The organism is Pseudoflavonifractor sp. HNCC25GI2 (assembly GCF_058136395.1).
Window position 1 is genome coordinate 1 of the sequence record NZ_JBYUOW010000005.1, and the last position, 56,079, is coordinate 56,079.

A 56,079-nucleotide genomic window follows, 5' to 3' on the forward strand; every position below is an offset into this window, starting at 1 on the left:
CGGAGGAGAGCCGGTGCAAGGTGATCCCGTTCGAAAAAGTAGGATAGATAAGGAAAGGGATTCCCTGGCTTACTTGTGTTATCCAGGGAATCCCTTTAAGATGTGGTAAAGGATGTGATATCTGGTGTGGAATATCATTTATCACTTCGACTATTTTGAAATTCCTGCAATGCAACCCAGAACGGCGAAGGCTCTTTACTGAACCATCGGCCATACTTACCTTGCAAGTTCTTTGAACGGATGAGAATGCACGCTTTCCTTGCACGACTAACTGATACAAAACAAAGCCTTCTGGCTTCTTCAAGTTTTCTTGGAGTATTATCATAGTAACTTGGAAAGCTGTCCTTTTCCATGCCCGTCAAAATTACAACATCAAATTCGAGTCCTTTGGAACTATGCCTGGTCGTTAAGATAACTTGATTTTCTGGAATACCAAGCCGTGTTAGAAACATTGTTGTTAGCTGTTCATCGTGGCTTCGTGCTGTTTCAAGTAACTTATTGAAATTATCAATCTCATCAGGATATCGCTCTGAAGCAGCAAAAGTAGTAGTAATGCCCACTGCTTTGTCAAGATAGAGTAACCATTCCAATAGATTGTCCGTATACACCTTACTCGCAGTTAAAGTCTGATAAATGGTCTTTTTAAGCAAGAGGTATTCATCTTCACTAATAATCCGCTTTTCAGGAATGAACGATTTCCAAGTTGAGCAGATCTCATCAAATGAAACGGAAGCCTTGTCCGAGATCCACTTTGCACAGTTTTGAATCCAGACAATAAGTTCTGTTAATCTAAAAGTCTGGCGGGCAATATATGCAGGGATATTTTGCCTGGAGCATTCCTGCGCTAATTCTGCTATTTGTTTGTTATTAGCGACTAAAACTGCTATTTCATGGTATGGCGTACCTTCCGCATGAAATTTACATATCTGCTCAATTACTTTATTATATTGTTCATCCATCCCAGCGGAACATTCGATAAATTCCAATTTGGCATGGTAGTCTCGAAACTTTCCAGAAGCAATATATCCCCGGCTGCTGTTCAGAATGTATTCCGAGGCATCCACTATTGCCTGTGAGCTTCGATAATTGTTTTTCAGATGAATGCAGGAAACATCTTGGCGTTGGCTTAATTCTATAAGGTAATCAGGAGCTGCACCTTGGAAATCATAAATTGATTGATCTGCGTCCCCAACAGCAAAGACCTTGATTTTTGTAAGATTTAACAGTGTTAAAATAAGTTCATGAAGCGGTTTTCCTAAATCCTGATATTCATCGACAATAATCCAAGGATACTTAGCCTCAAGTGCTTTGCGTACATAGGATTCATTGCTAATGAGTTCTACAGATTTTTTCACCATACTGATAAAATCAAGATAGCCGTTTTCTATCAAGAGTTCTTCAAAAGAGATGGCAGCCTTTAGTGCAATATCGTAGCTTTCTATCGCAACGCGGCTAATTCCTTTGATATTTCTTGTGCGCTCTTTATCTACATCATTGAGTTTGGGATTTCCCTCATAATTCTGAGCATAAAAAAGATGATTCTTTTCAGCTTCAGAAATGATTCGGATTGGCAGGGGTATTTTATATTGAGGATATAAAGCTGCGAAAGGAGTAATAATCTCTGCAAGACAAAAGCTATGAACCGTACCAAGGAAAACATTCTTGCGCTTTTCCAGCCCTAACTTCACCAACCGGCTTTTGAATTCGCGGACAGCCTCTGTACTATATGTTAAACATGCAAGTCCCCGTGGAGAATGGATTTTCTCAGATAATAGCTGCATAACTTTTAGAGTTAACACAGTCGTTTTTCCACTTCCGGGCCCGGCAATTACAACTGTGCTTTTTTCAGTTGTATATGCTGCAAATTGCATTCTATCTTTGCTTATTTCCTGCAGCTTTGTCTCAAAATAAGCATTCACTATATTCACCTGACTTTTGTAACAATTGCATCAATCGCATCTGACACATAATCTGGAACCATTGATGCAGATACTTGATTGGCTAACCGCTGAGAAAAACGACCTTTACCAATCCCGCTATAAGTTGACTCTATTTTGGAGAGACATTTGTGATACATACCAGCGGAAAGTTCAGCAGAGAAATTATTCTTCTGAGTATGGCCACCCTTTGTTAATTGATTAAAAACAGAACATAAAATATTTCGATCTTGTTCAGTAGACTTTTTGAAAAGATCCACCTCAAGTGTGTGTTCACCAACAAAGGCGCCAAGCGTTGCAAAGTATTTGCGTTTTTGATTGTAATCCCAACGAGTGTACTCAGGGTCAACAGTGCCTTGATACATTTGATAAATACGGTCGAGCCCATCAAATCCTTTGTCTACATGGCTTGCATCTTCAAGATCTCCAAAATGTTTCTTTTCATCAACTATATGATAGTAATCACCATCTGTAATAATCACATATGGGATGCCAAGTGCATTGGCAAAGCGACAATATGGCTCGAAATTTGTTGAATTTATGTTGCAAATCGCTACACCCAGACGATCAAGCTCGATTCCTTTGGCTTTTGAAAAACTGGGCACTAAATATTCTTCGGAAATTCCCTCTACAAAAATGATGCCTTTAGCGGTATAGAGTTCTCCTCGTTTGACATCAATATATCGCGTTAAATCTGAATAATCGTCTGCAGACAAATCAATGTCCGCTGTTGTTTTTACTGTGGTTCCATCTTTTGTAGTGATTAGATGAACAAGAGATGTAATGGGTGCAACTGAAGATATATGCGTTGAGTGAGTTGTAATCATCACAGATGTATTAGTTTTATTCATAATATGGCGATAGAGGAGCCGTTGATAAATAGGATGGAGATGCGATTCAGGCTCCTCGACAGCAAGAATGGTGACGCCATTTGCTGTTGGAACACAATCTGAAAAGAACGCATACAGATTGTCATATAATGTAGTATCCTGCAGAGCCGCAAGGTTTAAGACGTAGTCATCAGAGCTGGTGGATTTTTTATAACTTTTTTCAAGCAACCGCTCATGATCCTGCGCTAACAATTCACGATATAAATCACCAGATAGAAATGTTTTAATCGTATCATCTTCTATGAGCAGTAAAATCAAAGCTACATAAAGGATATTGTTGATTCCCAAGCTTGTGTTACCTGTTTCACGACTGTTAATAAGAGGTCGTAGGGCATAAAGAAGTTTAGTTGCATCAATATTCATTGTTTTTAGTGAAACATTGAACTCATTCGCACTAAAGGACACCATGTCATTCAATAACCGCTGCAATCTACTCTCCAAATCATTTACTTGACCAATCTGTAAAGTATCTGCGCCTTTTTCATCAAGAGCTTTCGATATCTCTGAAAGTACATCCTTGCTAACGGTATATTTTTGTTTAATAATTTGAGTTAGAGGAGAAGTTCTGGAACTTTTCATCTCTGCCTCAACATCACGGATGGCTTTTATCACACGAATGTTAAGTATTTTTCGATCTTCATATGTAAAAGCTCGACTTTCATCATTTCCCTTATAGATGATGTAACTATAGTCTGGTTTCGCAGCATCTTTTTTGAAAAATTTGTAGCTGATTTTTAGTGTTTCTTTTCCTTCTACCATCACTGACGCATCAGCCAGCTGAGCAAGTAAATTCTTGTTGTCCTCAAAATTTGCGAGATAAATCTCGATTAATATATGTTGACCATTATCCATAGGGGTTTCTATACCATCCCAAAAATCGGATTCTTCAAGCATTCGGTCTTTTTCGGAAAGCGTTGGATCAAGAATCAGTTGAAGTGCGTAAAGAAGATTGCTTTTGCCAACTGCGTTTTCGCCAATTAATACCTGCTTTTCACCAAGAGAAAAATCTACTGAATGGAAGTTTCTGAAGTTTTCGATATGAACTCGACAAATATACGGTTGTGTTTTCATCCTGTTCACCCTCTTTTGAACGATTCTCCAATTTCTTATTCCAGCAGAAGTATCGATAAAGTACTTCCCACTGCATAAGTCACAGTGAAGATATACACTATGATTTCTAAATCCTGGAATATTGTCATGTTCCTCAATAATGGTTCCTTTTCCACAAGGACATTCGTATTCATAATATTCTGTGTCGCCTACACCTGCACTGTATTCTAAATGCTGTTCACATTTAATTCTCTTAGCCCACATATACATTTGCCCCTTTTACAAAAAAGCCGCATGGGAACACACCCACACGGCTGCTTTGGTGGCACAAAGACGCACCGTAGAACTATTATAAAGGATAACTCTGGAAAACTCAAGAAATCCTCGTATCCACAACGGAAGAATACAGTGGTCGTGTCGGTTAGGGATGGGTTAGGGATTTGGCGGTTTCGGCGGCTATCCTCGTTCGCGTGTCCACCGCATCTCCGCCCCTGGAACCACCACAAAACAGCAATCTTCAAAACCGCAAAAACCAAACTCAAAATGCAGAAAAACCGCCTGAACAGGCGGTTTTTCTGCAAAATTGGTCGGAGTGCGGGGACTCGAACCCCGGGCCTCCTGCTCCCAAAGCAGGCGCGCTACCAACTGCGCAACACCCCGATATGAAATTGTAGGACTGCCCGGGCGTATCCTCCCAAAGCAAGCGCGCTACCAACTGCGCTACACCCGGATATGAAATTTTCCAATTGTGGTCAAACATGTGGTCAACGCCGATTTTTGACCAGTTACCGGCGAGGGGGAAAGTGCCGTCAGCCCTGTTGTCCCAAGGCTTTCCGGGTTTTCCGAGAACTGCGGCCCGAACCTGGGCCTCACGCTCCCAAGCAGGCGCGCTACCAACTGCGCAACACCCCGATATGAAATTGTGGGACTGCCCGGGCGGTTTCTCCCAAAGCAAGCGCGCTACCAACTGCGCTACATCCACTTGTAGTGTGCGGTTTTTAAACTAACGGGTAGCTGTAACAGTATAGTATATTTTCCAAAGGATTGCAAGTATTCCTTTGGTGTGGTAGGATAAAAAACAATCCAACATTTAAAACCAACATATCAACGAGGTGATCCCCGTGAGAATGAGAAAAAAACCGAATCTGGACCTGCGTATGGAGCAGTGTGCCAAGCTGTTGATTCAGAATCCGAAGGAATATCGTGGACGCTGGCGGGAATTGAAGCCGGAAGCACATGAGGTGCGTCTGGAGCTTGGCTGCGGCAAGGGGCGATTTACGGCTGAAACCGCCCGGCAGAATCCGCAGGCGCTGTATATTGCGGTAGAACGGGTGCCGGATGCCATGATTGTCGCTATGGAGCGGGTCCGGGATCTCGGATTGGATAACGTCTATTTTATTGACGGCGACGCCGCTCAGCTTCGGGACTGTTTTGCGCCGGACGAGGTTGATTTGCTCTACATCAATTTCTGTGACCCGTGGCCCTCCAGTCACCATGCCCGCCGTCGTCTGACGCACGAGAATTTCCTGATTCTGTATCGTGGAATTTTGAAGGAGGGGGGAGAGATACACTTCAAGACGGACAACAAGCCGCTGTTTGAATATTCCCTGTTCCAGTTCCCCAAGGCAGGTTATCAGCTCTCCCAGGTGACACGGAATTTACATGAGCACGGAGTACAGGGCGTGATGACGGACTATGAGGAGAAGTTCCATAGCCTCGGAACGCCCATTAACCGCTGTGTTGCCACCAAACTGGCCATGGATCCGGAGCCCGAGTTCAAACCGATTCCTGGTCCGGACAGCTCCAGACGGGCGCCCCGGGCGGAGGAGAACCAGCAGTCCGGCGCTGAAGAGCGTTAACCACATAACTGAATTGAGCAGCAGATAGGGTGAACAAACGCCATTCTGCCCAAAGTCGCCGCCTATCGGGCGGCGGCTTTTTTAAAACAGGTAAATGGATTTTATCTGCCGGGCTATTCTATTCCGGCGGGAAATTTGCTATAATAACGTCGACTGAATCCATCCTACTTGCGGTTTTGACATGATATGAGAACCGTACTGCAGATTGCGGGAGGTCTATATATGGATCAATTTGTTCACCTGCGGGAGAAGCTTTCCCGTTGCTGCCCGTCGCTGGAGCTTCGTATTCAGGAGCCCATGTCCCGGCATACATCCTTTCATATTGGCGGTCCGACGGCTCTGATGGCACTTCCCCACACCGTGGAGGAGGCTGCTGCCGCAGTAAAAACGGCGGCGGAGCTGGAGATCGAACCCTTTTTTATGGGAAACGGCTCTAATTTGTTGGTGGCTGACGAAGGAATTGAGCGGTTTATTGTGAAAACCGTCCCGGGGCTGGAAGAGTGCCGGCTGCAGGGACAGGATATTTTGGCAGGCAGCGGCGTCCCGCTGGCCCGCCTTGCCGTGTTTGCCCGGGATCGGAGCTTGACAGGGTTGGAATTTGCCCATGGGATTCCCGGCTCTCTGGGCGGTGCGGTGACCATGAACGCCGGCGCTTATGAGGGCGAAATGTCTCAGGTGGTGCAGAGCGTTACCTGCCTGACCGCTCAGGGCACCGTGGAGACGGTGACGGAGTGCGGCTTTGGCTATCGGCACAGCTGTTTTTCGGACGGAACCCGTCTGATTTTGGGGGCCAGACTGGCGCTGAAGCCGGGGGATACGGAGACAATCCGCAGCAAGATGGAGGAGCTGTCTGCCCGCCGCCATGACAAGCAGCCCTTGGAATATCCCAGTGCCGGTTCCATGTTCAAGCGCCCGGAGGGGTACTACGCCGCCGCCCTTATTGATCAGTGCGGCCTGAAGGGGCTGACGGTGGGCGGAGCTCAGGTATCGGAAAAGCATGCAGGCTTTGTGGTCAACCGGGGCGGGGCAACCTGCAAAGACGTGCTGGAGCTGGTGGAGCAGGTGCGGACCCGAGTGCTGGACCAGACCGGCGTGGAGCTGGAGATGGAGGTACGGGTCCTGAAGTGATGCCCCCAGCGGCGGTGCGTGCCCGAGAGAGGAAGAGAGAGAATGGAATTTGTGATTATTTCCGGACTGTCCGGGGCTGGAAAAAGTAAGGCGGCCTCCATCATGGAGGACTTGGATTTTTTCTGTGTGGATAATTTGCCCGCGCCCCTGATTCCCAAGTTTGCTGAGCTAGGCATGGCGGGTTCGGGGGAATATGACCGGGTGGTTCTGGTCACCGATATTCGGGGCGGAACCAATTTTGAAAGCCTGTTTCAGGCCCTGCGCGACCTGAAAAATATGAAATGCTCCTACCGCATCCTGTTTATGGAGGCCTCGGACGAGACCATCATCAAGCGCTACAAGGAGACCCGCCGCAGCCACCCGCTTGCGGAGTCCTGCGACAGCCTGGAGCAGGCCATCGCCTTGGAGCGCCGGATGCTGGCTCCTTTGCGGGAGAGGGCGGAGTACATCATTGACACCTCCAACCTGTCCACCGCCAAGCTCAAGGGGGAGCTTCGCCGCCTGTTTGCCAAGGGGGGCACCCTGGAGGGACGGATGGATGTGCGGGTAACCTCCTTCGGCTTTAAGCACGGGGTGCCCATGGAGGCGGACCTGGTTTTTGACGTGCGGTTCCTGCCCAACCCCTACTATGTGGCGGAGCTGCGGCCGCTGACCGGCCTGGACCAGGGGGTGCGGGACTATGTGTTTTCCGGCGGACAGACCCAGGAGTTTTTAAACCGGCTGGGAGACTTTGTCACCTGGCTGTTGCCCCGGTATGAGGAGGAGGGAAAGACCGCCCTGGTCATAGCTGTTGGTTGTACCGGTGGGCATCACCGTTCGGTGGCCATTGCCCATGCGCTGGCCGGCCTCATTGGGGAGAAGGGCTACCCGGTCTCTGAGAGCCACCGGGATTTAGGACGTAATTAAGCTGCGGAATTCTCTGCGGGAAAGGAGCAGACCATGCCAAATACCCTGCCCAGTTTGCAGCAGTGGGAGCGGGGCCCGAAGATTGTCGCCGTGGGCGGCGGAACCGGGCTGTCCACCATGCTGCGGGGCCTGAAAAAGTACACCAAAAATCTGACCGCCATCGTTACTGTGGCTGATGACGGCGGTGGGTCGGGAATGCTGCGCCGGGATATCGGCATGCCCCCGCCGGGCGACATCCGCCACTGCATGGAGGCTCTGGCCAATACCGAGCCTATCATGGAGCGCCTTCTGACCTACCGCTTCACCGAGGGAACGCTGGCGGGACAGTCTTTTGGAAACCTCATCCTGGCTGCCCTCAACGGGGTGACTGGCTCCTTTGAGGAGGCCGTGAGCCAGATGAGCCAGGTTTTGGCCATCACCGGACGGGTTATCCCCGTCACCAGCGCCGATGTGCAGCTGGAGGCGGTGTTTGAAAACGGGGCCCGGGTAGTGGGGGAGTCCAAGATCTACAACTGCAAGAAGGAGCAGGACTGCCGCATTGACCACGTCAACCTGATCCCGGAGAATCCTGAACCGCTGCCCGCCGCCCTGGAGGCCATCGGGGAGGCGGATTTGATTTTGCTGGGTCCCGGCAGCCTCTATACCAGCGTGATTCCCAATCTGCTGGTGGCTGGGGTGGCCCAGGCCATTGCCGACTCCACGGCACCTAAGATTTATGTCTGCAACATCATGACCCAGGAGGGGGAGACCGAGGGCTATACCGCCGCCGACCATGTGGAGGCGCTGCTTACCCACGGGGTGCCGGACATGGTGGATCTGTGTCTGGCCAACTCTGCTCCGGTGCACCCCGGCCTGGTGGAGCGGTACCGAAAAGAGGACGCGGCACCCCTGGTAATGGACCGGGAGCGTATTGCCGCCATGGGGCTGGAGCTGGTGGAGCGTCCGCTGGCCTCGGAGGGAGGCAACTACGCCCGCCACGACCCGGATAAGCTGGCCGCAGCCATCCTGGACGTCTACCGCCAGCGGGCGATGCGGATCTTCCGGGGCGAGCGGCGGTACATACTGGAGGAGTAAGCATGTCCTTTGCCGGAGAGGTAAAAAACGAGCTGTGCCGCACCGCACTGAGCCGCAAATGCTGTGCTCAGGCGGAGTGTTATGGGATATTACTTTACAGCAATACCTACACCGCGGAGGAGATCCGTATCATCACGGAGAGCGACGCCTTTGCTCAGCGTCTGCCCGCCCTGTTCAAGAAGGCCTTCAAGCTGACCTTTGACCGGCTGCCGGAGGGGGAGGGGAAGCACATCTTCTCCATCACCCAGCCCCGGAAGCTGGAAACCATCCAGCAGGTCTTCGGGGGTGACCCGAGTGCGCTGGCGCTGCACATCAATTTTGCGGTCCTGGAGGAGAGCTGCTGCCGGCTCTCCTTTCTCCGGGGCGCCTTTCTGGCGGGGGGGTCAGTGACCGACCCCAGAAAGGGGTATCACCTGGAACTGGCCACCTCCCACCTCAGCGTCAGCCGGGAGATGCTGGCCTTGATGCGGGAGATGGAGCTGGAGCCTAAGGCGGCCCAGCGCAAGGGCAACGCAGTGATCTACTTCAAGCAGAGCGACCGTATTGAGGATTTTCTCACCTCCATCGGGGCGCCATTGTCTGCCATGGAGATTATGAACGCCAAGCTGGAGAAGGACCTGCGGGGGAGCGTGAACCGCCGGGTCAACTGTGATGCCGCCAACCTGGACAAGGCGGTGGAGGCGGCCATGGCCCAGATGGAGGCCATCCGCCGTCTGGAGGAGAGCGGAAAGCTGGCTCTGCTGCCGGACAAGCTGCGGGAGGCGGCGGCTCTTCGCCTGGCCCACCCGGAGGATACTCTGTCCCAGCTGGCGGAGCAGTGCGATCCACCTATCACAAAATCCGCCCTGAACCATCGGCTGCGGAAGCTGGTGGAACTGGGAAAGGAAGAGACACAAGCCTGAGAAAGGAGCCGGGATGTCCAGCTGTGACCGCACGCCCATTGTGCTGAAGGTCCCGCCGGAGCGGATTGCGGCGGGGCTGCTGTTTTTCTGCTTTTTTGGCCTTGTGATCCTGCTATTGGGGATGGCCGGGGCCGAAGGCATCCTGTGTGCCGTGGGCGGCGGGCTGATTTTGGCCGGGATTTTGTGGAGCCTGTACCGCCGGGGCGAGGAAATCGTCTTTGAGGCGGACCAAGTGGTGGTCAAAACCCGCTTTTCCCGGGAAATGTATCCCTACGAGGGAATGAATTTCCTGCTGCGCCGATCATGGACGGTGACCTTCCACCGGGGACTGACGGCGGGCGGAGGCCTGGCCGGGGTAGCGATTCAGCTGCGCCGGGGAAAGCGGGCGGAGGTGACGGTGCCTGCCGCCCGGTTTGACGGCAGAGCACAGCGGGAAGCCATTGACTTTCTGTCACAGCTCCCCAACCCAAAACGCTATTTATAAAAATTCAAATAGAAAGAGTGAAAACAATGGAAGCAGTTTCTTTTCGTCCGGCCCAGCCGGGAGACGAGGCGTTGATTTTATCCTTTATTCGCGCCCTGGCGGAGTACGAACACATGGCTGACCAGGTGGTGGCCACGCCTGAACTTCTGCGGGAGTGGATTTTTGAGAAGCAGAAGGCGGAGGTCATCTTCGCCCAGGCAGGGGAGAAGACGGTGGGCTTTGCTCTGTTCTTCCACAATTTCTCCACCTTCCTGGGCCGTGCCGGCATCTACCTGGAGGACCTGTTCGTCCTGCCCGAGGAGCGGGGCCACGGCTACGGCAAAGCCCTGCTGAAGCACCTGGCCCACCTGGCGGTGGAGCGTGGCTGTGGACGGCTGGAGTGGTCCTGCCTGGACTGGAACACCCCCTCCATTGAGTTCTACACCAAGGGGATGGAGGCCGTTCCCATGGACGAGTGGACGGTGTACCGCCTGACAGGGGAGACGCTGAAACAGGCGGCGGAGGAGTAAGCGGAGCCTGATGGAGGTGCAGCTATGAGGCGATATGTCTTTCACAGTCAGCTGACAGCGGAAGAATTTCGACATCTGCTGCGCCATCGGGCAGAGCAGCACACCGGAGGAAGGCTCAGGGCGGAAGTCTCTGGAGACGAGATACGTCTGATGGACTGCGGCTCTCTGCAAATTTACGGACAGATCCCCTTTGTGGGGCGGGTGTCAGGGGAAGAAAAGGGCTGTGTGGTAACAGGCGGTTTTTCGGTATCCGCTGTGTTGTCCGGAAAATGGCTGCTGGTGCTGTGGCTGCTTGCCGTGCTGGTGGGCGTCCTGTTTGGCGTGCCCCTGGTGCTGATGGCCCTCTTTGCAGCGGCGTGGCTGGCCCTTCCCATTGGGGTGATTCTTCTGGTCAATGGATGTATGGCAGGGCGTCGGCGGCGGGTGCTGCAATTTTTGGAACAGGAAATGAAGGAGTGATGGGGCCGAAACGCCCCGGAGAGGAGAGTACCCCATGTCCTTTGTCCACTTACATCTGCATACGGAATTCTCCCTGCTGGACGGAGCCTGCCGCATCAAGAAGCTGGTGGAGCGGGTAAAGGACCTGGGTCAGGAGGCGGTGGCCATCACCGACCACGGGGTCATGTACGGGGTCATTGACTTCTACCGGGCCTGCAAGGCGGCGGGCATCAAACCCATCATCGGCTGCGAGGTGTATGTGGCCCCCCGGGGCCGCACCCGGTTCCAGAAGGTCCATGAGTTTGACGCCGAGTCCCGCCACCTGGTGCTGCTGTGCCGGAATGAGGAGGGCTACCGCAACCTGTCCTATATGGTGTCCCAGGCCTTCCTGGAGGGCTTTTACATCAAGCCACGCATCGACATGGACCTGCTGCGGGAGCACTGCGGCGGCCTCATCGCCTGCTCGGCCTGTCTGGGCGGCGAGCTGCCCAAGCTGCTGCTGGCGGGGGAGTACGACCAGGCCAAGGCGGTGGCCCTGGAGATGCGGGAGCTATTCGGTGAGGACGGCTACTACCTGGAGCTGCAGGACCACGGCATCGCCGCCCAGCAGCAGGTAAACGCCGGGCTCATGCGCCTTCACGAGGAGACGGGGATCCCCCTTATCGCCACCAATGATGCCCATTACCTGCGCCGGGAGGACGCAGAGACCCAGGACATCCTCATGTGCATTCAGATGGGCAAGACACTGGACGACCCGGGGCGGATGAAGTTTGAGACCCAGGAGTTCTATGTGAAGAGCGAGGAGGAGATGGCCGCTCTCTTCCCCAACTGCCCCGAGGCCCTGGAGAATACCGCCAAGATTGCGGAGCTTTGCAATGTGGAGTTTGAATTCGGCAAGTATCACCTGCCCCACTTTCAGCTCCCCGAGGGCTACACCGACGGAGACGCCTACTTCGAGAAGCTGTGTATGGACGGCTTTGCCCGGCGCTATCCCGATGGGCCCGAGGAGTATTTGAAGCAGCTGCGCTATGAGATGGCCATGATTCGGAAAATGGGTTTTGTGGACTACTTCCTCATTGTCTCCGATTTCATTGCCTTCGCCAAGGGGAACGGCATCCCTGTGGGCCCTGGCCGTGGATCCGCCGCCGGCTCCATGGTGTCCTACTGCCTGAACATCACCGACGTGGAGCCCATGAAGTACAGCCTGTACTTCGAGCGATTCCTCAACCCGGAACGGGTGTCCATGCCGGATATTGACATTGACTTCTGCATCCGCAGGCGGCAGGAGGTCATTGATTATGTAAATCGGAAGTACGGGAACGACCACGTGGCCCAGATTGTTACCTTCGGTACCATGGCCGCCCGGGGGGCGGTACGGGACGTTGGCCGTGTGCTGAACTTTCCTTACGCCGAGGTGGACGCCCTGGCCAAACAGATCCCCAGCGGGCCTGGGGCCCTGCACATCACCCTGGAGGAGTCCCTGAAGCTGTCCAAGCAGCTGCGGGAGTCCTACGAGGGAGATGAGCGGATCAAGAAGCTCATTGACACCGCCATGGCCATCGAGGGCATGCCACGGAACACCTCCACCCATGCCGCTGGCGTAGTCATCACCAGTCGACCGGTGTGTGACTATGTGCCCCTGGCCACCAACGACGGCCTGCCCGTCACCCAGTATATCATGACTACGCTGGAGGAACTGGGCCTGCTAAAAATGGATTTTTTGGGCCTGCGCAACCTGACCATTCTGGATGACGCAACAAAAATGGTCCGGAGCAAGGAACCTGACTTTACAGTAAAAAACATCCCGGAGAACGACCCGGAGACCATGGCCATGCTGTCTGAGGGCCGCACAGCGGGCGTGTTCCAGATGGAGTCGGCGGGCATGACCGGCGTGTGCCTCAGCCTGAAGCCCCAGAACATCGAGGATATCACCGCTATCATCGCCCTTTACCGTCCGGGCCCCATGGAATCCATTCCCAGGTTTATCGCCTGCAAGCAGAATCCGGACAAGATTACCTACAAGCACCCGGCCCTGGAGCCCATCCTGTCCAACACCTACGGCTGTATCGTCTATCAAGAGCAGGTGATCCAGATCTTCCAGCAGCTGGGCGGCTATTCCCTGGGCCAGGCCGACATGGTGCGCCGGGCCATCTCCAAGAAGAAAGCCAAAGAGATTGAGAAGGAGAAAAACACCTTCATCCATGGCGATCCGGAGCGGAACATTGCCGGATGTGTGGCCAACGGCATCCCTCAGGTTACGGCCGAGGCCATCTACCAGGAGATCTACGACTTCGCTAACTACGCCTTTAATAAGGCCCACGCCGTGTGCTACGCTGTGGTGGCCTACCAGACCGCCTGGTTCAAGTGCCACCATCCCAAGGAGTACATGGCAGCCTTGCTCACCTCCGTGCTGGACTCCACCGAGAAGGTGGCCGAGTACATCGCAGAGTGCCGCTCCATGGGCATCCAGCTATTACCTCCTGACGTCAACGAGTCTCAGGCTGACTTCACCGTGGTAGGGGAGGGCATCCGCTTTGGCCTGGTGGCCCTGAAGGGAGTGGGCCGCTCCTTCATCAACGGCCTGCTCACAGAGCGTGAAAAGGGAGGGCCCTTTACAGATTTTATGGACTTCTGCGACCGGATGTTCGACCAGGATCTGAACCGCCGGGTGGTGGAAAGTCTCATCAAGTCCGGCGCGTTCGACCGCATGGGCTGCCGTCGGTCCCAGCTGATGCAGGTCTACGGGCAGGTGCTGGACGGCATTGCCGCCAGCCGTAAGCGCAATGTGGAGGGCCAGCTGGACCTCTTCGGCTTCGGCGGGGGAGAACAGGAGACGGTGGCCGCACTGCCTGCCCTGAATCTGCCCGATCTGCCGGAGTACACCCCGCAGGAGCTCATGAGCATGGAGAAGGAGACCACCGGCCTCTATCTCTCCGGCCATCCCATGGATCAGTACCGGGAGATGGCCCGGCAGAAAGGGGCGGTGCCCATCGGCTCCATCCTCACCGACTTTGACCGGGAGGACGGGCCCCGGGAGTACCGGGACAACCAGCGGGTGTCCATTGCCGGAGTCATCTCCACCTATAAGACCCGCACCACGCGGAACAACACACTGATGGCTTATGTCAATCTGGAGGACGATACCGGCGGCATGGAGTTGCTGTGCTTCTCACGGGTGCTGGAGGAGAGCGGCAATTATATCCGGGAGAATAACGCCGTGCTGGCCACAGGCAAAATCTCCGTCCGGGATGAGAAGGAGCCCCAGCTGATGGTGGACTCCATTCGCCCCCTGGGGGACCCCGGTGATGCACCTGTCCAGCACCAGCAGACCCTGTACCTGCGCCTGCCCAGCCGGGAGGACCCCAGACTGCGGAAGGTGCGGCTGGCCCTGTCCTTTTTCCCCGGGGAGAGCCAGGTGGTGCTCTACTTTGCCGACTGCAAAAAGCGGGTGGGCTCCCGGTGTCAGATTCATCCGGCCCTGCTGGAGGATTTGCGGACTCGCTTAGGAGAGGAAAACGTAGTTTTAAAATAATCTTAAGAATTGAAACTGAAGGTTTTGGGTTGACGAACTGCAAATAAGCAGGTATAATAACCTTGTAATCCGGTAGGTAAGGCTACCACAGGGATATGGGTCGCTGCCGCAAAGAGATGGAGACATCTCACGTTGGTTTGAACAGGTCCTGTCGAAAAACAAGGCAGAATCTAACGCGACTTCACCGCCCTGTGATGCTAAAGCTTGAACGGTGGCAGAAAAGGGCGTAACTGACACGCGTGCCGCTGTTCGGCACGCGTGTTTTTTGCTTATTGGCGTAAATCTTTGAACAAAGTGAGGTGAACATTCCATGGACAGCGGCAGTCGAGGTCCCGGTCAATCAGACTATGTCACAGGCATCGGTGTCCATGGGAATGGACGCTGAGCTCCGGCACGGTCTGCCGGACCTCCTGTCACGAAGGGCAAACCATTAACTTCGAGGACAAGGAGGAACCAACAATGATGAATAACATGACCAGCATGAACGTGAAGATGGCCGCGCCCCAGACCGTGGGGGCCATCATGTCCCAGGAGCCCCTGATGCTCGCCCCCAAGATGCGGGCCCGGGAGGCGCTGGTGCGGCTGCGCCAGGTGGGCGTACCCAAGGACTTTATGACCAACTGCTATGTGGTGGATGAGGACTACACCCTTCTGGGGATTATCACGGTGCGGGACCTCATTATGACCCAGGAGAGCACCCGGCTGGAGCAGGCGATGAGCAAGCCTGTGGGCGTGCTCTCTCCCCGTGACGACCAGGAGCAGGCGGTGGCTCTGATGGACCGGCTGGACCTGGTGGAGCTGCCGGTGGTGGACGATGACAACCACCTGGTGGGCACCCTCACCGCCGAGGACGCCATGGACGTGCTCCAGGCGGAGGCCACCGAGGATATGGAGCGCATGGCGGCTATGGCTCCCTCTGAGCGCCCCTATTTCCAGACCAAGATTTGGGACGTATACAAAAACCGAGTGGTGTGGCTGCTGCTTCTGATGGTGTCCGCCAGCGTTACCGGCGCCATTATTACCCACTATGAGTCGGCCCTGGCCGCCCAGGTGGTGCTGACTGCCTTTATTCCCATGCTCATGGATACCGGAGGAAACTGCGGCAGCCAGTCCTCTGTGACGGTGATCCGAGGCCTCTCCCTGGGGGAGATCCGGTACTGCGACTGGATGCGGGTGGCCTGGAAGGAGATCCGGGTGGGCCTGCTGTGCGGCATCACCCTGGCGGTGGTGAACCTGGCGAAGCTGATGCTGCTCAACCACCTGGCCTTTTCGGTGGCTCTGGTGGTCAGTCTGACGCTGATTGTCACTGTGATTGTGTCCAAGCTGCTGGGCTGTTTCCTGCCCATCCTGGCCAGCCGGGTCCACCTGGATCCTGCCGTCATGGCCAGCCCCCTCATCACCACCATTGCCGATGCCATCTCCCTGGTGGTCTATTTCCGCATTGCGGTGCTGCTGCTGGGGATTTAAAGAAGAGAAAAAGCGTGCGTTTTCAAAGAAACGCACGCTTTTTCTATGTTACAGATGGGCCAAAGCGCGGCTGCGGCTTAGCAGGGCGTAGACGGTGACAGCGGCTGCCAGACCAAAGACGCCCTGTACCACATTGCCCGGAATGGAAGCTGCTGCGGCCAGCCCGTTGCCCAGCAGCAATCCGGCGTATCCGAAGTAGCCGACTACCATGATGGCCTCACCTGCAGCCGCGCTGACGAGCTGAGCAGGCAGGGCAGAGCGGGTGTGCCCCTTGATTCCTTCAAACAGCAGTCCGGCCACCGCGGCCATGACCAGCTTAATGAGAAGAGTCCCGGGGGCATAATGGGCGTAGCCGGACAGGAGGTCGGCCAGCATGGAGCCAATTCCCGCGGCACCCGCTCCATAAAGCGGCCCCAGAATCCAGGCAGAGAGCAGGACGCCGCAGTCCCCCAGATTGACGTATCCCTGCATGGGGGAGGGGACTTGAATCACCAGTGTCATAATGGTACACAGTGCGGCAAACAACGCGCCCAACACCAGCTTGTGCAATTTTCGATCGGACATAGCAGGTTGCTCCTTTACACGGACCGGAATCAGCCCAAAGTTTTTCTTGCTTTTTGGTCTGTGTTGTATTTTAATCATATCTGGTATGAAAGAAAGAACCAATTTAAAACTTTTTTATAAGACCAGATGGAGGGGCACATGTTAACCTATGATATGGAGGGGCGAGGGAGCCTGGCCCGGTACGAATACCTGTACCGGTGTATCAAGAGCGATATTCTGGAGGGGCGGATCCAGGCGGGGGAGCGGCTTCCCTCCAAGCGGGCGCTGGCGGAGCACCTCCAGGTGGCGGTGGTGACGGTGGAGAACGCCTACGCCCAGCTTACGGCGGAGGGCTATCTGGATGCCCGGGAGAAGCGGGGGTACTTTGTCCGACCGGTGGAGGTGCGCCGGCCGGAGCGGCCGGAGCAACTGCAGCAGGAGAAACCGGTGCCGGAACAGCAGTGGCTGCTGGACCTAAAGCGGGGGGGCAGCGGCACGGAGGGCTTTCCTTTCTCCGTCTGGGCCCGGCTGATGCGGCAGGTGCTGACGGCGGAGGGCAAGCAGCTGCTGCAGGCCACACCTCACAGCGGTGCCCTCCGGCTGCGCCAGGCCATACAGCACCATCTGTATCAATTCCGGGGAATTTCCGTCTCTCCAGAGCAGATTGTGGTGGGGGCCGGGACGGAGTACCTCTACAATCTGCTGGTGCAGCTGCTGGGCCGGGAGCGGGTGTACGGGGTGGAGGACCCGGGCTATTCCAAGGCTGCCCGGATTTACCGCCTCAACGGGGCGGAGGTAGTACCCATCCCGGTGGATGACCAGGGGATCCCGCCCGCGCTGGTGGAGCAGTCGGCGGTGCAGGTGCTCTACAGCTCCCCCAACCATCAGTTTCCAACCGGAACCGTTATGCCCATTGCCCGGCGGCAGAGCCTGCTGCGCTGGGCGGAGGAGAAGGAGGGACGGTATATCATTGAGGATGACTATGACAGTGAATTTCGCTTTACAGGCCTCCCCATACCGGCGCTGAAGAGCATTGACCGGGCGGACCGGGTGCTCTATATGAATACCTTTTCCCGCTCGCTGGCCCCGTCGCTGCGCATCAGCTATATGGTGCTTCCACCCACCCTTCTGGAGGAGTATCGCCGGAAGCTGGGCTTTTACTCCTGCACGGTGCCGGCCATGGAGCAGTATACCCTGGCCAGATTCCTGGAGGAGGGCCACTTTGAGTCTCACGTGAACCGGATGCGGGTCTTTTACCGGGGACAGCGGGACGCGGTGCTTGCAGCGGTGGCGGACAGCCCGTTGGGAAAACGCTGCCAGGTGATGGGGGAGAATGCTGGGCTCCATTTCCTGCTTCGGCTGGATACCCACCAACCGGACAAAGAACTGGCCGAGCGGTGTGAGGCCCTGGGCATCCGCCTGTCCTTCCTCAGTGACTACCAGCTGCAGCCTGGTTCCGCCCCGCAGCATGTCCTGGTGGTCAACTACCCTGGGGTTCCCCTGGAGCATTTACCCCGGGCCCTGGAGTTGCTGGCGGGCTGCTTGTAGGGATGAAAAAGGAGGAGAAACCCATTTGGGTTTCTCCTCCTTCTGTGTTTTGGAGCTTATTTGTGGAGCTTGGCCTTGGCGGTAATTTCCTCCATCTCAATGCGCCACACGCCCGTGACGGCCAGACTACCGGATACCGCGCGTTCAAAATTGTCGCCGGACATGCCTTCGGGGGTCACTTTGGTACACAGGGCCCGCAGAGCCTCAATTTTTTCATCGTCATCCAGAACCTCGGACGCAGTCCCGGTGACCATAGCGGACTGAAAATAGTCGGTGAAGGTGTTGTTGGACTCCACATAGGCCGGTTCGCTGGTCCCTACAAAGGTAACGCACACCTTGGGGTTGCGGCGCAGCAGATCAAGCTTGCGGCCCTGCTTGGCGCAGTGGAAGTAGAGGCGGTTGTCTACCCGCACCAGGGAGAGGGGCAGGCAGTAGGGCGTGTCCTCTCCGGTGGAAATTGCGACCACTCCGTAGGTACAGCGGTCAATGAGAGCCTGGGCAAATTCCAGACTCTGAGCACGGTCGGAACGTCTCATGAATTGGCCTCCTTGCTTTGAGAAGCGTGTTTGGATTGGAGCAGAGAGATGACGCCGTGGTAGATGCTGGCCGGGTCGCTGCGGAAAGACTCCGCCATGGACAGGGCCATGGTCCGGTCCGGTACCAGCAGACTGAGATTGAGTAGAGGGCTGGTGGAGTCGCTGAAGTGCAGGGTGAGGGTGCAGGTGCCATCCTCACGGTCCTGAACAAAGGACTGGACCTGGGCCTCCCGGCGCAGGGCGTCGTTGGTCTTGACCAGATTCTCGTCACAGTGCATGCGCACGGAGTAGGGGAGGCTGCTCTGGCAGATCTCACTGTTGCGCTTGCCCTTTTCCGTGATGGAGTAGCGTTCTCCGTCCCGGGCCAGCTGGCCGGTGGCCACCATGTGCTCTACCGCCTGAGTCAGGGAAAAGTAGTCCACCCCTGCGTCACACAGGGCCAGCTCCAGCAGCTGCGGGAAGGTGACGGGTTGGGCCACCCGGGCCATAATATAGAGCACCAACAGCTTCAGATCCAGCTCGTTTTGAATAAAGCCAACGGACATAGGGGCCTCCTTTCAGATTGCGGAGAGAAATAACGTGGGTTGAGAGGGCAGAACAGCAGTCTCAACAGACCATATTATAGCCAGAATTGAGGCAAAGAGCAAGAGTGATTGTGAGAAAAGGCGCATGCACCAAAGAGACGGCCGGTCATATGATAGGGTGTAAGCAAAACCAACGGGGCGGAACATGCCGCCCAAGTCACCCAAATATTAGGAGGGAGCCATATGCCAGAAATGGTCACGCCCGGCCCCGTCAGCAACGCGGAGCGCAGCATCCGGGAGGCCGTGTGTATACACACCAGTAAAATTTTTGATTCCTGCAAAGATAAGGACTGCATTGAGGACCTGCGGATCTATCCCACCCGGGGGTCACAGGAGGCCATTGACCGGGCCACATCCGTCAAAGCGGGCTGTGCGGAGCTTCTGTACGCGTACATCGACGTGGAGCCGGTGAGCTTTAACCGGGGCTGCTACACCGTGGATGTGCGGTACTTCTACCGCATCACCGCCGACGCCTTTGTGGGCGCCGCCCGTCCGGTGGAGATCTGCGGCCTGGCAGTCTTTGACAAGCGGGTTGTTCTCTTCGGCAGCGAGGGGAGCGCCAAGGTCTTTACGTCCACCGGGACCAAGTGCGGCCCGGATCCCCAGGGCCTGCCCGGTACCACCGCGCCCACCGCGGTGGTGGAGGCGGTGGACCCCATCATCCTCAATCTGAAGCTGGTGGATGTATGCCAGTGCCGGCCCTGTGAGTGCGGCTGCTCGGAGATTCCTTCTGCCGTAGTTGCCTGCTTCCCGGAGGAGCTGATGACCAGCGGCGATGTGCACCGCCTCTACGTCACTCTGGGCCAGTTCTCCATCATCCGGCTGGAGCGGGACACCCAGCTGCTCATGCCGGTATACGACTACTGCATGCCGGAGAAGGAGTGCACCTGCGGCCATGACGACTGCCGGGAGGACCCCTGCGATCTGTTCCGCAAGGTTCAGTTCCCTGTCAACGAGTTCTTCCCACCCAACTGCATTGACCGTAAGGAGAGCTATCAGGAGGTGCGCTCGGGCTGCTGCCGCTGAAGCCATCCCATGCCAAAGGAGGCTCCCAACTTGGGAGCCTCCCGGCAAACTAAATGTTGGAGGAAATAAAATGTGGAACGCCGCCCGGAAAGGGCGGCGTTTGTTGTGTCCGATTTGGACACAGAAAGTACGGATTGGTGCATGTCCGTACTTCAGGAGAGAAGTGCGGAGGAGCCCCACGGCTCCTACGCACGGGAGAGGGATAAGTAGGGCCGGCCTTCCGGCAGGCCCCGGCGGTCTTAGCCGCACATCCGGGAAATACACAGGGCAGTGATCTGAGGCGGAAGGCTCATGGTCATCATGCCGCTGTATTCAATTCGCACCCGGTCGCCGCAGGAAAAGCAGCAGGCCTGGTCGGTGTGGACCAGTACCTTCTGCTGAGTGCTGCAGTCACAAACCAGCAGGCTGGAGTTCTGCATGCAAAGGACCACGGCGCACATGCAGGTGGTCATGTTGGTATTCTCCAAAGGAAGCCCTCCTCTCCAACTTCAGTGTATGCCGCCGGGCAGAAGAGCGTTCAGGAGAGCGGGGGGGCTCCTCAGCCTGGGCGAAACATGGTCTGCCGAAGATGAGGGCATGGGTTTAAAAGAAGCCGGAAGGAGAAAAAAGAGAAGACCGCCCTGTCAGGCGGTCTTCTCACTGAAAATGCTTACATCAGGGGAGCAAAGACGCGGAGAATACTCCGATAGAGCTGGAGGAGAATGTTGAGATGCTTGAAGCGGCGCAGAGTGATGGGTTCACACACCCGCAGGGTCTCCTCAAAGTCCCGGCGGATGTCCTGGATGCAGGGCGCCTCACACAGCCAGATACCGTTTTCGAAATGGAGGAACAGACTGCGGTAGTCCAGATTGACGGTGCCCACCGTGGCAAAGCGGTCATCCACCACAAAGTTTTTGGCGTGAATAAAGCCGGGGGTGTACTCATAAATCTGGACGCCGGCGCTTAACAGCGGTGGATAGTGGGCGCGGGTGACCTCAAACACATAGCGCTTGTCGGGAATGTGGGGGGTGATGATGCGCACGTCCACTCCCGCTTTGGCCGCGTTGCACAGCGCAGTGTTGGTGGCCACGTCAATGACCAGGTAGGGGGTGGTGATATAGATATAGTTCCGGGCCTTGGCGATCATGTTGAGGTAGACCGCCTGCCCCACCGTCTCGTAGTCCAGGGGCGTGTCGGTGTAGGGCTGGACGTAGCCGGTCCAGGGGCGCACCGGGGCGGCAGGGGGACGGAACCGGTCAAAGTCCTCATCCCAGCCGCAGCAGTGGTCCCACATGGTGAGGAACATCACCGTCATGGACCAGACGGCGTCCCCCTCTAGGAAGATGGCGCTGTCCTTCCAGTGGCCAAAGCGCTCTTTCACGTTGATATACTCGTCGGCCAGATTGATGCCCCCGGTAAAGCCCACCTTGCCGTCGATGATCATCAGCTTACGGTGGTCCCGGTTGTTGAGACGGAGGGTCATCACGGGGACGAAGCGGTTGAAGACACGGCACTGGATGCCCTTGGCGGTGAGCTGCTCGTCATAGTCCCGGGGCAGGGTGAACATGCAGCCCATGTCGTCGTAGATCACCCGGACCTCCACGCCCTGGGCGGCCTTTTCCTCCAGAATGGCCAGAATGCTGTCCCAGAAGACCCCGGGCTGGATGATAAAGTACTCCAGAAAGATATAGTGCTCCGCCTTTTTCAGCTCCTCCAGCATCCGGGGGAAGGCGGCGTCGCCCAGGGGGAAGTACTCGGTCTCGGTGTTGGTGTAGGCGGGGCAGGCAGCATACTGTTCCAGATAGTGGGCCTGGCCGGCGGCATCCCCCCCCAGGGGGAACAGGTCATCGGCCTTGAAGTCTTCCCGCAGAGTGAGGGCGGACTTATCCAGAATACCCTGCATCCGCTTGCGCAGACGTCTGGGGATATGCCCGCCGCCGATAAGCAGGTAGAAGATGCCTCCGAAGACGGGGAAGGGGAGGATCACCAGCAGCCAGGCGATTTTATACCCCGGCTCCATCCGGCTGCCCACAATGGCCAGAGCTGCGGCCACGCTGAGCAGGATGCAGCACCAGTAGAAGGTGTCCATGTGCTCGGAGAAGGTGGCCACCATAAAGAGCAGCGTGCCAATCTGAGCCAGTAGGGACAAGCCTACGAACACGGAGCGGTGGAACAGAATATAAATCAGTTTTTTCAACCGGCATCAGCTCCTTTCCGGCCGGAGGTTATTCCTGAGGGAGGACCGCGCAGCGGATCTGGCCGTTTTCCAGCTCAATGAGGCCATAGCTGGACCGGCTCATCCCCGGATTCATCACCCACAGCCCATCCTCCAGCTGCTGGCACAGGGCCTTGTGGGTGTGGCCGAAGAGGAGAATTTTGGCTCCGCAGGCCCGGGCGTCGGCGTAAGCGGCGTGGTAGCTCTGCTTGACCCCCCACAGGTGCCCGTGGGAGAGGAGAATGGGCACGCCGGCCAGGGTGATCTGCTTTTTTGCTGGCTCCATGGTCCAGCCGTCACAGTTGCCGGGCACCATGCAGAAGGGGAGCTGGGGATAAGCGTAAGCCACCTCCTGGGCGTCCTCCATCAAGTCGCCCAGATGGATGATTTGCTGGGGCTGGTGGCGCTCAATGGCGTGGTACATCCCCGAAAGGGAGCGGTGGGAGTCGGAAAAAACAAGGATTTTCAAAGGTGTCACCTAACCAATCTGTCTGCATATACTGGAGTGAAATCATGTTGGGAGTGAGTGCTGTGCAGAATAAGCGGGAACCGGAGAACCCCTTGAAGCGGGCGGCCCAGGCGATCAGCCAGAATCGGGAGGCCGTCACCAGGGTTGCTCAGTCCGGGGATGCCCGGCGGCTGATGGAACTGCTGGGGCAGGAGGGTGGCGTGCAGCAGGCCGCCCAGGCGGCCGCCGCGGGAGACCCCAGTCAGCTGATGTCCATGATGAACCAGCTGATGCGCACCCAGGAGGGGGCAGAGCTGGTGGAACGAATCGAGAACCAGGCAAAGAAGGCGGGGCTGCAGTAGGCAGGCCCCGGCCCAGGGAGACAGGGGGCGCGCATGGCGGAATTTGAGGAAAAATTAACGTCGATTCTGGGCAACCAGCAGGCCATGGACCAGATTATGGCGCTGGCGCGCTCTCTGTCCGGGGAAAAGGAAGGGGAAGGGGAGGATGCACCCCGGGAGGAACGGGAACCTGCGGAACGGGAAGCCGCCTCCAGACATGGCGAGGGCGGGGACAGCCCTGACCTCTCCCAGCTGCTGAGCGGCGTGGACCCGGGCATGCTCCAGATGGGAACGCGCCTGTTCCAGGAGTATCAGGGCACCGATGACCGAAACGCGGCCCTGCTCCAGGCCCTCCGGCCCTTCCTCCGGGAGGAGCGCCGGGCCAAGCTGGACAAAGCGGTGCGGATCGCCCGCATGACCCGGCTCATTCGGGTGGCTCTGGGGAGCATGGGGGAGAAGGAGGACGAGGAGGACGAGGAGGACGAGGAGGGTGTATAACCGCTATATTCCCAAAGATACGGCCTTTCTTCCCACAGACGGCCCGGAAGAAGGCGGGCACCTGGGGAAAGAGAACCGGGAGCACGCACCATCCAAACCCACAGGGGGACGTGGGCCATCCCAGACCCAACACACTCCCCCAAAAAGCGGAGCAGGAGGAACAGCTGGGCTGGCCTCGCTGCTTTTGGGGAAGGAGGGAGTGCTGTCCCTGCTCACCCGGCAGAGCGGGGGCAAGAGCCTGACCTCCGCCCTCAAGACCCTGAAGCTTGGCGACTGGGACAGCGGCGACCTGCTTCTTTTGCTGATTGTCCTGCTGCTGCTCACCGAAGGGGATGACCTGGAATTGGTCATTGCCCTGGGACTTGCCCTGATGATGGGGCTGGGGGAGGAGAAGGAACCTTCGTCCTCCGGTCCATAAATAAGGGCAGGGAGCGGCAGACGGCCGCTCCCTGAAAGGCAGATGGATTTACTTCGGGTCGGTTCCGTCCGGCAGAACGAAGGAGGCGTCAGAGGGACAGGGACTGGGGTTGGAGGCGGTCATCCGGTAGGTGAGCTGCCCGTCCTGCTCCTCCTCGGCGCAGACCAGCAGGCCGCTGTCCACACCCACCCAGTAACGGGCCAGATGTCCCTCCGCGTAGGTGACTTCTACATAAATGCAGGGGGTGTCTCCACGCAGGTCATAGCCTGCGGAGGTAATGTCCTCCTGGTCCAGCTCCAGGACCGTCTCATACGTGGGGATGTGCTGAGAGAGGTCGGAGGCGTAGTCATCCGCCGGAACAGAGAGCCATTGGGAGGAGCCCTCGTACCAGTAGTAGAGGGTGCCATCCCCCACCAGATTGTGGCGGATCACGCCCGAGTTGAGAACTAGCCGGGTATGGGTCCAGCCGCCGTCCACCCAAACCTGCACGGGGATGGAGGAGCTGCCCTCAGTCCAGAAGGTTTCAATGGTCAGTTCCCGGTAATAGCTGTCCGAGCGGACCAAGGTCTTTTCAATGACGTTCTGTACGGTCTCCGGCGTAATGGAGACGGTCTGATAGGGATCTGAGGCCGACTGGGAGCCCGAGGACACGTCGCTTCCCCCGCTGGAGCCGGCCCCGCTGGGCAGCTCCACGGAGGGCGTGTTGAGCACAAACAGGCTCCGGCCGAAGCTGGTGAACATGGCGCCCACAATCAGCACCGTCACCGCGATGGCGATAAAAAGCCGGTTTTTCGGGTCCATGCACACACCTCACAGTCAAACCCGGAACGAACTTATGTACCGGAGAAGGGCTCCGGAGGCTGGGACCGCAGGCCGAAGTGCCACTCAATGGCGTCGGCAATGCGGCGGCAGGCCTGGCCGTCTCCGTAGGGGTTGACGGCGTGGGCCATCTTCTCATAGGCGGCGGGGTCGCAGAGCAGCTCCTCCGCCAGCGCCACGATGTCATCGTAGGCGACGCCGGCCAGTTTGACAGTGCCCGCTGCCACAGCCTCGGGGCGTTCGGTCTCCTTCCGCAGGACAAGCACCGGCTTGCCCAAAGCGGGAGCCTCCTCCTGCAGGCCGCCGGAGTCGGTCATCACCATGTAGCACCGGGCCATCAGGTTGTGCATCTCTTCCACGTTCAGGGGCGGGATGAGGTGCACGTTTTCAATGCCGTCCAAATGCCGGTGGGCGCACTCCTGTACCACGGGGGACAGGTGGACGGGATAGACCAGCGCTGCCTCCGGGTGCGTGCGGGCGATATGGGCCAGGGCGGACATGATGTCCTCCATGGGCTGGCCGTAGTTTTCCCGGCGGTGGCAGGTGACCAGGATCACCTTTTGCTTCTCATAATCCAGTTGATTGAGCACATCTTCTGCGAAGGTGAATTCCTTTACAACAGTTGTCTGGAGCGCATCAATCACCGTGTTGCCCGTGAGGAAGACACCCTTTGTGATGTTTTCACGGGCCAGGTTATCCCGGTTGGCCGTGGTGGGGCAGAAGTGGAGGTCGGCAATGGCCCCCACCATCTTCCGGTTCATCTCCTCCGGGAAGGGGGAGTACTTGTCGTAGGTGCGCAGGCCGGCCTCCACATGGCCCACGGGGACCTGGTGGTAGAACGCGGCCAGGGCCCCGGCGAAGGTGGTGGAGGTGTCCCCGTGGACCAGAACCAGATCGGGCTTGGCCTCCTCCAGCACATCGTCCATGCCAAGGAGGCATTTGGAGGTGATGGTGGACAGGGTCTGGCGGGGCTGCATGATGTTCAGGTCGTAGTCGGGATGCAGCTGAAAAATATTCAGGACAGAGTCCAGCATTTCGCGGTGCTGGGCGGTGACGCAGCACAGAGCGTCGATCTCCGGACGCCGGGCCAGCTCCAGGGCCAGGGGGGCCATCTTAATGGCCTCGGGCCGGGTGCCGAAAATGGTCATAACCTTGATTCTGCTCATTTTTCTGACCGGTCCTCCTCACCGAAAAAGTTGTCGTTGCCCGCGATCTGGGTCTTTGTATGGTCCAGTTTGGGCTCCTCAGGCGTTTTCTCGTTATTGTTGTTATTATTATTGTGGTTGAGGAAAATCATACCCGCCATACCACCGGCCACGCACAGGGCCACCAGGAAGAGCATGGCACGGACGGTTCCGTTGGTGGTCAGCACCACAGCGGACAGGCCCAGAATGGCGCTGATGACGTACAGTACAGCCACCGCCTGCTTCTGGGAGAAGCCCATGTCGATAAGCCGATGGTGGATGTGGCCCCGGTCGGGGGCCATGGGCGACTGCCCCTTGGACACCCGGCGCAGGATGGCGAAGCAGGTGTCAAAGATGGGCAGAGCCAGCATCAGGAAGGGAACCGCGAAGGAGAAGATGGTGTAGAACTTGAACAGTCCCTGGATGGACACCGTGGCCAGCACGAAGCCCAGGAAGGTGGAGCCGGTGTCTCCCATGAAGATTTTGGCGGGGTTCAGGTTGTAGGGGAGAAAGCCGATGCAGGCGCCGGCCAGGGCAGCGGTGAGCACGGCCACGTCGGGCTCGGAGACGTTGAGGGCGATGACCAGCAGGGTCATGGAGCTGATGGTGGACACGCCGCAGGCCAGTCCGTCCAGTCCGTCAATGAGGTTGACCGCATTGGTGATGGCCACAATCCACAGTACGGAGATTGGGTAGGACAGCCAGCCCAGCTCCCAGTAGGGCTCACTGCTGAATACGTTGATGTTGGACAGCACTGTGATCTGGTTGCCGCCCAGAACGGCCATCAGCGCCGCAATGATCTGCACGACAAATTTCAGCTTGGCGGACAGGGCATAGATGTCATCAAAGATGCCCAGAATCACAATGACCACAGCGCCCAGCAGCATGGAGCGAAGCTGAAGGGACAGGGGAAGAAACACGAGCACACTGAGCAGGAAGCCAAAGAAAATTGCCAGACCTCCCATACGGGGAATGGGATGGTCGTGCATTCTACGGCCGTCCTTGGGCACGTCCACTGCGCCGATGCGGAAGGCCAGGGAGCGTACCACAGGGGTGGAAATCAAGGCGACGACAGCGGCGACGAACAGAGCCGCCGCCGCCGTGCCTACCACAGATAATTGTATCGGCATATCCAATCCTCTTTACTGTCCGGGGGCTGGGGCGTCAGCGCGCCACAAAGCCCACCTTTTTGTAAACCTTACGAAGGGTCTTGTTGGCTACATAGGAGGCCTTCTCGGCGCCCGCCTTGTATACGGACTCCAGATAGGCCTTGTCGCTGAGAATGCGGGTGGCCTCCTCACGGATGGGACGGAGGGTTTCGATGACCGCCTCGCCAACGGCGGGCTTGAATTTTCCATAGCCCTGGCCGGCAAATTCGGCCTCAATTTCCTCAAAGGTCTTGCCGGTTACCGCGGCGTAGATGTTCATCAGGTTGGCCACGCCGGGCTTGTGCTCCGGGTCGTAGCGCACACAGTTTTCCGTGTCGCTGTCGGTGATGGCCCGCTTAAACTTGCGCTGGATGTCCTCCGGCTTTTCCATGAGGAAGACACAGCCCTCAGGGATAGACTTGGACATCTTGGAGTCGGGAGTGGTGAGCCCCATCACCCGGGCGCCGGTCTTGGGAATGTAAGGCTCGGGCATTTTGAAGACCTCGCCGTAAATTCCGTTGAAGCGCTGGACGATGTTGCGGGTCAGCTCCACGTGCTGCTTCTGGTCCTCACCCACGGGGACAAAGTCAGGCTGATAGAGCAGAATGTCCGCCGCCATTAGGGCAGGGTAAGTGAAGAGACCGCCGTTGATGTTGTCCTTGTGCTTGGCGGACTTGTCCTTGAATTGGGTCATGCGGCTGAGCTCACCGAACATGGTGTAGCAGTTGAGCACCCAGCCCAGCTCCGCGTGGGCGGGGACGTGGGACTGAATGAAGAGGGTGTTCTTCTCCGGGTCCAGACCGCAGGCGACATACTGGGCCAACTGCTCCAGCGTGCGGCGGCGCAGGTCGGCGGGGTTTTGGCGCACCGTAATGGTGTGCATATCGGCCATAAAATAGTAACAGTCAAACTCCTCGGCCCGGGCAGCCCAGTTTTTGATGGCGCCCAGATAGTTGCCCAGGTGCAGATCACCGCTGGGCTGGATGCCGGAGAGCATTACTTTTTTCTCATCCATGGTAACAGCTGACTCCTTTATGCACAGACGCCGCAGCAAAGCGGCCCTGCATGATATCGCTTGATTATACCACAAGCCGGGGTTTGGATCAACAATCAGCTTCGGAAAGAGGCGATTTGCAAGGAAAAGGGGAATAGGGACTTGCGTGGACGGAATAGAGTGAGGCGGAGGTGTTGGCGTATGTTGTCCCCGGTCATTTACCTGGTGATGAACGGACTGTTCTTCACCCTCCGCCTGTCGGGGGGAGGCGGTTCATTTCCCCGGCCGCTGAAGGCGGCAGAGGAGCGGGAATATCTGCAGCGGTGCGCCCAGGGGGATTCGGAGGCGCGCAACATTCTGGTGGAGCACAACCTGCGCCTGGTGGCGCACATTGTGAAGAAGTATTATGCCCAATATGGGGAGCAGGACGATCTGATTTCCATTGGGACCATTGGCTTAATCAAGGGAATCTCGACCTTCAAGGCGGACAAAAATGTGCGCCTTGCCACTTATGCAAGCCGGTGCATTGAAAACGAGGTTCTCATGTATTTCCGGTCCCAGCGGAAGCTGCAGGGAGAAGTGTCCCTGGCGGATACGCTGGAGGCGGCAGGGGAGAGCGGGTCCCTGTCGCTGATGGACGTGATCGCGGTGGATGACAATATGCTGGAGGAGCTGGATACCCGGGATGCCTGCAAGAAGGTGCGGCAATGTGTGGCGCAGTGCCTGACCCCGCGGGAGAAAAAGATCATCATACTGCGCTACGGTCTGGGCGATCACCCGCCACTGACGCAGCGGGAGATTGCAGCCCAGTGCGGCATCAGCCGCTCCTATGTATCCCGCATTGAAAAACGGGCGCTGGAGAAGCTGGAAGAAGCCATGGGGGACTGGCGTCCCTGAATCCGGACGGCGGGCGGCACGCGGAAGGCGTGACCGCCCGCTTTTTATCGAGGGGGGACGGAGGGAGAAAGTCCGGGATTGTTTTTCCAGTATAATCTGTGTATAATAAGGACTGCTGACAAAAGTGCCGGGAGCGGAGAAAAAACGCACCCGGGACACAGAACGCAAAGAAAGCGGAATATCTTACCACCATTCCCTGCAGGTGCGGGAAATTTTACAGGAAGCGGAGGAGACCGTCCATGGAAAAGCTGTTGGAATTGTTGGAGCAGGACTGCAGCATGAGCGTAGCCCAGTTGGCAGCCGCCGCAGGCGTATCGCAGGCAGAGGCAGAGCAGGCCATCCGAGCATATGAAGAAGACCGGGTTATCCTGGGTTATAAGGCAATCATTGACTGGGACCGGGTGCGCAAAGAGACGGTAACCGCGCTGATCGAGGTAAATGTGGTGCCTCAGTCCATTGATGGGTTTGACCGGATTGCCGAGCGTATCTACCAGTACGACGAGGTAGAGAGCATGTACCTGATGAGCGGCTCCTTTGATCTGACGGTCATCATCTCCGGGCGGACACTGCGGGAGGTGGCCCAGTTTGTCAGTGAGCGGCTGGCTCCCATCCAGGGGGTCACGGGGACTGCCACCCATTTCATTTTAAAGAAATACAAAGAAAAGCACCTGGTGTTCCGTCCCCAGGATCCGGAGGAAAGGGAGTACATCTTCGTATGAATTACGACCAGATTTTAAACGATAAAATTCAAGGCATTAAGCCCTCGGGCATCCGCAAGTTTTTTGACATTCTGGAGGAGATGACGGACGCCATCTCCCTGGGCATCGGCGAGCCGGACTTTGTCACGCCCTGGCACATCCGGGACGCTGGCATCTACTCCCTGGAGCGCGGCCACACCAAGTACACCTCCAACGCCGGCATGCTCCAGCTGCGGCGGGAGATTTCCTCTTATTTGAACCGGCGTTTTGACCTGCACTACGACTATAACGGACAGATTCTGGTCACCGTGGGCGGCAGTGAGGCAATCGACCTGGCCATGCGGGTGCTCATCAATCCGGGGGACGAAGTCATTGTGCCCGTGCCCTCCTTTGTGTGCTATGGCCCCCTGGCGGAGATGGCCGGGGGCGTTCCCGTGTACGTAGAGCTGAAGGCGGAGAACGAGTTCCGGCTCACCCCGGAGCAGCTGAAGGCCGCCATTACCCCCAAGACCAAAATTGTGGTGCTGCCCTTCCCCTCCAACCCCACCGGCGGCATTATGGAGCGCCGGGATCTGGAGGCCATTGCCGATGTGCTGCGGGGCACGGACATCATGGTCATCTCCGATGAAATCTATGCCGAGCTCACCTATGGCCAGCGCCACGTGTCCATGGCCAACCTCACCGACATGTATGAGCGCACCGTGGTGGTTAACGGCTTTTCCAAGAGCCACGCCATGACCGGCTGGCGCATGGGCTATGTCTGCGCCCCCAAGCCCATCATCGCCGCCATGACCAAGCTGCACCAGTTTGGCATTATGTCCGCCCCCACCACCAGCCAGTATGCCGCGGTGGAGGCCATGCGCAACGGGGACAAGGATATCGAGCACATGCGGGAGGAGTACGACCGCCGCCGCCGCTATCTGGTGGAAAACCTCAACCGCATCGGCCTGGAGTGCTTTGAGCCCAAGGGCGCTTTCTATGTCTTCCCCTGCATCAAGTCCACCGGCCTGAGCAGCGAGGAATTTTGTGAGCGATTCCTGAAGGAGGAGAAGGTAGCCGTTATTCCCGGCAATGCCTTCGGCCCCGGCGGCGAGGGCTTTGTCCGCGCATGCTATGCCGCCTCCATGAAGGATATCGCCGAGGCGGTCAGCCGTATGGATAACTTCCTCACCAACCTGCGGCGGAAGCAGGGCCGGGAAGGCTGAGAAGTGGAAAAGGAGTATTTATGATGAATGTCGTCTGTTTGGATATGGAGGGCGTCCTGGTCCCTGAGATCTGGATTGCCTTTGCGGAGGCCAGCGGGATTCCCGAGCTCAAGCGCACCACCCGGGATGAGCCCGACTACAATAAGCTCATGACCTGGCGCTTGGGTATTTTGAAGGAACACGGGCTGGGCCTCAGGGAGATTCAGGCCACCATCGCCACCATTGACCCCCTGCCCGGTGCCAAGGAGTTTCTGGACAAACTGAGAAGTGAGACCCAGGTCATCGTCCTCAGCGATACCTTCGAGCAGTTTGCCAAGCCCCTCATGGAAAAGCTGGGCTGGCCCACGCTGTTCTGCAACACTCTGGATGTGGCCCCTGACGGAACCATCTCTGGCTTTCAGATGCGCTGCGAGAAGTCCAAGCTCACCACGGTGAGGGCTTTGCAGTCCTGCGGCTTTGACACCATTGCCGCCGGCGACAGCTTTAACGACCTGGCCATGATTCAGGCCAGCAAGGCCGGGTTCCTCTTTAAGAGCACCGAGGCCATTAAGGCTGCCCATCCGGAGCTGCCCGCCTTTGAAGAATTTGACGACCTGCTCCGCGCCATCGAAGAGGCCCTGTAAAAAAGAATCCATTTGGAGAGCGCGGTGGGGAGGAACTGATATGTTTATCACCTATTGGCTCCTGTTTGCGGCCGTTTTGGTTGTTGGCGTCTTATTTGGCAGTTGCTTTGAAGGTATGACGGCGCTCTACATCCTGGGATTTTTGGCCCTTGCCGCGGTTCTGGCCGCGTTGGCTACCACTGTGACGAAGCTTGGGGACCTGGAGAAAAAGATCGACAAGCTCCTGAATGAAAAGAAGGATGAACATGAAGAATAATTTTCCATTTCAGAGTGCCGATATTCTCCTGCCTCAGAACTGCGATCTGAGCCTTTGGAGCGTGGTAGCCTGTGACCAATATACCTCCCAGCCGGAGTACTGGCAGCGGGTGGAGGAGCGGGTGGGGCGCGCTCCGTCAGCGCTGCGGCTGATTCTGCCCGAGAGCTGTCTGGAGGGTCCGGACGTGGAGACGGACATCATGGAGATCAACAATACCATGACCCGTTATCTCCGGGAGGGCCGGTTTGCCGAGTACCCGGACAGCCTGATCTATGTGGAGCGAACCCTGGACAATGGTCGTGTCCGCCGTGGCCTGATTGGTATGGTGGACCTGGAGCAGTATGACTACGAGCCGGGAGCAGTCACGCCGGTCCGGGCCACGGAGGGGACCGTCCTCTCCCGTATTCCGCCCCGTGTGGCGGTGCGGAAAAACGCCCCTATCGAGCTTCCACACGTGATGCTGCTGGCCGACGATCCGAAAGAGACGGTCATCGAGCCTCTGGCCGCCCAGACGGGGGAGATGGAGCTGCTCTATGACTTCGAACTGATGGAGCAGGGCGGCCATGTCAAGGGTTGGCGCCTGGGGGAGAAGCAGATGGAGCAGGTCGCCCGGGCCATGGCGGCTCTGGCGGACCCGGAGGCCTTTCGCCGTCGCTATGACCTTTCCGGGGAGGAGCCGGTGCTCCTTTTTGCGGTGGGCGACGGCAACCACTCCCTGGCTATCGCCAAGGAGTGCTACGAGCGGGCCAAGAGGCTGACGCCTCCGGAGCAGTGGGACAGCCTGCCTGCCCGGTATGCCCTGTGCGAGCTGGTGAACCTCCACGACCATTCTTTGGAGTTTGAACCCATTCACCGGGTGGCCTTTGGGGTGGATCCCCGCTTCCTGGTGGACGAGTTGGTACGCTACTACCCCAATACCCTGCGGGGTGAGGGCCCGGCCACGGAGCAGCGCCGCCATGTGCTGCGCTATGTGTGGGCGGAAGAGGAGGGGGCGGTCACCGTACTTACCCCCAGGGCCCAGCTGGCAGTGGGGACGCTCCAAACATTTTTGGACGAGTTCCTGGCCGCCCATCCCCAGAGCCGGATTGATTATGTCCACGGAGCGGATGTAGCCCGTAAACTGGCCCGGGAGCGGAAAGATGCCATTGCCTTCCTGCTGCCCGCCATGGGCAAGGAGGAGCTGTTTCCCACCGTCATCCACGACGGAGTGCTGCCCCGGAAGACTTTTTCCATGGGAGAGGCCCAGGACAAGCGCTTTTATCTGGAGGCCCGGCGGATTCGCCGCTGAGGCATAGAGAAAAAGGAGGGACCGGCATGGAAGTGCAGGCGCCCGCAAAACTGAATTTGACCCTGGATGTGCTGGGCAAGCGGCCGGATGGCTACCACGACCTGCGCATGGTGATGCAGACCATCACCTTAGCAGACCGAGTGATACTGGAGCCTACCCGGAGCGGTGAGGTGCGGGTACAGTCTGACCTTACCTTTCTGCCCAGCGGGGAGAAAAACCTGGCCGGAGCTGCTGCCCTGCGGTTTTATGAGGCGTTGGGCCGGGACTGCGGAGGGCTGGACATTGCCCTTACCAAGCAGGTACCAGTTTGTGCCGGTATGGCGGGGGGGAGCAGCGATGCTGCCGCTGTTCTCCGGACGCTCAACGAGCTGGAGGGAACCCCCTTCACCCGGGAGCAGCTGTGCCGCATCGGGGAGCAGGTGGGATCCGACGTGCCCTACTGCGTGATGGGGGGCACCGCGCTGGCTGAGGGCCGGGGAGAGGTGCTCACCCCGCTGCCCGCCCTGCCCAGGTGTTGGGTAGTGGCCTGTAAGCCGGACTTCCCTATCTCCACACCGGAGCTCTTCGCCCGTATCGACAGCTGCCGGGTGCGTTGCCGTCCCGACACCGAGGGAGTGCTGGCCGCCCTGGCGGCGGGGGACCTGGGGGGCGTGGCACGTCGGATGTATAACGTCTTTGAGGACGTGCTCTCGCCCAGACAGCAGGGGCCGGTTGGAGAGATTAAGCACGTTCTCATTGAGTGCGGTGCTCTGGGTGCCAACATGAGCGGCACCGGACCCACCGCCTTCGGCCTCTTTGAGCGGGAGGCGGCGGCCCGGGAGGCCTTTGAACGCCTGCGTCTCCGCTATACGGACACCTTTTTGGCCCAAACGGTTTAAAAAAACCAAAGGCCGTCCATACTGTAAGTGCAATTTACTTAACAGTATGGACGGCCTTTTTTGGGCTTTGGAGGGAAAAACGTATGGACAGAAAACTGAAATGCTGGGAACTGGCACTGCTGCTGGGCGTGTTAGTGACCCTTTGTACGGGAGCATGGCTAAACCGGGAACAGGAGGAGCTGGCGGGGCAGGTGATTCGCCTGCATGTCATTGCCAACTCGGACAGCCAGGAGGATCAGGCGCTGAAACTGGAGGTGCGGGACCGGATTCTGGAGCGGGCTCAGGAGCTCTATCCAGAGCATGCCACCCTGGAGCAGGCACGGGCGGCGCTGGAGAAGAGTCTTCCGGAACTGTCCCAAATCGGAGAGCAGACCGTGAAGGAGGCGGGATACGACTACCCCGTCACCGCCCAGCTGACCGAGTGCTGGTTCCCCACTAAGGAATATGAGGATTTTGCCTTGCCCGCCGGGGACTACACCGCTCTGCGCATTGTCATCGGGGAAGGAGAGGGGCAGAACTGGTGGTGCGTGGCCTTCCCGCCCCTGTGCCTGGGAGCGGCCAGCCAGAGCGTGGAGGAGGCAACCCAGGCCGGATATTTTGACGCGGACCAGACCGCCCTTATGACCGGAGAATCAGAAGGCTATGTGCTGAAATTTAAGGGAATGGAGCTGCTGGGGGAACTGAAGCAGTTCTTGGCAGGCTGACTGTGGCGTGCCACATTGTCATCGTCACACATTTGTGCTATGATAAGACGGAGCGCTGAGGTGCGCTCCGTCTTCTGCTTTGTTGGACCGGAAACGAGAAAACGAAGTGGGCGAGACCTGTGGAGGGGTGTCTCCCTTCGGGTTCTGATTGCGCAGTCGGCTCTGAACGGGCCTGATTTGGAGGAGGAAATGTTGAAAACCAGCAAACTGCTTGCGGTTGCTGCCGCGTTGTTCACAGCCTTGGCAGTGCTGTCGGGGGCCATTGCGGTCCCGCTGCTGTGCCGTCCCTTTTACTACGCTCACATAGGCCCATTGGGATTGGAGGATATTACTGGCCTGACCCGGGAGGAGATCCGGCAGGCCTTTGACCAGGTGATGGACTACTGCCTTGGCCTGCGGGAGGACTTTGCCGCGGGAATTCTTCCGTTTTCTGAGTCGGGAGCCAGCCATTTTGCGGATGTACGGGCTCTGTTCCTGTTGGATTTGTGGGTGCTGGGCCTGTCGCTCCTGGGACTGATCGTGCTCTTTGTGTTGTGTTGGAAAAAACGGCTGCGCCCCAGTCTGCTGCTGGGCCACGGCTCCGGCTTCTGGGCTGCCAGCGGCCTGGGTGTGGTGTTTCTAGCGGTGGGCGCCTTCGCCGCCACCGATTTTGACCGGGCGTTTGTGGTGTTTCACCATCTGTTTTTCCCGGGAAAAGATAACTGGCTCTTCAACTGGTGGGAGGACCCAGTGATTCTCATTCTGCCGGAGACCTTTTTTCGCAACTGTGCCATCCTGATTCTGGTGATGCTGCTGCTGTGGTGTGCTATTTTGATTTTGGCGGATCTATGGGCGGGGCGGAGGAGAAAACGCGCTCAGAACTTAGGACCCTCCTGCGGCGGGAACTGTCAAGGCTGTTCCGGCTGCGGCTGAGTTGAGAGGAAAATCCGGACATAAAACAGCCCCGCTGATCCACGGATCGGCGGGGCTGTTTTTATGAAACAATTATCGTGCCTTGAACGCAAAGAAGCGCTGGCCGAAGTAGTTGAGCAGGACAAACAGACCGGAGCCGAAGAGCATGGTCAGGTTGCCCTGAAGCTGCTCGCTCAGCCCCATGCCGCCCAGAGCCCAGCTCACTGCGGGCTTTGCCAGGCCATAGGCCAGCAGGTAGCACACAGAGATATTGACCACAAAGCGGATGACCACCCCTGCGCCCTTTTCCTGGTTGCGGAAGGTGAAATGCTTGTTGAGGAAGAAACTGACGATGCTGCCCACCACGTAGTTGGCGGCGGAGGAGATCCAATAGCCGGTATCGCCCCACAGGTGCAGTCCTGCCAGGTTGTAGAGGCCAAACATGACGCCGTAGCCCACCAGGGTGTTGATGACGCCTACCACAATGAAGCGGAAGAAGGTGGGGTCAAATATCTTTTTCAGCTTGTCCATCATTCTTGGGTCCCTCGCAGCGCTCGGCCACGATGTACCGGGGCCGGTCCTTTACTTCTTCATAGATTTTGGCAATGTAGTAGCCGATAATGCCCAGACAGATCATCAGAATACTGCCGATGAGCAACTGGAGCAGAATAACAGTGGTAAAGCCCTCCAAAGCCTGACCGGAGACTTTCTGCCACAGGGACCAAATCCCCAGTACCACCGAGCAGATAAAGACCACCACGCCCAAAAGGGTGACCAGCTGCAGGGGAGCAGCGGAAAAGGCGGCAATATTGGTGAGGGCGTAACGCACCAGACTGCGGATGGACCACTTGGACTCACCCTCCAGCCGGGGCTGTACCTCGAACTCCACCTGGGTGGTGGAGAACCCAATCCAAGAGGAGAGGGCGCGGAAGAAAGCGTTTTTCTCCCGCATGGCCAGCAGCGTGTCCACCGCCCGGCGGTCCAGCAGCTTAAAGTCCGAGGCGCGGGACATGTCAATGCCGGTAGCTTTGCTGATCATAGTGTAGAAGCTTTTTGCGGCAAAGGTGTGCAAGGGATTTTCCTTGCCACGGCTGGTTTTTACGCCCTCGATGACCTGGTAGCCCTGCTGCCACAGGCGGTACATGTCAACCACCTTTTCCGGCGGGTGCTGCAGGTCGCAGTCCATGACTACCACACAGTCTCCGGCGGCCTGGGCCAGACCCGCAAAAATGGCGGCCTCCTTGCCGAAGTTCCGGGAGAAACGCACACCCCGTACCTGGGGATGACGGAGGGACTGCCCCTCCACGGCGCTCCAAGTGCCGTCCTTAGAGCCGTCATCTACAAAAATGAGCTCATGGGGAATGGATGCCTGGGTCAGAATCTCGGTGATGGTGTCCGCTGCCCGGGGAATAGAGCCCTCCTCATTAAAGGAGGGGAGTACCACGGACAGCAGACCCTGTTTTAACTCGTCTGCCATAGTTTATCTCCTGTTTTCGTAAGCAATTTCAAAGTCGGACTTGGGGGTGTAGGTCTCCTGAACCTTGACCACCAGCCGCCCGTCCAGGACCTGGATGGAACCATCCTCAGGATAGAGGGGCATTTCCGCAAATTCCGGGGAGGCGGCAACCTCCATGAAGACGGATTCCTCCGGCTCCTCCACAGGGATGTTCAGCCAGTCGCTGAGGTAGTAATAGATATGCTTGTTCAGGGGGGCCACCGTGTCGGTGGAGAGGCTATAATGGGCTACCTGTCGGTAGCTGGGAATGTCGGCCTGGAGTGCGTCGGTGGAGATGGCACCTACGATGACGATCTCCATCCCCGGCTCATAGTCAGGGCAGCTTTCAATGCGGGTCATCAGCCGGGTGGCGTAGCTCTCGGTGGCGCGGTGAGCCTGAGCCGATGCGGTGTAGAGCAGATTGTTGGTGTTCAGGCAGAACAGCAGCACACCGGCACACCACAGGGCGGTAAAGGAAAGGGCGGCCTTCTGCAGCCGCGCCGGCTCGGGGAGAGCGTCCGCCTGGTCCGCCAGCAGGAATATCGCCAGATAGACGCACACGAAGGCGTACTTCATCAGCGGAGTGGGGACGGAGTAGGGGGAAAGGATCTGCGTGAAGTTCATTCCCAGGGGGAGCAGGGCCAGCATGGCCAGCGCCCCCACCAGCCGCCAGGGAGCATTAAGGAGGGCACGCTTCCGGAAGCAGGTGACCAGAAAGATAAGGCCCAGAAGTCCAGCCAGCAGATCCAGCACAACCATAAAGGGGGAGGCGAAGGCGTCCCCGGAGCCGGGAACAAAGAAAAAGGCCACTACCTGCTTGTAGGAGCGGAAGATGAGGCTGGGCAGGCTGGCAAAGGGGTAGCCCGAGCTGGCCGCGTCCATGCCCAGGTAGGACAGAAGCTCCAGGTCCTTCACCTTTAAAAAGACCATCAGAATCCCATAATAGAGCGCTGCGCCCACAGCCAAATAAGCTGCCAGGGAAAGCCCAAGCCGGAAGGTGCCCCGGAAGGTGGTGCCGGGGGTCAGGGTCTCCTGAAAGAGGACGAGGAGGGTCAGAGCGATGGCCAGGGTCACATAGGCCTGATAGGTCCCCATAGAGAAGGCCAGCAGCACCACGCCGGCAATCCAGCCCAGTCTGCCCCGCCGGGCCAGCCACACGGACAGCACCGCCAGCAGAATGGCCAGACAGTAGGCACTGGCAGTAAACATATAGAGGAAGGTGTAGCCCATGCAGGGAAAAGCGGCCATCACGGCTCCGGCCAGACCCGCCAGAATCTTGCTGCGGATGGACAGCAGGTCCACCGTAAAAGCGGCGGCCAGACTGAGAAAAAGCAGGGACAGAAGGCCGATCACCGCCGGCATCTGAGTGAAGTCGTTCAGAGCGGAGGCGTAGTGAAGAAACCACCGGCCGGAGACAGTCATCTGCTGGGTATCGAAGACCCGGCTCAGACCGTCGGAGTTAGGGATGACGTTGGTAAAGGCGTAGAGGTGAACCAGATAGCCGGTCACCAGGCAGCTGAAGAAGGCGGATTTGTGGGCTGGGGCCAGGCGCTGCCACAGATTCCTGCCTCTCTCATCAATAAACATAGCATTCCTCCCAGGAAAAATGGGCATAAAAAACCAGTACACATTATAGGCCATTTTTCCCCATAATGCAAGGCAGAACTAGCCCATTTTACCGCTGGAGCGGACCTGAGCCCAAAGAATGGCGTGATCAGGGAAGCACGGCGGCAGATCCCACCGACCGCCGTGCATAGCGGCCACCGGGTTTGGGTAGATTGGGTCATCGGATGTAAAATCCCACTGATACTGGGCACGGACGGTGAGACCGGGACTGCAGAGCGTGTGGTCAGGGTCCCCGCCGCCGGTCACAGTGCCGGAAGAGTCGGAATACAGATAGCTGACGCGGGCCAGCGGCCCCGTACCGACGGAAACCTCCTTGGGGTAGGAGGGGAACCAGACCGGCATGCGCCGCCCCAGAATATTAAAGTCCCCGGTGCAGAGAAAGGGGTCGGCCAACTGGCTGAGATATTGGTTCAGGGGAGGCGTCTGCTGGCTTGCGTCCATGGGAGAGAGCATCCGGATACCCAGAAGGGAGAGAGAACGCTTCTCCCCGTAAGAAAAGCAAATGTGGAGCAAGTTGAAGCAGCCGGGTTCCTCCACACGCCGGACCACCTGAATGCCCTTTGGGGCCAGTGTGCGCCGCACGGCCAGGAGAACCTGGTTTCCTGAGGCGGGGATGCTCTCCGCCACCCAGTAGGCGTTTTTTAAAGCAGCCCGGATGCCAGGGTCCGTCCGGTACTCCACCAGACAGATGAGATCCGGGTCCGGCGAGAGAATCCGGCGGCACACAAAGGGCGGGACCGGCGCGGAATGGGTCATCTTGTGGAGGTTCCACTCCAATAAAGTCAGCGTGTTCATTTCCGGGCCCTGCACTTACAGACAGGAAAAGCGGAACCGTGTGGTGTGGTCATACCGCTCCCCAGCCCGCAGTACGGTAGAGGGGAAGGCAGGCTGGTTGGGGGAGTCGGGGAAGAACTGGGTCTCCAGGCAGAAGGCGTGGCGGGGACCGTAAGACGCGCCTCCCTTGCCCGGACAGCCCTCCGGGAGGAAGTTGGCCGTATAAAGCTGCATCCCGGGCAGGGTGGTCTCCGTCTCCATCACAATGCCGGTTTTGGAGGAGAACGCCCGGGCGGCGGGGCGAAGGGTGCCCACGGGGCCGTCAACCACATAGTTGTGGTCGTAGCCGTGACCCAGCTTCAGCTGCTCAAAGTCGTCCTCGATGCGGGCACCGATGGGAGTGGGGGTGAGGAAGTCCATGGGAGTGCCCTCCACAGATTCCAGCGTTCCGTAGGGGATGCTGGTCTCGTCGGCGGGGGTGTAGCGGGAGGCGCAGAGGGAGAGCGTCTGGTCCAGCACCGGACCGGAGCCCTGTCCCGCCAAGTTAAAGTAGCTGTGGTTGGTCAGATTGCAGACGGTGTCCCCGTGGGCCAGGGCCTCGTAGTGAAGGGAGAGGGCGCTGCCTTCCAGGGAATAGGTGACTCGGAGGGAGAGCGCGCCGGGGTAGCCTTCCTCGCCGTCGGGGCTTTCCAGGGTGAGAACCGCTTTTTGCGGGGTGAGCTCCTCCACCGTCCACACCCGGTAGGAGTAACCCACAATGCCGCCATGAAGGTGGTTGGGACCGTTGTTGACCGCCAGGGAGTAGGTCTTGCCGTTTAGGGAGAACTGTCCCTTGGCGATGCGGTTGGCGTACCGTCCCACCACGGCGCCCAGGTAGCCGTCACGGGTCTCGTAGTCGGACAGGTGGTCATAACCCAGCACCACGTCTACCGGCTTGCCCTCACGGTCGGGGACGGTCAGGGTGCGCAGGGTAGCGCCGAAGGTGAGAATTTCACAGGAGATGGTGCCGTTGTCCAGGGTGAGCAGCTCTACTGGCTCACCGCCGCGGGTGGTGCCAAAGGGACAGCGGGAGGACTGATTCATAGCGAGGGCCTCCTTAATATAATAGATTATCCCCAGTGTAGCAGATTTTTCACCAAAAGGGAATCTTTCCCCTTGCCAAAGTGGGGTAAATATGGTAGTTTAATTTTAGTAAAAATTATGGAGGAGACGCGCTGTGGCAACCTTGAAGGAATTGGCGGACCGGACGGGCTATTCCCCCGCCACCATTTCCCGCATTCTCAGCGGGGACCCCGCCCTGTCGGTGACGCCGGAGGCCCGGCGGAAGGTGCTGGAGGAGGCGGGGCGGCTGAACTATACCGCTACCCGCAGCCGCCGGGGCCGGACGCCCAAGGGAGTGCTCCGGGTGGGGGTGGCGGAGATGCTCACCCCGGCCCAGCAGCTGGACGACCCCTATTATCTGTATCTGAGCAATTTCGTGCGTCAGGGCTGCATGGATAAGAAGTACACCTGCCTCACGCTGGAGAGCCGGGGAGAGGGGTTCTTGCCGCCGGAGGGGGAGAAGCTGGACGGCATTGTGGCCATCGGCCTCTTCACGCCCGCCCAAATCGAGTCCCTGGCCGCACTCACCCCCAACGTGGTGTTTGTGGACTCCTCACCATTTGAGCAGCGGTTTGACTCGGTAGTACTGGGGTACGAGCTGGGTATCTCTCTGGCTCTGGAGCATCTGACCCAGCTGGGCCACCGGCATATCGGCTACATTGGGCCGGTCTACAAGCTGGACGATTACCGCCGCCGGGCTCCCGAGGTGCGCCGGCAGCTGTTTTTGAAGCTGATGGAGCGGCACGAGCTGCTGGAGGGGGCCCGGCTGCTGGATTGTCCCATGGAGGCCCAGGCCGCCGCCCGGGCGGTGGGGGAGCTGTTGGCCTCGGGAGAGCCGTGCCCCACCGCCTTCCTGTGTGCCAACGAGGAGAGCGCCATCGGCGCCCTGCGGGCGCTGAACGAGGCGGGGCGGCGGGTGCCCCAGGAGGTGTCGGTGGTGTCCTTCAACGATACCCCACGTTCTTCCCTGGTGGAGCCGCCTCTCACCTCCGTATCCACCCACGTGGAGGAGATGGCGCGCACAGCCCTGCGCATGCTGGGAGAGCGGGCGGTGCTGCCTGGCAAGGAGCCTGTCCGCACCTTGCCTTTGAAGGTAGTGGTTCCTCCCTCCCTGGTGGTGCGGGGGAGCAGCGCCCCGGCGGCAGAGCAGTAAAAATCACCAGAAAAACAGAACCGTTTCTGTGCACAAAGCCAAAGTTTTCAAAAGGGAAAAATAGTGGTTGAATTTTTAGTAAAAATTAAATATACTGAACACAACAGAATGAAAATGAGGTGACTGCCCATGTATTCCTGTCAAGCGCTGCGCCGCTCCCTGTCCGTCGGGGAGCATGACCAGGTTCTTTCCCAGCTGTACGCCCTGGACGGGGCGGACAGCAGTCTGGCCGCCGCCCGGGCCCGGGCTCTGCGGGTGGTGGAGGCCTTCCAGGAGCACTTCGCCCCCAAGGAGGATACCCCTGCCGCCCTGTTCAGCGGCCCCGGCCGCACGGAGATCGGCGGCAATCACACCGACCATCAGCATGGCCGGGTGCTGTGCGGCAGCGTGGATTTGGATATGCTGGCCTGCGCCGCTCCCAACGGCCTGAACGTCATCCGGGTGGTGTCCGAGGGCTACCCCGTGTTGAAGGTGGAGCTTGACAAGCTCATTCCCCGGAAGGAGGAGCGCAACACCTCCGCCGCTCTGGTGCGGGGCGTGGCCGCCAAGATTCAGGAGCTGGGCTACCCCCTGGCCGGCTTCGACGCCTATGTGACCTCCAGCGTCCTGTCCGGCTCCGGACTGTCCTCCTCGGCGGCTTATGAGATTCTCATCGGCAACATCATCAACCACTTCTGCTGCGGCGGGGCTCTGGACCCCATCTCTCTGGCCAAAATCGGCCAGTACGCGGAGAACGTCTACTTCGGTAAGCCCAGCGGCCTCATGGACCAGATGGGTTCCTCCGTGGGCGGCGCGGTGGCCATCGACTTTGCCGACCCGGCCGCACCGGTGGTGGAGAAGGTAGAATACGACTTCACCCGCTCCGGCCATGTGCTGTGCATTGTGGATACCGGCTCCTGCCACGCCGACCTCACCGACGACTATACCGATATTACCCGGGAAATGGGCGCTGTGGCCGCGCACTTCGGCAAGCAGTATCTGCGCCAGGTGGAGGAGGCGGAATTCCTGGCCGCCATTCCCGCCCTGCGCGCCGAGTGCGGCGACCGGGCGGTGCTGCGGGCCCTCCACTTCTTTGAAGATGACCGCCGGGCGGCGGAGGAGACCAAGGCCCTGAAGGACGGGGACTTTAACCGCTTCCTGCAGCTGCTGCGGGCCTCCGGTCTGTCCTCCGCGCTCCATCTGCAGAACACCTGGTCCATCGCCGATCCCAAGCAGCAGGCCATTCCCATGGCGCTGGCTATGGGCGAGCGGCTGCTGGAGGGCACCGGAGCCATCCGGGTCCACGGCGGCGGCTTTGCCGGCACCATCCAGGCCTTTGTGCCGCAGGAGAAGCTGGCTACCTTTAAGGAGGGCATGGAGGCCCTGCTGGGCAGCGGAAAATGTCACGTGCTGCACATCCGTCCCGTGGGCGGCTGTGTGGTCATCAAATAATGTAGGGAACAGGGTAAGAAAGGAAGGAACTTTACATGGCAATTCTGGTTTTGGGCGGAGCCGGCTACATCGGCTCCCACACCGTGTATGAACTCATTGAGGCCGGCCGGGACGTGGTGGTGGCCGACAACCTGCTCACCGGCTTCAAGCAGGCTGTTCACCCCAAGGCCCGCTTCTATCAGCTGGACATTCGGGACCGGGGCGCGCTGGACACCCTGTTCCAGGCTGAGCACATCGAGGGTGTCATTCACTTTGCCGCCTCCTCCCAGGTGGGCGAGTCCATGTCCAACCCCCTGAAGTACTATGACAACAACCTCTACGGCACCATGGTGCTGCTCCAGTCCATGGTGGCCCACGGCGTGGACAAGATTGTTTTCTCCTCCACCGCCGCCACCTACGGTGAGCCCGAGCGGGTGCCCATCCTGGAGAGTGACAAGACCGTGCCCACCAACTGCTACGGCAACACCAAGCTGTCCATGGAGCAGATGATGAGCTGGGTGTCCAAGGCCCACGGCCTGAAGTATGTGGCCCTGCGCTACTTCAACGCCTGCGGCGCCCACCCCTCCGGCACCATCGGAGAGGCCCACAACCCTGAGACCCACCTTATCCCCATTATCCTCCAGGTGCCCAACGGCCAGCGGGACCATGTGGGCATCTTCGGCGACGACTACCCCACCCCCGACGGCACCTGCATTCGGGACTACATCCACGTCACTGACCTGGCTCAGGCCCACATCCTGGCCCTGGATTACCTGCTGAAGGGCGGGGACAACAACGTCTTTAACCTGGGCAACGGCGTGGGCTTCTCCGTGAAGGAGGTCATCGACGTGGCCCGGAAGGTCACCGGACACCCCATCCCCGCCGAGGTTTCTCCCCGCCGGGCCGGCGACCCCGCTCAGCTCATCGCCTCCTCCGAGAAGGCGGTCAAGGTCCTGGGCTGGAAGCCCCAGTATGCCGATCTGGAGACCATCGTCTCCTCCGCCTGGGCCTGGCACAAGAGCCATCCCCACGGCTTTGAAGACTGAGCCGGGAAGAAACAGACGAGGTGAATTGCTATGATTGACGCCGCTGTGTCCAAACTGGCCACCTACGCCCTGCGTACCGGGCTCATTGAGGAGAACGAGTACACCTGGGCCATCAACACCATTCTGGATACCCTGAAGCTGGACAGCTACACAGACCCCGGAGAGGAGTGGGGAGAGATTCAGCTGGCTCCCGTGCTGGACGAGCTGCTGGACGACGCCTACGCCCGGGGCGTGCTGACGGAGAACTCCGTGGTCTACCGGGACCTTTTTGACACCGAGCTTATGGGTCGGCTGACCCCCCGGCCCGCCCAGGTGATTGAGAAGTTCCAGGCTCTGCGGGCAGAGGACCCCAAGAAGGCCACCGACTGGTACTATAAGTTCAGCCAGGACACCAACTACATCCGCCGGGACCGCATCGCCAAAGACATGCAGTGGAAGGCTCCCACCGAGTATGGGGAGCTGGACATCACCATCAACCTGTCCAAGCCGGAGAAGGATCCCAAGGCCATCGCCGCCGCCCGGAACCTGCCCGCCTCCGCCTATCCCCGCTGCCAGCTGTGCGCAGAGAACGAGGGCTACGCCGGCCGGGTGAACCACCCTGCCCGGCAGAACCACCGCATCGTTCCCATCACTATTAACGGATCTCCCTGGTTTTTGCAGTACTCTCCCTACGTGTACTACAATGAGCACTGCATCTGCCTCAACAGTGAGCACACCCCCATGAAGATTGACCGGGCCTGCTTTGGAAAGCTGCTGGACTTTGTGAGCCAGTTCCCCCACTACTTTGTGGGCTCCAACGCCGACCTGCCCATCGTGGGCGGTTCCATCCTGGCCCACGATCACTTCCAGGGCGGGCGGTACACCTTTGCCATGGAGAAGGCTCCCGTGGAGACCCCCTTCACCTTCCCGGGTTACGAGGATGTGAAGGCGGGCATCGTCAAGTGGCCCATGTCCGTCATCCGACTGACCTGCGCTGACCGGGAGCGGCTGGTGGACCTGGCCGACCGGATTCTGGGCCTGTGGCGGAACTATACCGACGAGAGTGCCACCATTCTGGCCGAGACCGATGGGGAGCCCCACAATACCATCACCCCCATCGCCCGGAGAAGGGGAGAGGACTACGAGCTGGATCTGGTGCTGCGCAACAACCTGACCACACCGGAGCACCCCCTGGGGCTCTACCACCCCCACGCCGAGCTTCACCACATCAAGAAGGAGAACATCGGCCTCATCGAAGTCATGGGTCTGGCCGTCCTGCCCGCCCGTCTGAAGACGGAGTTGGCCGCCGTGGCCGACGCCCTGGCCTCCGGTGCTGACCTGCGGGCCGACGAGCTCACGGAGAAGCACGCCGACTGGGCAGAGGGCTTCCGGAGCAAGTACCAGATTACCCGGGAAAACGCTCTGGACATCGTCCAGAAGGAGACCGGCCTGGTCTTTGCCAAGGTGCTGGAGCACGCTGGTGTCTACAAGCGGGACGAGGCGGGCCGGCAGGCCTTCCTGCGCTTCCTGGCCACCGTATAATCCCCAAAATAAGTTGCATGCCCCGCCGGATAGCCCGGCGGGGCATGTTTGTGTGCGGCCTGTGGGAGCGTATCCGGGAGTACAGTGCCTGAGGGGCAAGTTTCGAAAAAGTTTCGAAAAAAACGGTTGACAGCGCCCGGCCCCGGTGCTATCATGCGAACTAGGATTTTAGAACCACAGAGGAGTCTACCATGAAGAACCTGTTTGCGGCTTTCTTTTTTAACTACTTTTACTTTTTTGGCTTCAGTGCTGACAAGGTAAAAGTGCTTTTTGCTGCAAATAATGGTGCGACCACCTTTGCGTGAGAAAAGGGATCGAATCGAAGGCCTGCGGTGAAAAACACTTCACCGCAGGTCTTTTTTGTGGCCTGTGGTGAGGCCGCGGGAATCCACAGGAAAGGAACGAATTGCTATGATTATCATTGTGAAGCAGGGCACAAAAGAGGAGCGTGTACAGGATTTGATTCACTGGATTGAGTCGCAGAACCTGCGGACCCATGTCTCCACCGGAGACTACTCCACGGTTATCGGTGTCATCGGCGATACCAGCAAGCTGGACGGGGACCTCATCTCCGGCCTGGACATTGTCCAGGGGGTCAAGCGGGTGTCCGAACCCTTCAAGAGCGCCAACCGGAAGTTCCATCCCGAGGATTCCATCATCGAGGTGGGGGAGCAGAAGTTGAAGGTGGGCCACGGCAACTTCGCCCTCATTGCCGGCCCCTGCTCGGTGGAGAGCGAGGAGCAGATCATTTCGGTGGCCAAGAGCGTCAAGGCCGCCGGGGCCACCATGCTCCGGGGCGGTGCCTTCAAGCCCCGCACTTCCCCCTACGACTTCCAGGGCCTGAAGGCCGACGGCATTGAACTGCTGCTGGAGGCCAAGCGGGAGACCGGCCTGCCCATCGTCACTGAGATTATGAACGCCAACCACCTGCCCCTCTTCGAGGACGTGGACGTCATCCAGGTGGGGGCCCGGAACATGCAGAACTTCGAGCTGCTGAAGGAGCTGGGCAAGACCAAGAAGCCCATTCTTCTCAAGCGCGGCCTGGCCAACACCATCAAGGAGCTGCTGATGAGCGCGGAGTACATTATGGCCGGGGGCAACGAGAATGTCATCCTCTGTGAGCGGGGCGTCCGCACCTTCGAGACGGCCACCCGCAATACCCTGGACCTGTCCGCCGTGCCCGTCCTCCATGAGCTGACCCATCTGCCCGTGGTGGTAGACCCCAGCCACGCCACCGGCGTGGCCCGGTACGTCAAGCCCATGGCCCTGGCGGCGGCGGCCTGCGGGGCGGACGGCCTCATCATCGAGGTTCACAACGATCCGCCTCACGCCCTGTGTGACGGCGCCCAGTCCCTGCGCCCTGAGCAGTTCGAGGATGTGGCCAAAGCGGTACGGGCCGTCCGGGCGGCGGCCATGGGGGTCTGAGTATGAAGACACTGGCTGTGAATACCTCCAGGCCCTATGAAATTCAGATTGAGCGGGGTGCCCTGGACCGGGCGGGGGAGCTGTGCGCCAAAGCCCTTCCCAAAGCACGGAAGCTGGCGGTGGTCACCGACAGCAACGTGGAGCCCCTGTATCTGGACCGGACAGCGGACAGCCTGAAAAAAGCGGGTTTCCAGGTCCAAAGCTTTTCCATTCCAGCCGGGGAGGCCTCCAAGAATGCCGGGCAGCTGGTCCGACTGTGGGAACAGATGATGGCCTTCGGCATGACCCGTACCGATGGGGTAGTGGCCCTGGGCGGCGGCGTGGTGGGAGACCTGGCGGGCTTTGTGGCAGCCACTCTCCTGCGGGGCGTGGACTTTGTCCAAATCCCTACCACTCTTCTGGCTCAGGTAGATTCCTCAGTAGGGGGGAAGGTGGCCATTGACCTCCAGGCGGGCAAGAACCTGGCCGGGGCCTTCTGGCAGCCCAGCTTGGTCATCATCGACCCTGAGTGCCTCCATACCCTGCCCGACCGGACCTTCTCTGACGGTATGGCCGAGGTCATTAAATATGGCTGTATCCTGGACGAGGACCTGTTTGAACGGCTGGACCGGTGCGGAGGCCGGGCAGGGGTGATAGAACACATTGAGGAAGTGGTCTACACCTGCTGTGACCTCAAGCGCCGGGTGGTGGTGGAGGATGAGCGGGACACTGGCGCCCGTCAGCTGCTGAACTTCGGCCACACCATTGGCCATGCCTTCGAGCTGGCCGGACACTATGAGACCTGGACCCACGGCCAGGGCGTGGCCGCCGGCATGAACTGGGCGGCCCAGTTGGGGGTAGGCCTGGGTGTGACGCCCCCAGAGGCAGTGGAGCGCATCCAGGAGATCTTGAAGAAGTACGACCTGCCTCTGGATATTCCCTGTCCCTGGGACACCATGACCCGGGCGGTGGGGCTGGACAAAAAGCGGACGGGCGACAGCATCCACCTGATTCTTCTGGAAAAGCTGGGCAGGGCAGTGCGCCGGAAGATGACCCGGGATGAACTGCTGGAGTTGTTGGAGCCCATGTACGGGAGATGAGAAGCATGAAGGTCAACATTCAACCGGGCAGGCTAAAGGGGGCGGTGACGCCGCCACCCAGCAAGAGCCAGGCCCACCGGGTCATTCTGGCCGCAGCCCTGGCCAAGGGGAAAAGCCGACTGGAGAACGTGGCCTTTTCCCAGGACATCCTGGCTACTCTGAGCTGCGTCCAGGCCCTGGGGGCCCGGTGGGAGCAGAAAGGGGAGCGGACCCTGGAGCTTACCGGCATGGGGGGCGTCTTCCGGCCGGGTAAGGAACTGCCCCGCTTTGACTGCGGGGAGTCCGGTTCCACCCTGCGCTTTCTCATCCCCATCGCCCTGGCGGTGGCCGGAGGCGGCGTGTTTACCGGCCATGGGCGGCTGATGGAGCGGCCCCAGGAGCCCTACGTAAACCTGTTCCGGGAGAAGGGAATTGCCTGGGAGCAGGAGGGCGACAGCTTGACAGTGCGTGGGCGGCTGGAGGCGGGGGAGTATGCGCTCCCCGGCAATGTGTCCAGCCAGTTTTTTACCGGCCTTCTCTACGCCCTGCCCCTGGTGGAGGGAAAGTCCCGTATTGTGCCCACCACCCCCTTGGAAAGCCGGGACTACATCGCTATGACCCTGGACGCTCTGGCCGGGGCGGGTGTCACCGTGACTGAGCCCCACAGAGATGTGAAGTGTTTTCGCATGACAGGGAAGATGGATTACCAGGCGGGCAACCGCACCGTGGAGGCCGACTGGTCCCAGGCCGCTTTTTGGTATGCGGCCAACTTCCTGGGCAGCGATGTCACCATCCGGGAGATGAACCCCTACTCCGCCCAGGGGGACAAGGCGGTGTCCGCCTTTTACTGGAAACTGGCCCGGCCGGGGGATGTGGAGCTGGATGTGTCCCAGTACCCCGACCTGGTGCCTCCGCTGGCCGCCATGGCGGCGGTGCGCCGGGGGACAGCCCGGCTTACCAATGCGGCCCGGCTGCGGATAAAGGAGAGCGACCGGCTCGCCTCGGTGACGGCGGCCCTCACCGCCCTTGGAGCGGACATTGAGGAAGGGCTGGACAGTTTGACCATCCACGGCCTGGAGCATCTGGCGGGGGGCGGCGTGGTGGACAGCCACAACGATCACCGCATCGCCATGATGACCGCCGTAGCCGCGGCCGCCTGTGAGAATCCCGTCACCCTGGAGGGGGCGGAGTGCGTGGCCAAGTCCTACCCGGAGTTTTGGGACCACTATCAAAAGCTGGGAGGGAGCGTAAATGTCCTCTGAATTTGGAAAGAATATCCATGTGTCCATCTTCGGCCAGTCCCACGCCCCCGCCATTGGAGTGTGCGTGGACGGCCTGCCCGCCGGAGAGCGGGTAGACCTGGAGGAGCTGGGACGTTTTTTGGCCCGCCGGGCTCCGGGACACAGCGACGTGTCCACCCCCCGGAAGGAGGCTGACCTGCCCAAGATCCTGTGCGGCCTGGTGGACGGAGTGACCTGCGGAGCCCCGCTGGCGGCGGTGATTGAGAACACCAACACCCGCTCCCAGGATTACGACAATCTGAAGGACGTGCCCCGGCCCGGACACGCCGACTACACCGCCCAAGTGCGGTATGGGGGCTGGCAGGACGCGGCGGGAGGCGGCCACTTCTCCGGGCGGCTTACGGCTCCCCTGTGCATTGCCGGAGGCATTGCCCTCCAGATTTTGGCCCGCCGGGGCATCCGGGTGGACGCCCACATCCAGAGCATCGCCGGAATCCAGGATAAACCATTCTGCCCGACGGGTGAGAAAGGAGAACTCCTTGACAGCCTGAAAGCCGCTGCCCTCCCGGTGCTGGACCCGGAGGCAGGGGAGAAGATGCACCAGAAAATCCTGGAGGCCAGAAGTCAGTACGACTCGGTGGGGGGCGTGGTGGAGTGTATGGTCACCGGCCTGCCCGCCGGGCTGTGCGGTCCTCTCTTCGGCGGAATGGAGAGCCGCATGGCGGCGGCCATCTTCGGCATTCCGGCGGTGAAGGGCGTGGAGTTCGGTGCGGGCTTCCGGGCGGCGGAGATGCGGGGTTCGGAGCACAATGACCCCTTCGTAGTAGAGGATGGGCAGATCCGCACCGCCACCAACCACGCCGGGGGCATCCTGGGGGGAATCACCACAGGAATGCCGCTGGTATTCCGGGCGGCCTTCAAGCCCACCCCATCCATCGCCCGGGAGCAGGACAGTGTGTCCCTCCGCCGGATGGAGCCTGTCAAGCTGCAGGTAAAGGGGCGCCACGACCCCTGTGTGGTGCCCAGGGCGGTTCCGGTGGTGGAGGCCGCCGCGGCTTTGGTGGTGCTGGACGCCCTGCTGGACGCGCCTGCCCGCCTGCCCGATGCGGCAAGCAAAGAGTAACGTTTTACGGATAGATTGAATAGGAGGCTGAAGAACATGAGCGAAGAACTGGAAGTACTACGGGAACGCATTGATGACATTGACCGGCAGATGGTGGAGCTGTTCAAGCAGCGTATGGAGACCGCTGGAGAGATTGCCGACTACAAGCTGGCCAGAAGCCTGCCCGTCTACGCCGCCGCCCGGGAGCGTGCCCTGCTGGGCAAGGTAGGGGAGCAGGCGGGGGAGGAGCTGGCCGACTATGCCCAGTCGGTGTACCGCAGCATCCTCTCCGTCAGCCGTTCCTATCAGTACGGCCGGGTGGGCGGCACCTCCCGGGTGTATGACAACATCCACAAGGCTCTGGAGGCCACCCCGGCTCTGTTTCCTCAGCGGCCCACGGTGGCCTGCCAGGGCATTGAGGGAGCTTACTCCCAGATCGCCTGTGATCGCCTCTTCAAGGCGCCCACCATCATGTACTTCCAGACCTTCGACCATGTGTTCAAGGCGGTGGAGAGCGGCATGTGCCAGTACGGCATCCTGCCTATCGAAAACAGCACTGCCGGCTCCGTGAAAGCAGTGTACGACCTGATGCTGCGGCACAACTTCTACATCGTCCGCTCCGCCCGGCTGAAGGTGAGCCACAACCTGCTGGCCAAGCATGGCACCGATCTGTCCCAGGTGAAGGAGATCTTCTCCCATGAGCAGGCCATCAACCAGTGCGCCGGCTACCTGGCGGGGCTGAAGGACGTGAAAGTCACTGTCGTGGAGAATACCGCAACTGCCTCCCGCATGGTGGCCGAGTCTGACCGCACCGACGTGGCCGCCCTGTCCTCCCGGTTCTGCGCCGAGCACTACGGCCTGAACATTCTTCAGGAGAACGTCCAGGACCAGGACAACAACTACACCCGGTTCATCTGCATCTCCAAGAAGCTGGAGATCTACCCCGGAGCGGACCGCACCTCTCTCATGATCACCCTGCCCCACAAGCCGGGTACCCTCTATAATGTACTGGCCAAGTTCTATGCTCTGAATATCAATCTCCAGAAGCTGGAGAGCCGCCCCCTGCCCGAACGGGAATTTGAGTTCATGTTCTACTTTGACATTGATGCCTCGGTGTACGCCCCCGAGGTGGAGAAGCTGTTCCGGGACCTGGAGGCGGAGAGCGAGCAGATGCGCTATCTGGGTACCTACAACGAGGTTATCTGCTGATGGAGGGCGGCTTGGAGTACGGGCTTATTGGGGAGAAGTTGGGTCACAGTTTTTCCCCAGCCATCCACCGCCGCTTGGCGGGCTATGACTACCGCCTGGTGGAGCTGCGGCCGGAGGAGCTGGGCCCCTTCCTGGAGAGCAAGGCCTTTTATGGCCTGAACGTGACTATCCCCTACAAAAAGGCGGTCATTCCCTACTGCCAGGAGCTGACCCCACAGGCCCGGCGCATTGGTAGCGTCAACACCATTATCCGCCGTGAGGACGGAACTCTGCTGGGCCACAACACCGACTACGACGGCTTTGCCTGGATGCTCTGCTCCGCCGGAGCCCAGGTGGCGGGGAAAAAAGCACTGATATTGGGCACCGGCGGTGTGTCGCTCACCGTGAAAACGGTGCTGGAGGACCTGGGAGCGGGGGAGATTGTGTTCATCTCCCGCTCTGGTGAGGATAATTACGAAAATCTGGACCGCCACGCTGATGTCAAAATTATTGTCAATGCCACCCCGGTGGGGATGTATCCTCATACTGACGCCTCCCCGGTAGACCTGTCCCGGTTCCCTCAGTTGGAGGGGGCCTTTGACCTCATCTACAACCCCGCCCGGACCCGGTTCCTGCTCCAGGCGGAGGAACGAGGCCTGTGCCGGGCCAATGGTCTGGGCATGCTGGTGGCCCAGGCCAAGGCGGCGGCGGAGCTCTTCCTGGGGGTCCGCCTTCCGGACAGCAAGGTGGAGGAGATTTCTGGAGCGATGGAGAAAGAAACGCGGAATCTGCTTCTTATAGGCATGCCCGGGTGCGGCAAGAGCACCGTGGGCCGGGCGCTGGCCGAGCGCCTGGGGCGGCAGCTGGTGGACCTGGATGAGCTCATTGAGCGGGAGACGGTGCGCTCTATTCCGGACATCTTTGCCCGGGAGGGGGAGATGTATTTCCGCCGCCTGGAGCACGACGCCCTATGCCGGGTGGCCCGGGAGTCGGGCCTGGTCATTGCCGCTGGCGGGGGCATTGTGACCCAGCCGGACGATCTTGCCCCCATGCGGCAGAACTCCACCGTCATTTTCCTCAAGCGGGATGTGAGCCTGCTCCCGGTGGAGGGGCGGCCCGTGTCCCAGGCCAATGACCTGCAGGAGCTCTACCGCCGCAGGCTCCCGCTCTATGAGGCGGCCTGCGACCTGGAGGTGGAGAACCACCGGGTGGAGGACACCGTGAAGGAAATTATCAGGAGGCTTGGTTTATGAAGCTGCTTGTCATCAACGGGCCCAATCTGAATATGCTGGGCATTCGGGAGCCGGACATCTACGGCCGACAGGATTATAAGACCCTTATCGCCCTGGTCGAGGAGACCTGTGCCCGTCTTGACGTTGAGGTGGAGTGTTTCCAGTCCAATCACGAGGGGGCCATTGTGGACCGTATCCAGGCCGCCTATGGGCGGGAGGACGCCATCGTGATTAACCCCGCCGCCTACACCCACACCAGCGTGGCTATTCTGGATGCACTAAAGGCAGTGGGCCTGCCGGCGGTGGAGGTCCACCTGTCCGACGTGAAGAGCCGAGAGAAATTTCGGCAGGTCTCCTATGCAGGCATGGCTTGTGAGAAGACTGTCATGGGCAAGGGGTTCCAGGGCTATGTGGAGGCCATTGAATACCTGGTCGGCCGCTATGGAGCGTGCCGCAAATAAGCAGGAACGCCGCGCGGATTCCGCGCGGCGTCTTTTTGTCTTCATGCCTGGATGTGGGACGGGACAGCAGACTGCGGAAAGGGACTTTCCCTTTTGTAAAAATTGTGTTAAAGTATTTCTATCCATAAACCCATTTACAAAATTGCTGCCGGCAGAATGAGGGGCGGGGGGAGTGTGCACCGACCCGACGGCAGAGCACAGGAAAAGAGGCGGAAGGGACGTGCCCGGGGTCAAGAACGATTTTTCCAAGGGGAGCATCTCCAAAAATATTATGACGCTTGCGATCCCCATGACAGCTGCACAGCTGGTGAATGTGCTGTATAGCGTGGTGGATCGCATCTATTTGGGCCGACTGCCCGGCACAGGTCATCTGGCCCTGACCGGTATCGGAATTACCATTCCCATCGTATCCATTATTATGGGACTGGCCAACCTTTGCGGCACCGGCGGTGCCCCGCTGTGTTCCATCTGCCGGGGACATGGAGACAATGAGGAGGCAGAAAATGTAATGGGAAATTCCCTTACACTCCTGATTCTCCTGGGCGTTGCCGCCACCGCTTTTTTCATGCTGCTGCAGGAGCCCATTTTGTATCTCTTCGGCGCCAGCGCGGATACCTTTGTCTACGCGGACCAGTACATGACCATTTACCTGTGCGGGACCCTCTTTATGATGATCAGCCTGGGTATGAATCCATTCATCAACTCCCAGGGCTTCGGACGGATGGGGATGCTGACCGTAATCATTGGTGCGGCGCTGAATATTGTACTGGACCCCATTTTTATTTTCCTGCTGGATATGGGCGTTCAGGGGGCGGCCCTGGCCACGGTAATCTCCCAGGGGGTATCGGCGGTCTGGGTTTTGCAGTTTCTCACCAGCCGCCGGGCCATCCTCCGCTTGCGGCGGCGATGCCTCCGGCTCCAGCGGCGCCGGGTTATGCGGATCATCAGCTTGGGCCTGTCTGGTTTCTTCATGAACATGACCAACAGCCTGGTGCAGGTGGTGTGCAACGCTACTCTCCAGAGCTACGGCGGTGATCTGTATGTAGGCATCATGACCATCATCAACTCTCTTAGAGAAGTGTTCAGTATGCCTGTCCAGGGCCTGACCAACGGCTCCCAGCCCGTGGCCGGCTTCAACTACGGTGCGGGTAAATATAGCCGCGTGCGGGAATCCATCCGGTTCAGCGTTGGGGTGACGGTGGTTTATGCCGCTGTGTTCTGGGCGCTGGCCATGCTTGTGCCTGGCCTTCTCATCCAGGTGTTCAACAATGAGCCCGAGGTGATCGAAAAGGGCATTCCCGCCCTGCGGATTTACTTTGGATTGTTTGTCTTCATGTCCCTGCAGATGGCGGGTCAGGGTGTGTTTGTCAGCCTGGGGCGTTCCAAGCAAGCGGTATTCTTCTCCCTGCTGCGCAAAGCCATCATTAACGCCCCGCTGACGGTGATTCTGCCCATCTGGATGGGAACCACCGGAGTGTTTGTGGCGGAGGCCGTGTCCCAGCTGTTAGGCGGCCTGGCCTGCTTTTTGACCATGTATTTCACCGTTTACCGGCCGCTGGGTAAGGTGGCGGACGATACGCCCCTGCCTCAGCACCTGTGACAGGATGAGAAAAGGCGGTCCGTTGAGGGCCGCCTTTTTCCGCACTTGCGCAGCGGGCCGCTTTGTGAGAGAATAGGGGCAAAGGAAATGGACACAATCCATTACAGGAGTAATTGTACTATGAGTGAGCTGTTTGAAAAATCCATCCAGACCCTGGAACTGCCCCGGGTGCTGGAGCTTCTGGCCGACTGTGCGGCCACGGAGGAGGGAAAGGAGAAGTGCCTGTCCCTGCGCCCCATGACGGACCGGGATGATGTGGAGCGGGCCCAGCAGGAGACCACTGCTGCAGTGAAGATGCTGGTTCTGCGGGGCACACCGGGCTTCTCTGGAGTGAAGCCGGTGGCCGCCTCTCTCCAGCGTGCGGACATGGGGGGCAGTCTCAGCACCCGTGAGCTGCTGGACATTGCGGCGGTGCTGCGCTGCACCCGCAGCGTAGGGGAGTATGGCGGGGGAGAGGAGAAGACCCCCATCTCCCATCTGTTCCGCGCCCTCACGCCCAACCGGTTTTTGGAGGACTCCATCTCCAACTCCATCCTGGGGGAGGATGAGATTGCCGACTCGGCCAGCCCCGAGCTGGCTTCTATTCGGAGGCACATGCGTGCCTCCGAGGCCAAGGTGCGGGACATTCTTCAGAAGCTGATCTCCTCCAACCAGGCCAAGTACCTCCAGGAGGCCATCATTACCATCCGCTCCGACCGGTACGTGGTGCCGGTGAAGTCGGAACATAAGAATGCTATCCCCGGCCTGGT

54 protein-coding genes, 1 tRNA gene and 1 riboswitch (1 of these 56 only partly in view) are annotated in these 56,079 nt (G+C 58.8%); of the genes, 37 read left to right on the forward strand and 18 right to left on the reverse strand.

The window, feature by feature from the left end:
- Positions 1-134 precede the first annotated feature (134 nt).
- The 3 genes from AC3YUO_RS08180 to AC3YUO_RS08190 form a co-directional block, all read right to left on the reverse strand.
- Positions 135-1,871, reverse strand: coding sequence for an ATP-dependent helicase (locus tag AC3YUO_RS08180; RefSeq protein ID WP_489962542.1), 1,737 nt, complete (start codon positions 1,869-1,871; stop codon positions 135-137).
- A 53-nt stretch (positions 1,872-1,924) separates the two neighbouring features.
- Positions 1,925-4,141, reverse strand: coding sequence for an ATP-dependent nuclease (locus AC3YUO_RS08185; RefSeq protein WP_489962543.1), 2,217 nt, complete (start codon positions 4,139-4,141; stop codon positions 1,925-1,927).
- A gap of 320 nt (positions 4,142-4,461) precedes the next feature.
- Positions 4,462-4,537, reverse strand: a tRNA-Pro gene (locus tag AC3YUO_RS08190).
- Between the two features lie 467 nt (positions 4,538-5,004).
- Between AC3YUO_RS08190 and trmB the strand changes: the two genes are divergently transcribed.
- The 10 genes from trmB to mgtE all read left to right on the forward strand — a co-directional run bounded on the left by trmB (position 5,005) and on the right by mgtE (position 16,176).
- On the forward strand, positions 5,005-5,736 hold the full coding sequence (gene trmB / locus AC3YUO_RS08195; RefSeq protein WP_489962544.1) for a tRNA (guanosine(46)-N7)-methyltransferase TrmB: 732 nt from the start codon (positions 5,005-5,007) through the stop codon (positions 5,734-5,736).
- 222 nt (positions 5,737-5,958) lie between these two features.
- Positions 5,959-6,864, forward strand: a complete 906-nt coding sequence (gene murB / locus AC3YUO_RS08200; RefSeq protein ID WP_489962545.1) for a UDP-N-acetylmuramate dehydrogenase — start codon at positions 5,959-5,961, stop codon at positions 6,862-6,864.
- 42 nt (positions 6,865-6,906) lie between these two features.
- On the forward strand, positions 6,907-7,770 hold the full coding sequence (gene rapZ / locus AC3YUO_RS08205) for an RNase adapter RapZ (RefSeq protein ID WP_489962546.1): 864 nt from the start codon (positions 6,907-6,909) through the stop codon (positions 7,768-7,770).
- Between the two features lie 33 nt (positions 7,771-7,803).
- The gene (locus AC3YUO_RS08210; RefSeq protein ID WP_489962547.1) at positions 7,804-8,844 is read left to right on the forward strand and encodes a gluconeogenesis factor YvcK family protein; all 1,041 of its coding nucleotides are present in this window, start codon (positions 7,804-7,806) and stop codon (positions 8,842-8,844) included.
- Between the two features lie 2 nt (positions 8,845-8,846).
- A complete protein-coding gene (gene whiA / locus AC3YUO_RS08215; protein WP_489962548.1) occupies positions 8,847-9,746 on the forward strand; it encodes a DNA-binding protein WhiA in 900 nt (299 codons plus the stop codon).
- A gap of 13 nt (positions 9,747-9,759) precedes the next feature.
- Positions 9,760-10,230: a hypothetical protein gene (locus AC3YUO_RS08220; protein WP_489962549.1), complete on the forward strand. Its 471-nt coding sequence runs from the start codon at positions 9,760-9,762 to the stop codon at positions 10,228-10,230.
- Between the two features lie 26 nt (positions 10,231-10,256).
- Positions 10,257-10,739: a GNAT family N-acetyltransferase gene (locus tag AC3YUO_RS08225; RefSeq protein WP_489962550.1), complete on the forward strand. Its 483-nt coding sequence runs from the start codon at positions 10,257-10,259 to the stop codon at positions 10,737-10,739.
- 24 nt (positions 10,740-10,763) lie between these two features.
- Positions 10,764-11,198 carry a hypothetical protein gene (locus AC3YUO_RS08230; protein WP_489962551.1) on the forward strand — a complete coding sequence of 145 codons (435 nt, stop codon included), beginning with the start codon at positions 10,764-10,766 and terminating at the stop codon, positions 11,196-11,198.
- A 34-nt stretch (positions 11,199-11,232) separates the two neighbouring features.
- The gene (locus AC3YUO_RS08235) at positions 11,233-14,709 is read left to right on the forward strand and encodes a DNA polymerase III subunit alpha (RefSeq protein WP_489962552.1); all 3,477 of its coding nucleotides are present in this window, start codon (positions 11,233-11,235) and stop codon (positions 14,707-14,709) included.
- Between the two features lie 61 nt (positions 14,710-14,770).
- Positions 14,771-14,933: riboswitch (M-box (ykoK) riboswitch) on the forward strand.
- A gap of 235 nt (positions 14,934-15,168) precedes the next feature.
- Positions 15,169-16,176, forward strand: coding sequence for a magnesium transporter (mgtE, locus tag AC3YUO_RS08240; protein WP_489962553.1), 1,008 nt, complete (start codon positions 15,169-15,171; stop codon positions 16,174-16,176).
- Between the two features lie 48 nt (positions 16,177-16,224).
- Here mgtE and AC3YUO_RS08245 read toward each other — a convergent pair whose 3' ends face one another.
- Complete coding sequence (locus AC3YUO_RS08245; RefSeq protein ID WP_489962554.1) at positions 16,225-16,740, reverse strand: ECF transporter S component; 516 nt, start codon at positions 16,738-16,740, stop codon at positions 16,225-16,227.
- 138 nt (positions 16,741-16,878) lie between these two features.
- Between AC3YUO_RS08245 and pdxR the strand changes: the two genes are divergently transcribed.
- On the forward strand, positions 16,879-18,267 hold the full coding sequence (gene pdxR, locus AC3YUO_RS08250) for a MocR-like pyridoxine biosynthesis transcription factor PdxR (RefSeq protein WP_489962555.1): 1,389 nt from the start codon (positions 16,879-16,881) through the stop codon (positions 18,265-18,267).
- Positions 18,268-18,323: 56 nt separating this feature from the next.
- Here the strand turns inward: pdxR and AC3YUO_RS08255 are convergent, their stop codons facing one another.
- Positions 18,324-18,803 (reverse strand): pyridoxamine 5'-phosphate oxidase family protein, encoded by a 480-nt coding sequence (locus AC3YUO_RS08255; RefSeq protein ID WP_489962556.1) that lies wholly within the window; start codon positions 18,801-18,803, stop codon positions 18,324-18,326.
- A complete protein-coding gene (locus AC3YUO_RS08260) occupies positions 18,800-19,348 on the reverse strand; it encodes a DUF4364 family protein (RefSeq protein ID WP_489962557.1) in 549 nt (182 codons plus the stop codon). The genes AC3YUO_RS08255 and AC3YUO_RS08260 overlap by 4 nt, the downstream gene beginning before the upstream one ends.
- Positions 19,349-19,570: 222 nt before the next feature.
- On the opposite strand from AC3YUO_RS08260, the gene AC3YUO_RS08265 reads away from it, so the two are divergent.
- Positions 19,571-20,413 (forward strand): hypothetical protein, encoded by an 843-nt coding sequence (locus AC3YUO_RS08265; protein ID WP_489962558.1) that lies wholly within the window; start codon positions 19,571-19,573, stop codon positions 20,411-20,413.
- A 239-nt stretch (positions 20,414-20,652) separates the two neighbouring features.
- Here the strand turns inward: AC3YUO_RS08265 and AC3YUO_RS08270 are convergent, their stop codons facing one another.
- From AC3YUO_RS08270 to AC3YUO_RS08280, 3 genes are all read right to left on the reverse strand, one after another.
- The gene (locus AC3YUO_RS08270) at positions 20,653-20,880 is read right to left on the reverse strand and encodes a hypothetical protein (protein WP_489962559.1); all 228 of its coding nucleotides are present in this window, start codon (positions 20,878-20,880) and stop codon (positions 20,653-20,655) included.
- Between the two features lie 182 nt (positions 20,881-21,062).
- Positions 21,063-22,589: a cardiolipin synthase gene (gene cls / locus AC3YUO_RS08275; RefSeq protein WP_489962560.1), complete on the reverse strand. Its 1,527-nt coding sequence runs from the start codon at positions 22,587-22,589 to the stop codon at positions 21,063-21,065.
- Between the two features lie 28 nt (positions 22,590-22,617).
- Entirely contained in the window at positions 22,618-23,076 is a 459-nt protein-coding gene (locus tag AC3YUO_RS08280; RefSeq protein ID WP_489962561.1) for a metallophosphoesterase family protein, read from the reverse strand.
- Positions 23,077-23,120: 44 nt separating this feature from the next.
- Here AC3YUO_RS08280 and AC3YUO_RS08285 point away from each other — a divergent pair, with 44 nt between their 5' ends.
- The 3 genes from AC3YUO_RS08285 (at position 23,121) to AC3YUO_RS08295 (ending at position 24,312) form a co-directional block, all read left to right on the forward strand.
- Positions 23,121-23,417, forward strand: a complete 297-nt coding sequence (locus AC3YUO_RS08285) for a hypothetical protein (RefSeq protein ID WP_489962562.1) — start codon at positions 23,121-23,123, stop codon at positions 23,415-23,417.
- Positions 23,418-23,450: 33 nt separating this feature from the next.
- Positions 23,451-23,894 carry a hypothetical protein gene (locus tag AC3YUO_RS08290; RefSeq protein ID WP_489962563.1) on the forward strand — a complete coding sequence of 148 codons (444 nt, stop codon included), beginning with the start codon at positions 23,451-23,453 and terminating at the stop codon, positions 23,892-23,894.
- Between the two features lie 184 nt (positions 23,895-24,078).
- On the forward strand, positions 24,079-24,312 hold the full coding sequence (locus AC3YUO_RS08295; protein WP_489962564.1) for a hypothetical protein: 234 nt from the start codon (positions 24,079-24,081) through the stop codon (positions 24,310-24,312).
- Positions 24,313-24,360: 48 nt separating this feature from the next.
- Here AC3YUO_RS08295 and AC3YUO_RS08300 read toward each other — a convergent pair whose 3' ends face one another.
- From AC3YUO_RS08300 to trpS, 4 genes are read right to left on the reverse strand one after another with little or no spacing between them, the layout of a single operon-like run.
- Entirely contained in the window at positions 24,361-25,113 is a 753-nt protein-coding gene (locus AC3YUO_RS08300; protein ID WP_489962565.1) for a hypothetical protein, read from the reverse strand.
- A gap of 32 nt (positions 25,114-25,145) precedes the next feature.
- On the reverse strand, positions 25,146-26,297 hold the full coding sequence (gene wecB, locus AC3YUO_RS08305; RefSeq protein WP_489962566.1) for a non-hydrolyzing UDP-N-acetylglucosamine 2-epimerase: 1,152 nt from the start codon (positions 26,295-26,297) through the stop codon (positions 25,146-25,148).
- Positions 26,294-27,445, reverse strand: coding sequence for an MraY family glycosyltransferase (locus AC3YUO_RS08310; RefSeq protein WP_489962567.1), 1,152 nt, complete (start codon positions 27,443-27,445; stop codon positions 26,294-26,296). The genes wecB and AC3YUO_RS08310 overlap by 4 nt, the downstream gene beginning before the upstream one ends.
- A 34-nt stretch (positions 27,446-27,479) precedes the next feature.
- The gene (gene trpS / locus AC3YUO_RS08315) at positions 27,480-28,478 is read right to left on the reverse strand and encodes a tryptophan--tRNA ligase (RefSeq protein WP_489962568.1); all 999 of its coding nucleotides are present in this window, start codon (positions 28,476-28,478) and stop codon (positions 27,480-27,482) included.
- A 180-nt stretch (positions 28,479-28,658) separates the two neighbouring features.
- Between trpS and sigK the strand changes: the two genes are divergently transcribed.
- The 9 genes from sigK (at position 28,659) to AC3YUO_RS08360 (ending at position 35,918) form a co-directional block, all read left to right on the forward strand.
- Positions 28,659-29,354 (forward strand): RNA polymerase sporulation sigma factor SigK, encoded by a 696-nt coding sequence (gene sigK, locus AC3YUO_RS08320; protein WP_489962569.1) that lies wholly within the window; start codon positions 28,659-28,661, stop codon positions 29,352-29,354.
- A gap of 239 nt (positions 29,355-29,593) precedes the next feature.
- Positions 29,594-30,073, forward strand: coding sequence for an Lrp/AsnC family transcriptional regulator (locus AC3YUO_RS08325; protein WP_489962570.1), 480 nt, complete (start codon positions 29,594-29,596; stop codon positions 30,071-30,073).
- Positions 30,070-31,257: an aminotransferase class I/II-fold pyridoxal phosphate-dependent enzyme gene (locus AC3YUO_RS08330; protein WP_489962571.1), complete on the forward strand. Its 1,188-nt coding sequence runs from the start codon at positions 30,070-30,072 to the stop codon at positions 31,255-31,257. The genes AC3YUO_RS08325 and AC3YUO_RS08330 overlap by 4 nt, the downstream gene beginning before the upstream one ends.
- Positions 31,258-31,280: 23 nt before the next feature.
- Positions 31,281-31,880, forward strand: coding sequence for a bifunctional phosphoserine phosphatase/homoserine phosphotransferase ThrH (thrH, locus tag AC3YUO_RS08335; protein WP_489962717.1), 600 nt, complete (start codon positions 31,281-31,283; stop codon positions 31,878-31,880).
- 40 nt (positions 31,881-31,920) lie between these two features.
- Positions 31,921-32,136: a hypothetical protein gene (locus AC3YUO_RS08340; RefSeq protein ID WP_489962572.1), complete on the forward strand. Its 216-nt coding sequence runs from the start codon at positions 31,921-31,923 to the stop codon at positions 32,134-32,136.
- Complete coding sequence (locus tag AC3YUO_RS08345; RefSeq protein ID WP_489962573.1) at positions 32,120-33,424, forward strand: DUF1015 domain-containing protein; 1,305 nt, start codon at positions 32,120-32,122, stop codon at positions 33,422-33,424. The genes AC3YUO_RS08340 and AC3YUO_RS08345 overlap by 17 nt, the downstream gene beginning before the upstream one ends.
- 26 nt (positions 33,425-33,450) lie before the next feature.
- Positions 33,451-34,302, forward strand: a complete 852-nt coding sequence (gene ispE / locus AC3YUO_RS08350; protein ID WP_489962574.1) for a 4-(cytidine 5'-diphospho)-2-C-methyl-D-erythritol kinase — start codon at positions 33,451-33,453, stop codon at positions 34,300-34,302.
- 83 nt (positions 34,303-34,385) lie between these two features.
- The gene (gene spoIIR, locus AC3YUO_RS08355) at positions 34,386-35,006 is read left to right on the forward strand and encodes a stage II sporulation protein R (protein ID WP_489962575.1); all 621 of its coding nucleotides are present in this window, start codon (positions 34,386-34,388) and stop codon (positions 35,004-35,006) included.
- Between the two features lie 189 nt (positions 35,007-35,195).
- Complete coding sequence (locus tag AC3YUO_RS08360; protein WP_489962576.1) at positions 35,196-35,918, forward strand: TIGR01906 family membrane protein; 723 nt, start codon at positions 35,196-35,198, stop codon at positions 35,916-35,918.
- Positions 35,919-35,990: 72 nt separating this feature from the next.
- Here AC3YUO_RS08360 and AC3YUO_RS08365 read toward each other — a convergent pair whose 3' ends face one another.
- The 5 genes from AC3YUO_RS08365 to AC3YUO_RS08385 all read right to left on the reverse strand — a co-directional run bounded on the left by AC3YUO_RS08365 (position 35,991) and on the right by AC3YUO_RS08385 (position 40,875).
- Positions 35,991-36,431 (reverse strand): GtrA family protein, encoded by a 441-nt coding sequence (locus tag AC3YUO_RS08365; protein ID WP_489962577.1) that lies wholly within the window; start codon positions 36,429-36,431, stop codon positions 35,991-35,993.
- A complete protein-coding gene (locus AC3YUO_RS08370; protein WP_489962578.1) occupies positions 36,403-37,374 on the reverse strand; it encodes a glycosyltransferase family 2 protein in 972 nt (323 codons plus the stop codon). Before AC3YUO_RS08370 ends, AC3YUO_RS08365 begins: the two co-directional genes overlap by 29 nt.
- A 3-nt stretch (positions 37,375-37,377) precedes the next feature.
- On the reverse strand, positions 37,378-38,979 hold the full coding sequence (locus AC3YUO_RS08375) for a glucosyltransferase domain-containing protein (protein ID WP_489962579.1): 1,602 nt from the start codon (positions 38,977-38,979) through the stop codon (positions 37,378-37,380).
- A gap of 78 nt (positions 38,980-39,057) precedes the next feature.
- Positions 39,058-39,813, reverse strand: coding sequence for a hypothetical protein (locus AC3YUO_RS08380; protein WP_489962580.1), 756 nt, complete (start codon positions 39,811-39,813; stop codon positions 39,058-39,060).
- 15 nt (positions 39,814-39,828) lie between these two features.
- The gene (locus AC3YUO_RS08385; RefSeq protein WP_489962581.1) at positions 39,829-40,875 is read right to left on the reverse strand and encodes an aldose epimerase family protein; all 1,047 of its coding nucleotides are present in this window, start codon (positions 40,873-40,875) and stop codon (positions 39,829-39,831) included.
- A gap of 133 nt (positions 40,876-41,008) precedes the next feature.
- Between AC3YUO_RS08385 and AC3YUO_RS08390 the strand changes: the two genes are divergently transcribed.
- The 13 genes from AC3YUO_RS08390 to AC3YUO_RS08450 form a co-directional block, all read left to right on the forward strand.
- On the forward strand, positions 41,009-42,046 hold the full coding sequence (locus AC3YUO_RS08390) for a LacI family DNA-binding transcriptional regulator (RefSeq protein ID WP_489962582.1): 1,038 nt from the start codon (positions 41,009-41,011) through the stop codon (positions 42,044-42,046).
- Positions 42,047-42,175: 129 nt separating this feature from the next.
- Complete coding sequence (locus AC3YUO_RS08395; protein WP_489962583.1) at positions 42,176-43,477, forward strand: galactokinase; 1,302 nt, start codon at positions 42,176-42,178, stop codon at positions 43,475-43,477.
- Positions 43,478-43,512: 35 nt separating this feature from the next.
- Positions 43,513-44,502, forward strand: coding sequence for a UDP-glucose 4-epimerase GalE (gene galE, locus AC3YUO_RS08400; RefSeq protein ID WP_489962584.1), 990 nt, complete (start codon positions 43,513-43,515; stop codon positions 44,500-44,502).
- A gap of 30 nt (positions 44,503-44,532) precedes the next feature.
- Positions 44,533-46,023, forward strand: coding sequence for a UDP-glucose--hexose-1-phosphate uridylyltransferase (gene galT, locus AC3YUO_RS08405; protein ID WP_489962585.1), 1,491 nt, complete (start codon positions 44,533-44,535; stop codon positions 46,021-46,023).
- Between the two features lie 411 nt (positions 46,024-46,434).
- Complete coding sequence (gene aroF / locus AC3YUO_RS08410) at positions 46,435-47,448, forward strand: 3-deoxy-7-phosphoheptulonate synthase (protein WP_489962586.1); 1,014 nt, start codon at positions 46,435-46,437, stop codon at positions 47,446-47,448.
- A 2-nt stretch (positions 47,449-47,450) separates the two neighbouring features.
- Entirely contained in the window at positions 47,451-48,527 is a 1,077-nt protein-coding gene (gene aroB / locus AC3YUO_RS08415; protein WP_489962587.1) for a 3-dehydroquinate synthase, read from the forward strand.
- A gap of 5 nt (positions 48,528-48,532) precedes the next feature.
- On the forward strand, positions 48,533-49,768 hold the full coding sequence (locus AC3YUO_RS08420; RefSeq protein ID WP_489962588.1) for a 3-phosphoshikimate 1-carboxyvinyltransferase: 1,236 nt from the start codon (positions 48,533-48,535) through the stop codon (positions 49,766-49,768).
- Entirely contained in the window at positions 49,758-50,870 is a 1,113-nt protein-coding gene (gene aroC / locus AC3YUO_RS08425) for a chorismate synthase (protein ID WP_489962589.1), read from the forward strand. The genes AC3YUO_RS08420 and aroC overlap by 11 nt, the downstream gene beginning before the upstream one ends.
- A 36-nt stretch (positions 50,871-50,906) precedes the next feature.
- Positions 50,907-52,058: a prephenate dehydratase gene (gene pheA, locus AC3YUO_RS08430; protein WP_489962590.1), complete on the forward strand. Its 1,152-nt coding sequence runs from the start codon at positions 50,907-50,909 to the stop codon at positions 52,056-52,058.
- The gene (locus tag AC3YUO_RS08435; protein WP_489962591.1) at positions 52,058-53,290 is read left to right on the forward strand and encodes a shikimate kinase; all 1,233 of its coding nucleotides are present in this window, start codon (positions 52,058-52,060) and stop codon (positions 53,288-53,290) included. Before pheA ends, AC3YUO_RS08435 begins: the two co-directional genes overlap by 1 nt.
- Entirely contained in the window at positions 53,287-53,730 is a 444-nt protein-coding gene (gene aroQ, locus AC3YUO_RS08440) for a type II 3-dehydroquinate dehydratase (protein ID WP_489962592.1), read from the forward strand. The genes AC3YUO_RS08435 and aroQ overlap by 4 nt, the downstream gene beginning before the upstream one ends.
- A gap of 289 nt (positions 53,731-54,019) precedes the next feature.
- On the forward strand, positions 54,020-55,330 hold the full coding sequence (locus tag AC3YUO_RS08445) for an MATE family efflux transporter (RefSeq protein WP_489962593.1): 1,311 nt from the start codon (positions 54,020-54,022) through the stop codon (positions 55,328-55,330).
- 120 nt (positions 55,331-55,450) lie between these two features.
- A protein-coding gene (locus tag AC3YUO_RS08450) for an endonuclease MutS2 (RefSeq protein ID WP_489962594.1) crosses the window boundary here: on the forward strand, positions 55,451-56,079 show its start. The gene runs 1,741 nt beyond the window's last position; the window shows 629 of its 2,370 coding nt (coding positions 1-629); it begins with the start codon at positions 55,451-55,453; the stop codon falls past the right edge of the window.

What these genes read in the sequence shown, in the direction of transcription:
- AC3YUO_RS08300 (WP_489962565.1), bottom strand. Translation starts at nt 25,113, where the DNA reads ATGGACCCGAAAAACCGGCTTTTTATCGCCATCGCGGTGACGGTGCTG.
- AC3YUO_RS08225 (WP_489962550.1), top strand. Translation starts at nt 10,257, where the DNA reads ATGGAAGCAGTTTCTTTTCGTCCGGCCCAGCCGGGAGACGAGGCGTTG.
- AC3YUO_RS08180 (WP_489962542.1), bottom strand. Translation starts at nt 1,871, where the DNA reads ATGCAATTTGCAGCATATACAACTGAAAAAAGCACAGTTGTAATTGCC.
- thrH (WP_489962717.1), top strand. Translation starts at nt 31,281, where the DNA reads ATGAATGTCGTCTGTTTGGATATGGAGGGCGTCCTGGTCCCTGAGATC.
- AC3YUO_RS08380 (WP_489962580.1), bottom strand. Translation starts at nt 39,813, where the DNA reads ATGAACACGCTGACTTTATTGGAGTGGAACCTCCACAAGATGACCCAT.
- wecB (WP_489962566.1), bottom strand. Translation starts at nt 26,297, where the DNA reads ATGAGCAGAATCAAGGTTATGACCATTTTCGGCACCCGGCCCGAGGCC.
- aroQ (WP_489962592.1), top strand. Translation starts at nt 53,287, where the DNA reads ATGAAGCTGCTTGTCATCAACGGGCCCAATCTGAATATGCTGGGCATT.
- aroF (WP_489962586.1), top strand. Translation starts at nt 46,435, where the DNA reads ATGATTATCATTGTGAAGCAGGGCACAAAAGAGGAGCGTGTACAGGAT.
- AC3YUO_RS08360 (WP_489962576.1), top strand. Translation starts at nt 35,196, where the DNA reads ATGTTGAAAACCAGCAAACTGCTTGCGGTTGCTGCCGCGTTGTTCACA.
- AC3YUO_RS08245 (WP_489962554.1), bottom strand. Translation starts at nt 16,740, where the DNA reads ATGTCCGATCGAAAATTGCACAAGCTGGTGTTGGGCGCGTTGTTTGCC.
- AC3YUO_RS08345 (WP_489962573.1), top strand. Translation starts at nt 32,120, where the DNA reads ATGAACATGAAGAATAATTTTCCATTTCAGAGTGCCGATATTCTCCTG.
- ispE (WP_489962574.1), top strand. Translation starts at nt 33,451, where the DNA reads ATGGAAGTGCAGGCGCCCGCAAAACTGAATTTGACCCTGGATGTGCTG.
- AC3YUO_RS08285 (WP_489962562.1), top strand. Translation starts at nt 23,121, where the DNA reads ATGTTGGGAGTGAGTGCTGTGCAGAATAAGCGGGAACCGGAGAACCCC.
- AC3YUO_RS08340 (WP_489962572.1), top strand. Translation starts at nt 31,921, where the DNA reads ATGTTTATCACCTATTGGCTCCTGTTTGCGGCCGTTTTGGTTGTTGGC.
- mgtE (WP_489962553.1), top strand. Translation starts at nt 15,169, where the DNA reads ATGATGAATAACATGACCAGCATGAACGTGAAGATGGCCGCGCCCCAG.
- AC3YUO_RS08395 (WP_489962583.1), top strand. Translation starts at nt 42,176, where the DNA reads ATGTATTCCTGTCAAGCGCTGCGCCGCTCCCTGTCCGTCGGGGAGCAT.
- trpS (WP_489962568.1), bottom strand. Translation starts at nt 28,478, where the DNA reads ATGGATGAGAAAAAAGTAATGCTCTCCGGCATCCAGCCCAGCGGTGAT.
- murB (WP_489962545.1), top strand. Translation starts at nt 5,959, where the DNA reads ATGGATCAATTTGTTCACCTGCGGGAGAAGCTTTCCCGTTGCTGCCCG.
- aroB (WP_489962587.1), top strand. Translation starts at nt 47,451, where the DNA reads ATGAAGACACTGGCTGTGAATACCTCCAGGCCCTATGAAATTCAGATT.
- AC3YUO_RS08210 (WP_489962547.1), top strand. Translation starts at nt 7,804, where the DNA reads ATGCCAAATACCCTGCCCAGTTTGCAGCAGTGGGAGCGGGGCCCGAAG.
- galE (WP_489962584.1), top strand. Translation starts at nt 43,513, where the DNA reads ATGGCAATTCTGGTTTTGGGCGGAGCCGGCTACATCGGCTCCCACACC.
- AC3YUO_RS08365 (WP_489962577.1), bottom strand. Translation starts at nt 36,431, where the DNA reads ATGATGGACAAGCTGAAAAAGATATTTGACCCCACCTTCTTCCGCTTC.
- pdxR (WP_489962555.1), top strand. Translation starts at nt 16,879, where the DNA reads ATGTTAACCTATGATATGGAGGGGCGAGGGAGCCTGGCCCGGTACGAA.
- AC3YUO_RS08290 (WP_489962563.1), top strand. Translation starts at nt 23,451, where the DNA reads ATGGCGGAATTTGAGGAAAAATTAACGTCGATTCTGGGCAACCAGCAG.
- AC3YUO_RS08385 (WP_489962581.1), bottom strand. Translation starts at nt 40,875, where the DNA reads ATGAATCAGTCCTCCCGCTGTCCCTTTGGCACCACCCGCGGCGGTGAG.
- AC3YUO_RS08325 (WP_489962570.1), top strand. Translation starts at nt 29,594, where the DNA reads ATGGAAAAGCTGTTGGAATTGTTGGAGCAGGACTGCAGCATGAGCGTA.
- AC3YUO_RS08375 (WP_489962579.1), bottom strand. Translation starts at nt 38,979, where the DNA reads ATGTTTATTGATGAGAGAGGCAGGAATCTGTGGCAGCGCCTGGCCCCA.
- AC3YUO_RS08235 (WP_489962552.1), top strand. Translation starts at nt 11,233, where the DNA reads ATGTCCTTTGTCCACTTACATCTGCATACGGAATTCTCCCTGCTGGAC.
- AC3YUO_RS08220 (WP_489962549.1), top strand. Translation starts at nt 9,760, where the DNA reads ATGTCCAGCTGTGACCGCACGCCCATTGTGCTGAAGGTCCCGCCGGAG.
- trmB (WP_489962544.1), top strand. Translation starts at nt 5,005, where the DNA reads ATGAGAAAAAAACCGAATCTGGACCTGCGTATGGAGCAGTGTGCCAAG.
- pheA (WP_489962590.1), top strand. Translation starts at nt 50,907, where the DNA reads ATGAGCGAAGAACTGGAAGTACTACGGGAACGCATTGATGACATTGAC.
- AC3YUO_RS08255 (WP_489962556.1), bottom strand. Translation starts at nt 18,803, where the DNA reads ATGAGACGTTCCGACCGTGCTCAGAGTCTGGAATTTGCCCAGGCTCTC.
- AC3YUO_RS08420 (WP_489962588.1), top strand. Translation starts at nt 48,533, where the DNA reads ATGAAGGTCAACATTCAACCGGGCAGGCTAAAGGGGGCGGTGACGCCG.
- AC3YUO_RS08185 (WP_489962543.1), bottom strand. Translation starts at nt 4,141, where the DNA reads ATGTGGGCTAAGAGAATTAAATGTGAACAGCATTTAGAATACAGTGCA.
- AC3YUO_RS08370 (WP_489962578.1), bottom strand. Translation starts at nt 37,374, where the DNA reads ATGGCAGACGAGTTAAAACAGGGTCTGCTGTCCGTGGTACTCCCCTCC.
- AC3YUO_RS08310 (WP_489962567.1), bottom strand. Translation starts at nt 27,445, where the DNA reads ATGCCGATACAATTATCTGTGGTAGGCACGGCGGCGGCGGCTCTGTTC.
- AC3YUO_RS08445 (WP_489962593.1), top strand. Translation starts at nt 54,020, where the DNA reads ATGACAGCTGCACAGCTGGTGAATGTGCTGTATAGCGTGGTGGATCGC.
- AC3YUO_RS08435 (WP_489962591.1), top strand. Translation starts at nt 52,058, where the DNA reads ATGGAGGGCGGCTTGGAGTACGGGCTTATTGGGGAGAAGTTGGGTCAC.
- whiA (WP_489962548.1), top strand. Translation starts at nt 8,847, where the DNA reads ATGTCCTTTGCCGGAGAGGTAAAAAACGAGCTGTGCCGCACCGCACTG.
- AC3YUO_RS08260 (WP_489962557.1), bottom strand. Translation starts at nt 19,348, where the DNA reads ATGTCCGTTGGCTTTATTCAAAACGAGCTGGATCTGAAGCTGTTGGTG.
- galT (WP_489962585.1), top strand. Translation starts at nt 44,533, where the DNA reads ATGATTGACGCCGCTGTGTCCAAACTGGCCACCTACGCCCTGCGTACC.
- spoIIR (WP_489962575.1), top strand. Translation starts at nt 34,386, where the DNA reads ATGGACAGAAAACTGAAATGCTGGGAACTGGCACTGCTGCTGGGCGTG.
- AC3YUO_RS08265 (WP_489962558.1), top strand. Translation starts at nt 19,571, where the DNA reads ATGCCAGAAATGGTCACGCCCGGCCCCGTCAGCAACGCGGAGCGCAGC.
- sigK (WP_489962569.1), top strand. Translation starts at nt 28,659, where the DNA reads ATGTTGTCCCCGGTCATTTACCTGGTGATGAACGGACTGTTCTTCACC.
- AC3YUO_RS08230 (WP_489962551.1), top strand. Translation starts at nt 10,764, where the DNA reads ATGAGGCGATATGTCTTTCACAGTCAGCTGACAGCGGAAGAATTTCGA.
- rapZ (WP_489962546.1), top strand. Translation starts at nt 6,907, where the DNA reads ATGGAATTTGTGATTATTTCCGGACTGTCCGGGGCTGGAAAAAGTAAG.
- AC3YUO_RS08330 (WP_489962571.1), top strand. Translation starts at nt 30,070, where the DNA reads ATGAATTACGACCAGATTTTAAACGATAAAATTCAAGGCATTAAGCCC.
- aroC (WP_489962589.1), top strand. Translation starts at nt 49,758, where the DNA reads ATGTCCTCTGAATTTGGAAAGAATATCCATGTGTCCATCTTCGGCCAG.